The organism is Knoellia remsis (genome assembly GCF_003002895.1).
GTDB classification, from domain to species: Bacteria; Actinomycetota; Actinomycetes; order Actinomycetales; family Dermatophilaceae; genus Knoellia; species Knoellia remsis.
In genome coordinates this window covers 55,631-110,615 of sequence record NZ_PVTI01000010.1, presented here as the reverse complement: position 1 = coordinate 110,615, position 54,985 = coordinate 55,631, and the positions used below count along the sequence as shown (strand labels likewise).

General features: G+C 71.1%; 60 protein-coding genes and 1 pseudogene (2 of these 61 cut by a window edge). 9 read left to right on the top strand and 52 right to left on the bottom strand.

Annotated features, from left to right (window positions below; all coding sequences use genetic code 11):
• The 15 genes and pseudogenes from nuoL to BCF74_RS07925 form a co-directional block, all read right to left on the bottom strand.
• Positions 1-393: the 5' end (the start) of an NADH-quinone oxidoreductase subunit L gene (nuoL, locus tag BCF74_RS07990; RefSeq protein WP_106297422.1), read on the bottom strand. 1,539 nt of this gene lie to the left of the window's left edge; the window shows 393 of its 1,932 coding nt (coding positions 1-393); its start codon is at positions 391-393; its stop codon lies beyond the left edge, outside the window.
• Positions 394-405: 12 nt separating this feature from the next.
• Positions 406-705 (bottom strand): NADH-quinone oxidoreductase subunit NuoK, encoded by a 300-nt coding sequence (gene nuoK, locus BCF74_RS07985; protein ID WP_106297421.1) that lies wholly within the window; start codon positions 703-705, stop codon positions 406-408.
• A complete protein-coding gene (locus BCF74_RS07980; RefSeq protein ID WP_106297420.1) occupies positions 702-1,577 on the bottom strand; it encodes an NADH-quinone oxidoreductase subunit J in 876 nt (291 codons plus the stop codon). The genes nuoK and BCF74_RS07980 overlap by 4 nt, the downstream gene beginning before the upstream one ends.
• The gene (nuoI, locus tag BCF74_RS07975; RefSeq protein WP_106297419.1) at positions 1,574-2,236 is read right to left on the bottom strand and encodes an NADH-quinone oxidoreductase subunit NuoI; all 663 of its coding nucleotides are present in this window, start codon (positions 2,234-2,236) and stop codon (positions 1,574-1,576) included. The genes BCF74_RS07980 and nuoI overlap by 4 nt, the downstream gene beginning before the upstream one ends.
• Positions 2,229-3,773: an NADH-quinone oxidoreductase subunit NuoH gene (gene nuoH / locus BCF74_RS07970; RefSeq protein WP_106297418.1), complete on the bottom strand. Its 1,545-nt coding sequence runs from the start codon at positions 3,771-3,773 to the stop codon at positions 2,229-2,231. The genes nuoI and nuoH overlap by 8 nt, the downstream gene beginning before the upstream one ends.
• On the bottom strand, positions 3,770-6,346 hold the full coding sequence (locus tag BCF74_RS07965; RefSeq protein WP_106297417.1) for an NADH-quinone oxidoreductase subunit G: 2,577 nt from the start codon (positions 6,344-6,346) through the stop codon (positions 3,770-3,772). Before BCF74_RS07965 ends, nuoH begins: the two co-directional genes overlap by 4 nt.
• A complete protein-coding gene (gene nuoF / locus BCF74_RS07960) occupies positions 6,343-7,656 on the bottom strand; it encodes an NADH-quinone oxidoreductase subunit NuoF (RefSeq protein ID WP_106297416.1) in 1,314 nt (437 codons plus the stop codon). The genes BCF74_RS07965 and nuoF overlap by 4 nt, the downstream gene beginning before the upstream one ends.
• A complete protein-coding gene (locus BCF74_RS17975) occupies positions 7,653-7,907 on the bottom strand; it encodes a sunset domain-containing protein (protein WP_483868521.1) in 255 nt (84 codons plus the stop codon). The genes nuoF and BCF74_RS17975 overlap by 4 nt, the downstream gene beginning before the upstream one ends.
• Positions 7,908-8,408: 501 nt before the next feature.
• A pseudogene (gene nuoE / locus BCF74_RS17950) lies at positions 8,409-9,215 on the bottom strand (NADH-quinone oxidoreductase subunit NuoE); the annotation flags it as partial.
• Positions 9,215-10,639, bottom strand: coding sequence for an NADH-quinone oxidoreductase subunit D (locus tag BCF74_RS07950; RefSeq protein ID WP_106297415.1), 1,425 nt, complete (start codon positions 10,637-10,639; stop codon positions 9,215-9,217). The pseudogene nuoE and the gene BCF74_RS07950, both read right to left, overlap by 1 nt.
• Positions 10,639-11,340 carry an NADH-quinone oxidoreductase subunit C gene (locus tag BCF74_RS07945; RefSeq protein WP_106297436.1) on the bottom strand — a complete coding sequence of 234 codons (702 nt, stop codon included), beginning with the start codon at positions 11,338-11,340 and terminating at the stop codon, positions 10,639-10,641. The genes BCF74_RS07950 and BCF74_RS07945 overlap by 1 nt, the downstream gene beginning before the upstream one ends.
• A gap of 257 nt (positions 11,341-11,597) precedes the next feature.
• Positions 11,598-12,194: a NuoB/complex I 20 kDa subunit family protein gene (locus tag BCF74_RS07940; protein ID WP_106297414.1), complete on the bottom strand. Its 597-nt coding sequence runs from the start codon at positions 12,192-12,194 to the stop codon at positions 11,598-11,600.
• 71 nt (positions 12,195-12,265) lie between these two features.
• The gene (locus BCF74_RS07935; protein WP_106297413.1) at positions 12,266-12,628 is read right to left on the bottom strand and encodes an NADH-quinone oxidoreductase subunit A; all 363 of its coding nucleotides are present in this window, start codon (positions 12,626-12,628) and stop codon (positions 12,266-12,268) included.
• On the bottom strand, positions 12,625-13,581 hold the full coding sequence (locus BCF74_RS07930; RefSeq protein ID WP_106297412.1) for a hypothetical protein: 957 nt from the start codon (positions 13,579-13,581) through the stop codon (positions 12,625-12,627). The genes BCF74_RS07935 and BCF74_RS07930 overlap by 4 nt, the downstream gene beginning before the upstream one ends.
• A 200-nt stretch (positions 13,582-13,781) precedes the next feature.
• Positions 13,782-14,474 carry a demethylmenaquinone methyltransferase gene (locus BCF74_RS07925; protein ID WP_106297411.1) on the bottom strand — a complete coding sequence of 231 codons (693 nt, stop codon included), beginning with the start codon at positions 14,472-14,474 and terminating at the stop codon, positions 13,782-13,784.
• Positions 14,475-14,547: 73 nt separating this feature from the next.
• Here BCF74_RS07925 and BCF74_RS07920 point away from each other — a divergent pair, with 73 nt between their 5' ends.
• Positions 14,548-15,849, top strand: a complete 1,302-nt coding sequence (locus BCF74_RS07920; protein ID WP_106297410.1) for an isochorismate synthase — start codon at positions 14,548-14,550, stop codon at positions 15,847-15,849.
• 101 nt (positions 15,850-15,950) lie between these two features.
• Here BCF74_RS07920 and BCF74_RS07915 read toward each other — a convergent pair whose 3' ends face one another.
• The 8 genes from BCF74_RS07915 to BCF74_RS07885 all read right to left on the bottom strand — a co-directional run bounded on the left by BCF74_RS07915 (position 15,951) and on the right by BCF74_RS07885 (position 22,722).
• Positions 15,951-16,313 carry a VOC family protein gene (locus BCF74_RS07915; protein ID WP_170070171.1) on the bottom strand — a complete coding sequence of 121 codons (363 nt, stop codon included), beginning with the start codon at positions 16,311-16,313 and terminating at the stop codon, positions 15,951-15,953.
• Between the two features lie 50 nt (positions 16,314-16,363).
• A complete protein-coding gene (locus BCF74_RS07910; protein WP_146132901.1) occupies positions 16,364-17,065 on the bottom strand; it encodes a hypothetical protein in 702 nt (233 codons plus the stop codon).
• A gap of 131 nt (positions 17,066-17,196) precedes the next feature.
• Positions 17,197-18,429 (bottom strand): geranylgeranyl reductase family protein, encoded by a 1,233-nt coding sequence (locus tag BCF74_RS07905; protein WP_106297407.1) that lies wholly within the window; start codon positions 18,427-18,429, stop codon positions 17,197-17,199.
• Between the two features lie 26 nt (positions 18,430-18,455).
• Complete coding sequence (gene menD, locus BCF74_RS07900) at positions 18,456-20,234, bottom strand: 2-succinyl-5-enolpyruvyl-6-hydroxy-3-cyclohexene-1-carboxylic-acid synthase (RefSeq protein WP_106297406.1); 1,779 nt, start codon at positions 20,232-20,234, stop codon at positions 18,456-18,458.
• 76 nt (positions 20,235-20,310) lie between these two features.
• Entirely contained in the window at positions 20,311-20,769 is a 459-nt protein-coding gene (locus BCF74_RS07895; RefSeq protein ID WP_106297405.1) for a DUF3817 domain-containing protein, read from the bottom strand.
• 13 nt (positions 20,770-20,782) lie between these two features.
• Entirely contained in the window at positions 20,783-21,985 is a 1,203-nt protein-coding gene (locus BCF74_RS07890) for a PGAP1-like alpha/beta domain-containing protein (protein WP_106297404.1), read from the bottom strand.
• A complete protein-coding gene (locus BCF74_RS17310; protein ID WP_170070170.1) occupies positions 21,982-22,134 on the bottom strand; it encodes a hypothetical protein in 153 nt (50 codons plus the stop codon). The genes BCF74_RS07890 and BCF74_RS17310 overlap by 4 nt, the downstream gene beginning before the upstream one ends.
• Before the next feature lie 213 nt (positions 22,135-22,347).
• Positions 22,348-22,722: a hypothetical protein gene (locus tag BCF74_RS07885; protein WP_146132900.1), complete on the bottom strand. Its 375-nt coding sequence runs from the start codon at positions 22,720-22,722 to the stop codon at positions 22,348-22,350.
• A 99-nt stretch (positions 22,723-22,821) separates the two neighbouring features.
• On the opposite strand from BCF74_RS07885, the gene BCF74_RS07880 reads away from it, so the two are divergent.
• On the top strand, positions 22,822-24,252 hold the full coding sequence (locus tag BCF74_RS07880; protein WP_106297402.1) for a mycothione reductase: 1,431 nt from the start codon (positions 22,822-22,824) through the stop codon (positions 24,250-24,252).
• Between the two features lie 9 nt (positions 24,253-24,261).
• Here BCF74_RS07880 and BCF74_RS07875 read toward each other — a convergent pair whose 3' ends face one another.
• From BCF74_RS07875 to BCF74_RS07815, 13 genes are all read right to left on the bottom strand, one after another.
• On the bottom strand, positions 24,262-25,260 hold the full coding sequence (locus BCF74_RS07875) for a cation diffusion facilitator family transporter (protein WP_106297401.1): 999 nt from the start codon (positions 25,258-25,260) through the stop codon (positions 24,262-24,264).
• Between the two features lie 61 nt (positions 25,261-25,321).
• Positions 25,322-26,632: an MFS transporter gene (locus BCF74_RS07870; RefSeq protein WP_106297400.1), complete on the bottom strand. Its 1,311-nt coding sequence runs from the start codon at positions 26,630-26,632 to the stop codon at positions 25,322-25,324.
• Between the two features lie 180 nt (positions 26,633-26,812).
• Positions 26,813-27,238, bottom strand: a complete 426-nt coding sequence (locus BCF74_RS07865; protein ID WP_218279223.1) for a DUF779 domain-containing protein — start codon at positions 27,236-27,238, stop codon at positions 26,813-26,815.
• Positions 27,238-28,767 (bottom strand): aldehyde dehydrogenase, encoded by a 1,530-nt coding sequence (gene adh, locus BCF74_RS07860; RefSeq protein WP_106297399.1) that lies wholly within the window; start codon positions 28,765-28,767, stop codon positions 27,238-27,240. Before adh ends, BCF74_RS07865 begins: the two co-directional genes overlap by 1 nt.
• Positions 28,768-28,890: 123 nt before the next feature.
• On the bottom strand, positions 28,891-30,111 hold the full coding sequence (locus BCF74_RS07855; protein WP_106297398.1) for a sigma-54-dependent transcriptional regulator family protein: 1,221 nt from the start codon (positions 30,109-30,111) through the stop codon (positions 28,891-28,893).
• 65 nt (positions 30,112-30,176) lie between these two features.
• Positions 30,177-30,914 carry a VOC family protein gene (locus BCF74_RS07850; RefSeq protein WP_146132899.1) on the bottom strand — a complete coding sequence of 246 codons (738 nt, stop codon included), beginning with the start codon at positions 30,912-30,914 and terminating at the stop codon, positions 30,177-30,179.
• A 14-nt stretch (positions 30,915-30,928) separates the two neighbouring features.
• Positions 30,929-31,321, bottom strand: a complete 393-nt coding sequence (locus tag BCF74_RS07845; protein WP_106297396.1) for a type II toxin-antitoxin system VapC family toxin — start codon at positions 31,319-31,321, stop codon at positions 30,929-30,931.
• On the bottom strand, positions 31,318-31,554 hold the full coding sequence (locus BCF74_RS07840) for a ribbon-helix-helix protein, CopG family (protein ID WP_106297395.1): 237 nt from the start codon (positions 31,552-31,554) through the stop codon (positions 31,318-31,320). Before BCF74_RS07840 ends, BCF74_RS07845 begins: the two co-directional genes overlap by 4 nt.
• A gap of 12 nt (positions 31,555-31,566) precedes the next feature.
• The gene (locus tag BCF74_RS07835; RefSeq protein WP_146132898.1) at positions 31,567-32,067 is read right to left on the bottom strand and encodes a hypothetical protein; all 501 of its coding nucleotides are present in this window, start codon (positions 32,065-32,067) and stop codon (positions 31,567-31,569) included.
• A 39-nt stretch (positions 32,068-32,106) separates the two neighbouring features.
• The gene (locus BCF74_RS07830; RefSeq protein ID WP_106297393.1) at positions 32,107-33,087 is read right to left on the bottom strand and encodes an o-succinylbenzoate synthase; all 981 of its coding nucleotides are present in this window, start codon (positions 33,085-33,087) and stop codon (positions 32,107-32,109) included.
• Positions 33,084-34,358, bottom strand: a complete 1,275-nt coding sequence (locus BCF74_RS07825; RefSeq protein ID WP_425432810.1) for an Nramp family divalent metal transporter — start codon at positions 34,356-34,358, stop codon at positions 33,084-33,086. Before BCF74_RS07825 ends, BCF74_RS07830 begins: the two co-directional genes overlap by 4 nt.
• A 72-nt stretch (positions 34,359-34,430) precedes the next feature.
• Complete coding sequence (locus BCF74_RS07820) at positions 34,431-34,835, bottom strand: VOC family protein (RefSeq protein WP_106297391.1); 405 nt, start codon at positions 34,833-34,835, stop codon at positions 34,431-34,433.
• A gap of 9 nt (positions 34,836-34,844) precedes the next feature.
• A complete protein-coding gene (locus tag BCF74_RS07815; protein WP_106297390.1) occupies positions 34,845-35,732 on the bottom strand; it encodes a hypothetical protein in 888 nt (295 codons plus the stop codon).
• Positions 35,733-35,863: 131 nt separating this feature from the next.
• Here BCF74_RS07815 and BCF74_RS07810 point away from each other — a divergent pair, with 131 nt between their 5' ends.
• The 3 genes from BCF74_RS07810 to BCF74_RS07800 are packed head-to-tail and all read left to right on the top strand — an operon-like array spanning position 35,864 to position 37,516.
• Complete coding sequence (locus BCF74_RS07810) at positions 35,864-36,106, top strand: type II toxin-antitoxin system CcdA family antitoxin (protein WP_106297389.1); 243 nt, start codon at positions 35,864-35,866, stop codon at positions 36,104-36,106.
• Positions 36,103-36,549 (top strand): TA system VapC family ribonuclease toxin, encoded by a 447-nt coding sequence (locus BCF74_RS07805; protein WP_106297388.1) that lies wholly within the window; start codon positions 36,103-36,105, stop codon positions 36,547-36,549. The genes BCF74_RS07810 and BCF74_RS07805 overlap by 4 nt, the downstream gene beginning before the upstream one ends.
• Positions 36,550-36,559: 10 nt before the next feature.
• On the top strand, positions 36,560-37,516 hold the full coding sequence (locus BCF74_RS07800) for a 1,4-dihydroxy-2-naphthoyl-CoA synthase (protein WP_106297387.1): 957 nt from the start codon (positions 36,560-36,562) through the stop codon (positions 37,514-37,516).
• A 247-nt stretch (positions 37,517-37,763) separates the two neighbouring features.
• On the opposite strand, the gene BCF74_RS07795 is transcribed toward BCF74_RS07800, so the two are convergent.
• Positions 37,764-38,219: a hypothetical protein gene (locus BCF74_RS07795; RefSeq protein WP_106297386.1), complete on the bottom strand. Its 456-nt coding sequence runs from the start codon at positions 38,217-38,219 to the stop codon at positions 37,764-37,766.
• A gap of 46 nt (positions 38,220-38,265) precedes the next feature.
• Here BCF74_RS07795 and menE point away from each other — a divergent pair, with 46 nt between their 5' ends.
• From menE to BCF74_RS07780, 3 genes are read left to right on the top strand one after another with little or no spacing between them, the layout of a single operon-like run.
• On the top strand, positions 38,266-39,447 hold the full coding sequence (menE, locus tag BCF74_RS07790) for an o-succinylbenzoate--CoA ligase (RefSeq protein ID WP_106297385.1): 1,182 nt from the start codon (positions 38,266-38,268) through the stop codon (positions 39,445-39,447).
• A gap of 4 nt (positions 39,448-39,451) precedes the next feature.
• Entirely contained in the window at positions 39,452-39,703 is a 252-nt protein-coding gene (locus BCF74_RS07785) for a PLDc N-terminal domain-containing protein (protein ID WP_106297384.1), read from the top strand.
• A 12-nt stretch (positions 39,704-39,715) separates the two neighbouring features.
• Positions 39,716-40,600: a 1,4-dihydroxy-2-naphthoate polyprenyltransferase gene (locus tag BCF74_RS07780; protein WP_106297383.1), complete on the top strand. Its 885-nt coding sequence runs from the start codon at positions 39,716-39,718 to the stop codon at positions 40,598-40,600.
• Between the two features lie 104 nt (positions 40,601-40,704).
• On the opposite strand, the gene BCF74_RS07775 is transcribed toward BCF74_RS07780, so the two are convergent.
• From BCF74_RS07775 to BCF74_RS07740, 8 genes are read right to left on the bottom strand one after another with little or no spacing between them, the layout of a single operon-like run.
• Positions 40,705-41,013: a DUF4229 domain-containing protein gene (locus tag BCF74_RS07775; protein ID WP_106297382.1), complete on the bottom strand. Its 309-nt coding sequence runs from the start codon at positions 41,011-41,013 to the stop codon at positions 40,705-40,707.
• Positions 41,014-41,016: 3 nt separating this feature from the next.
• Positions 41,017-42,009 carry a c-type cytochrome biogenesis protein CcsB gene (gene ccsB, locus BCF74_RS07770; protein WP_106297381.1) on the bottom strand — a complete coding sequence of 331 codons (993 nt, stop codon included), beginning with the start codon at positions 42,007-42,009 and terminating at the stop codon, positions 41,017-41,019.
• Positions 42,006-43,595: a cytochrome c biogenesis protein ResB gene (resB, locus tag BCF74_RS07765; protein WP_106297380.1), complete on the bottom strand. Its 1,590-nt coding sequence runs from the start codon at positions 43,593-43,595 to the stop codon at positions 42,006-42,008. Before resB ends, ccsB begins: the two co-directional genes overlap by 4 nt.
• Complete coding sequence (locus BCF74_RS07760) at positions 43,595-44,344, bottom strand: cytochrome c biogenesis CcdA family protein (RefSeq protein WP_106297379.1); 750 nt, start codon at positions 44,342-44,344, stop codon at positions 43,595-43,597. The genes resB and BCF74_RS07760 overlap by 1 nt, the downstream gene beginning before the upstream one ends.
• A 4-nt stretch (positions 44,345-44,348) precedes the next feature.
• Entirely contained in the window at positions 44,349-44,987 is a 639-nt protein-coding gene (locus BCF74_RS07755; protein ID WP_106297378.1) for a TlpA family protein disulfide reductase, read from the bottom strand.
• On the bottom strand, positions 44,984-45,643 hold the full coding sequence (locus BCF74_RS07750) for a histidine phosphatase family protein (protein WP_106297377.1): 660 nt from the start codon (positions 45,641-45,643) through the stop codon (positions 44,984-44,986). Before BCF74_RS07750 ends, BCF74_RS07755 begins: the two co-directional genes overlap by 4 nt.
• A gap of 50 nt (positions 45,644-45,693) precedes the next feature.
• Complete coding sequence (gene hemL, locus BCF74_RS07745) at positions 45,694-47,049, bottom strand: glutamate-1-semialdehyde 2,1-aminomutase (protein ID WP_106297376.1); 1,356 nt, start codon at positions 47,047-47,049, stop codon at positions 45,694-45,696.
• A gap of 16 nt (positions 47,050-47,065) precedes the next feature.
• A complete protein-coding gene (locus BCF74_RS07740) occupies positions 47,066-47,560 on the bottom strand; it encodes a MarR family winged helix-turn-helix transcriptional regulator (RefSeq protein ID WP_106297375.1) in 495 nt (164 codons plus the stop codon).
• 173 nt (positions 47,561-47,733) lie between these two features.
• On the opposite strand from BCF74_RS07740, the gene BCF74_RS07735 reads away from it, so the two are divergent.
• On the top strand, positions 47,734-48,276 hold the full coding sequence (locus tag BCF74_RS07735) for a YceI family protein (RefSeq protein WP_106297374.1): 543 nt from the start codon (positions 47,734-47,736) through the stop codon (positions 48,274-48,276).
• Between the two features lie 125 nt (positions 48,277-48,401).
• Here BCF74_RS07735 and hemB read toward each other — a convergent pair whose 3' ends face one another.
• The 7 genes from hemB to BCF74_RS07700 all read right to left on the bottom strand — a co-directional run.
• Positions 48,402-49,370 carry a porphobilinogen synthase gene (gene hemB, locus BCF74_RS07730; protein ID WP_106297434.1) on the bottom strand — a complete coding sequence of 323 codons (969 nt, stop codon included), beginning with the start codon at positions 49,368-49,370 and terminating at the stop codon, positions 48,402-48,404.
• A 5-nt stretch (positions 49,371-49,375) separates the two neighbouring features.
• Positions 49,376-51,001, bottom strand: coding sequence for a bifunctional uroporphyrinogen-III C-methyltransferase/uroporphyrinogen-III synthase (locus BCF74_RS07725; protein WP_106297373.1), 1,626 nt, complete (start codon positions 50,999-51,001; stop codon positions 49,376-49,378).
• Positions 50,998-52,059 carry a hydroxymethylbilane synthase gene (gene hemC, locus BCF74_RS07720; RefSeq protein WP_106297372.1) on the bottom strand — a complete coding sequence of 354 codons (1,062 nt, stop codon included), beginning with the start codon at positions 52,057-52,059 and terminating at the stop codon, positions 50,998-51,000. The genes BCF74_RS07725 and hemC overlap by 4 nt, the downstream gene beginning before the upstream one ends.
• A complete protein-coding gene (locus BCF74_RS07715; RefSeq protein ID WP_106297371.1) occupies positions 52,056-53,402 on the bottom strand; it encodes a glutamyl-tRNA reductase in 1,347 nt (448 codons plus the stop codon). Before BCF74_RS07715 ends, hemC begins: the two co-directional genes overlap by 4 nt.
• A complete protein-coding gene (locus BCF74_RS07710; protein ID WP_106297370.1) occupies positions 53,399-54,079 on the bottom strand; it encodes a redox-sensing transcriptional repressor Rex in 681 nt (226 codons plus the stop codon). The genes BCF74_RS07715 and BCF74_RS07710 overlap by 4 nt, the downstream gene beginning before the upstream one ends.
• Positions 54,080-54,562: 483 nt before the next feature.
• The gene (locus tag BCF74_RS07705; protein WP_106297369.1) at positions 54,563-54,889 is read right to left on the bottom strand and encodes a glutaredoxin family protein; all 327 of its coding nucleotides are present in this window, start codon (positions 54,887-54,889) and stop codon (positions 54,563-54,565) included.
• Positions 54,890-54,899: 10 nt separating this feature from the next.
• Positions 54,900-54,985, bottom strand: the final stretch of a protein-coding gene (locus tag BCF74_RS07700) for a lysophospholipid acyltransferase family protein (protein WP_245889266.1). Its footprint extends 1,525 nt past the window's final position; the window shows 86 of its 1,611 coding nt (coding positions 1,526-1,611); the start codon falls outside the window, past its right edge — the gene reads right to left on this strand; its stop codon occupies positions 54,900-54,902.

Sequence of the window (54,985 nt, the reverse complement as noted above, 5' to 3'; positions counted from 1 at the left end):
GGGGTCGTGCTCCATGTAGCCGATCGAGTACACGTGGATGAGCGACCCGACGAAGGTGATGAGCAGGACGAACGACACGGACAGCTGGTCGACGAGCAGCCCGGTCTCGAGCTGGAACTGTCCGGCCGGGACCCAGTTCCAGCCACCGACGCTCATGGCGCGCTCCTCGGCGCCGCGGCCGATCATCGACAGCGTGATGAGCAGACCGAGGACGAAGCTCGCCCACGACAGCGCGGTCGCGAGGTAGTGGCCCCAGGCGTTCGTCGCCTTGCCACCGAGGAGGAGGATGCCGGCGCCGAGGAGGGGCAGGCCGATGAGCAGCCATGCGTATGCCGTGATGCCGGTGGCCGCGGCCACCTCGGCTTCCGCGGCGAGCAGTGCAGATGCGTTCACGAGTGTTGCCCCTTAGAGCTTCAGCAGGTTGGCGTCGTCGACCGAGGCCGACCGGCGGGCACGGAAGATCGCCATGATGATGGCGAGTCCGACGACGACCTCCGCTGCGGCGACGACCATGACGAACAGGGCGATGACCTGACCGTCGAGGTTGCCGTTCATGCGGGCGAAGGTGACGAACGCGAGGTTCGCGGCGTTGAGCATGAGCTCGACACCCATGAACACGACGATGGCGTTGCGCCGGGTGAGGACCGTCGCGCCGCCGATGACGAAGAGCAGCGTCGCGAGGTAGATGTAGTTGATCAGGCTCATCGCGAGGTGTCCTCCGTGCCGTCCGTCGGACCGTCCGTATGCCGGGTGCGCTCCTCGGCGTCCGTCGCGCCGTCGCGCTCCGGTCGGGTTGGCGCCTCGCCGTCACGGTCGGTGCTGATGTCACGCTCGATCTCGCGCTCGGCCTCGACCCACGGCGTGGCCGAGCCGACCTGGTCGCGGGCGGTGAGGACGCGGGAGACGGAGAGCTCGCTCGGGTTGCCGTCGGGCAGCAGCGCCGGGGTGTCGACCGCGTTGTGGCGGGCGTAGACACCGGGGGCCGGCAGGCCGGCGACGTTCTCGTTGGAGCGGATCCGACGCTCGGCCCAGGTGCGCTGGTCGGGACGCTGGCCGAGGCGCTCGCGGTGCGCGAGCACCATCGCCGCGAGGGCGGCGGTGATGAGCAGCGCCGACGTGGCCTCGAAGACCCAGACATAACGGCCGAAGATGAGCGCGGCGACGCCGGAGACGTTGCCCGGGTCGGTGTTGACCGCGTCGAGCCTCCCTGCGGCGTCGTCGGGGACGACGATGCGGCCGAGGGCGGCGGCGAGGAGGACGCCGAGGCCGAGCGAGAGCACGACGGTGGCGGCGCGCTGGCCCTTGAGGGTTTCGACGATGCTGTCCGAGGAGTCGACGCCGACGAGCATGACGACGAAGAGGAAGAGCATCATCACGGCGCCGGTGTAGACGAAGATCTGGATGACACCGAGGAAGTCCGCGTCCTGGGCGAGGTAGAAGACGCCGAGGATGACCATCGTCAGCGCCATGCCGAGGGCCGCGTGGACGGCCTTGCGGGCGAAGATGAGGCCGAGCGAGCCGGCGACGGCGATGGGGGCGAGGATCCAGAAGAGGACCGCTTCTCCTGAGCCGGTCATCGGGTGCTCTCCTTCGCGGCGGCGGCGACCTGGTCGGCGCCAGTGGCCTCAGCGGACTGCGTCGCGTCGGTCGACACGTGGTGCTCCTCGACCCATTCGCGCTGGGCGGGAGTGGCCTCGGTGACCTTGCCGAGGTAGTAGTCGCGCTCCTCCATGCCCTGCACCATCGGGTGCGGCGGCTGCACCATCCCGGCCTGGAGCGGGGCGAGCAGCTGCTCCTTGGTGAAGATGAGGTCGGCGCGGTTGTCGTCGGCGATCTCGTACTCGTTCGTCATCGTCAGCGCGCGCGTCGGGCAGGCCTCGATGCACAGGCCGCAGAAGATGCAGCGCAGGTAGTTGATCTGGTAGATCCGGCCGTACCGCTCCCCCGGGGAGAACCGCTGGCCATCGGCGTCGTCGTTGTTGGCGCCCTCGACGAGGATCGCGTCCGCCGGGCAGGCCCAGGCGCACAGCTCGCAGCCGACGCACTTCTCGAGACCGTCGGGGTGACGGTTGAGCTGGTGGCGGCCGTGGAAGCGCTGGGCGGTGGGGCGCTTCTCCTCGGGGTACTGGACGGTGGCGACCTTGCGGAACATCGTCGCGAAGGTCACCCCGAACCCACCCACGGGTGCGAAGAGGTCGGAGAAGAACCCGCCCTTCTTCTGGGAGTCGTCAGCCACGGGGGCCCTCCTTGTCGGTGAAGTCGAACTCGCGCGGACCGCTCGGGCGGTCCGTCGCGTCGCCGGCGGCACCGCCACCGGCCCTGCCGCCACCCGCCGAACCGTCGCGGCTGGTCACGTCGCCGGCCGCGGGACGCGCGCCGGGAAGCGCAGGTGCGCCGACGCTCGCGGTCTCGCGCAGCCGCTGACCGGGCAGCGGAGGCACGACGAACCCACCGGCATACGGGTCGATCTCCTCCGGCGGCGCCTGGTTCTCCAGCGCCTCCTTCTCGGCCGCCTTGCGCTCCCAGATGCTGAAGGCACCGAAGACGAGCACGACGACGATGGCGGTGAAGATCAGGGACGCGATCGGGACGCGGACCGAGCCGAGCTCGAGCGCACTGTCGCCGAACCAGCCGTTGCGGGCGGCGCGGAAGAACGCGATGAGGACGACCCAGGCGAGCGTCGCCGGGATGAGGAACTTCCACCCGAAGCGCATGAACTGGTCGTAGCGGGTGCGGGGCAGCGAGCCGCGCAGCCACACGAAGACGAACATGAACATCCAGAGCTTCATGGTGAACCAGAGCAGGCCCCACCAGCCCTCGTTGAACATGCCGTCGTTGATCGCCGCGATGCCGGGAGGTGCCTGCCAGCCGCCGAGGAACATCGTCGTCGCGAGCGCGGCAACGGTGAACATGTTGATGTACTCGCCGAGGAAGAACATCGCGAAGCGCATCGAGCCGTACTCGGTGTGGAAGCCACCGGTGAGCTCGCCCTCGCCCTCGGCGAGGTCGAAGGGCAGGCGGTTGGTCTCGCCGACCATCGTGATGACGTAGACGAAGAAGCTGAAGAACAGCGGCAGGACGAACCACATCGAGCGCTGGGCGCTGACGATCTGCGACGTCGACATCGAGTTGCTGTAGAGGAAGACGGCGACGAGCGAGAGGCCCATCGCGATCTCGTAGGAGATCATCTGCGCCGAGCTGCGCAGGCCACCCATGAGCGGGTACGGCGAGCCCGAGGACCAGCCCGCGAGGACGACGCCGTAGATGCCGATGCCCGCGATCGCGAGGACGAAGAGCACGGCGATGGGGGTGTCGGCGAGCTGCAGCGGCGTGCGGTGGCCGAACATGCTCACCTCACCGGCGAGCGGGATGATCGCGAAGCCGATGAAGCACATCGTCGCCGTGATGAGCGGCGCGAGGGTGAAGACGAACCGGTCCGCCTTGGCGGGAGTGTTGTCCTCCTTGAGCATCGACTTCATGCCGTCGGCGAGCGTCTGCAGGAGGCCGAACGGGCCGTTGCGGTTCGGGCCGGGACGCTGCTGCATCCGGCCGATGACGCGCCGCTCGAACCAGATGACCATGAGGGTCGAGACGAGCAGGTAGACGAAGATCAGCAGCGCCTTGACGAGCGAGAGCCACCACGGGGTGTCGGAGAAGTCGGCAGCGGGGTTGTCCTTGCCTTCCGCGGCGAGCGTCGACAGCGCCTGTATGCCGGTCAGCGCGGAGTCGGAGTACGTCCCGACCGCGTCGTGGAGCGCGAGAAGAGTGCTCATCGGGTGCCTTCCTGGTCCGCGGTGCTGTCCACGATGGTGCTGTCCACGGTGGCGCTGTCGTCCATGGCGGTGCTGTCCACGTCGGCGCTCACCCTGGTCACCGCGACGCGGATGCCGGGGGCGTCGGCGAGCGCGGCGCGCAGGTCGCAGCCCGCGCTGTTGGTCGGCAGCCAGACGACGTGGTCGACCATCTCGGTGACGACGACCGGGACGGTGACGTCCGTGTCGCCCGCGGTGACGCGGACGGTGTCGCCGTCGGTGACGCCGAGCGAGTCGGCGGTGACGGCGGAGACCTTGGCGGCCGCCTTCGGGGCGGTGCCGGCGAGGAACGGCTCGCCGTCCTGGAGCCGGCCCTTGTCGAGCAGGGCCCGCCACGTCGCGAGGACGAGCTGGCCGTCCTCGGCGCTCGGGACCTCACCGGGCTCGACGCTCGGGGCGGTCGCGCGGGTGCCGGTGGCCGGGCCGATGCGCTCCATCTCGGCGCGGACCTCGGCGATGGTGCGGCAGCCGAGGAACTCGCCCATCTCGTTGGCGACCATGTCGAGGACGCGGTGGTCGCTGACGAAGCCGGTCTCGAGGGCCTGCTCGAAGGTGCGGACGCGGCCCTCCCAGTCGACGAACGAGCCGGCCTTCTCCGCGTGCGCGGCGACGGGCAGGACGACGTCGGCCCGTGCGGTGACGGCCGACTCGCGCAGCTCGAGCGAGACGACGAACGGCGCGTCGAATGCGGCCTCCCCGGCCTCACCGAGGCCGAGGTCGAGCGGCTCGACGCCGCCGACGACGAGGGCACCGAGCTCACCGCTGCGGGCGGCCTCGATGATCGCGCCCGTGTCGCGGCCGGGAGCCTCGGGCAGCGTGTCGACCTGCCAGGCGGCGGCGAGGTCGGCGCGCGCGGAAGCGTCACCGACGGCGCGGCCACCGGGCAGCAGGGTCGGGAGGGCGCCGGCCTCGAGGGCACCGCGCTCCCCCGCCCGACGCGGCACCCAGGCGAGGCGGGCACCGGTCGTCTCGGCGAGCCGGACGGCGGCGGTCAGGGCGCCGGGGACGGTGGCGAGGCGCTCGCCGACGAGGATGACGGCGCTGGCGCCCTGCTCGCGCAGTGCCTCGGCGGCCGCGCGCATCGGGTCGTCGCCCTCACCGGGCGCACCGCTGGCCGAGCCCTTGCCGAGGGCGTCGAGGACCTCGGGCTCGGTGCCGGGAGCGGTCGGGATGAGGCGACCACCGACCTTGGTGAGGCCGCGCGTCGCGAGCGGCGACACGGCATACACGCTCGTCTTGTTCTTGCGGAACGCCTTGCGCAGGCGCAGGAAGACGATGGGGCTCTCGTCCTCGGGCTCGAAGCCCGCGAGGACGACCGTCGACGCCTTCTCGAGGTCGGCGTAGGTGACGGCGCCAGAATCGGGGCCGGTCGCGACGACGTGGGAGGCGAGGAAGTCCGCCTCCTCGGCCGAGTGCGGGCGAGTGCGGAAGTCGACGTCGTTCGTGCCGAGCACGGTGCGAGCGAACTTACCGTAGGCGTAGGCGTCCTCGGCGCTGACCCGACCGCCGACGAGCACGCCGACGCTGTTCGCGTCGCGCAGCCCGGCTGCCGCGGCCTCGAGCGCCTCACGCCAGGAGGCGACGCGCAGCTCGCCGTTCTCGCGGACCATCGGCAGCTGGATGCGGTCCGGGAGGGTGGCGTAGGCGAAGGCCCAGCGACCCTTGTCGCAGTTCCACTCTTCGTTGACCGCCGGCTCGTTCGCGGCCATCCGGCGCAGCACGGTGCCGCGGCGGTGGTCGGTGCGGGTCGAGCAGCCGCTCGCGCAGTGCTCGCAGATGCTCGGCGTCGACACGAGGTCGAACGGGCGGGCGCGGAAGCGGTAGGCCGCCCCGGTGAGGGCGCCGACGGGGCAGATCTGGACGGTGTTGCCGGAGAAGTAGCTGTCGAACGGCTTCTCCTCGTAGATACCGACCTGCTGCAGTGCACCTCGCTCGACGAGCGCGATGAACGGGTCACCGGCGACCTGCTCCGAGAAGCGGGTGCAGCGAGCGCACAGGACGCAGCGCTCACGGTCGAGCAGCACCTGCGAGGAGATGTTGATCGGCTTGGGGTAGGTGCGCTTGACGTCCTCGAAGCGGGAGACGGCGCGCCCGTTGCTCATCGCCTGGTTCTGCAGGGGGCACTCGCCGCCCTTGTCGCAGACCGGGCAGTCGAGCGGGTGGTTGATGAGCAGCAGCTCCATGACACCGTGCTGGGCCTTGTCGGCGACCGGCGAGGAGTGCTGGGTCTTGACCTCCATGCCCGGCGAGACCGTCATCGTGCACGACGCCTGCGGCTTCGGCATGGGACGGAGCTGGCCGTCGGGGCCGGGCGTCGCGACCTCGACGAGGCACTGGCGGCAGGCGCCGATGGGGTCGAGCAGCGGGTGGTCGCAGAAGCGCGGGATCTCGATCCCGGCCTCCTCGGCCGCCCGGATGACGAGGGTGTTCTTGGGGACCGAGACGGGCAGGCCGTCGATGGTGAGGTCCACCATCTCGACGGCGGGCTGGTCGCCTGCCGGCGTGTCGGTCTTCTTGTCGCTTACGGCAGTCATGCGGTCACTCGGTCCTTGTGGAAGAGCGTGGACTCGGCCGGGTCGAAGGGGCAGCGGCCCTGGGTGAGGTGCGCGATGTACTCCTCGCGGAAGTACTGGATCGAGCTCGTGATCGGGCTCGTCGCGCCGTCACCGAGGGCGCAGAAGCTGCGGCCGAGGATGTTGTCGCAGATGTCGAGGAGCTTCTCGAGGTCCTCCTCGGAGCCCTGGCCGTGCTCGAGCCGGCCGAGGATCTGCTTGAGCCACCACGTGCCCTCGCGGCACGGGGTGCACTTGCCGCAGGACTCGTGCTTGTAGAAGTCGGTCCAGCGGTCGACGGCGCGCACGACACAGGTCGTCTCGTCGAAGATCTGCAGCGCGCGGGTGCCGAGCATCGAGCCCGCCGCGGCGACGGACTCGAAGTCGAGCGGCACGTCGAGGTGCTCGGCGGTGAAGAGCGGCGTCGAGGAGCCACCGGGGGTCCAGAACTTCAGTCCCTTCTCGGGGTCGCGCATGCCGCCGGCCATGTCGAGCAGCTCGCGCAGGGTGATGCCGAGCGGGGCCTCGAACTGGCCGGGGTTCTTGACGTGGCCCGAGAGGCTGAAGATGCCGAAGCCCTGCGACTTCTCGGTGCCCATGTCGGCGAACCACTCCGAGCCGTGCAGCAGGATCGGCGGCACCGACGCGATCGACTCGACGTTGTTGACGACGGTCGGGCGCGCGTAGAGACCGGCGACGGCCGGGAACGGCGGCTTGAGGCGCGGCTGGCCGCGGCGACCCTCGAGGGAGTCGAGCAGCGCCGTCTCCTCGCCGCAGATGTACGCGCCGGCGCCGGCGTGCACCGTGACGTCGAGGTCGAAGCCCGAGCCGAGGATGTTCTTGCCGAGGTAGCCCGCGGCATACGCCTCCTCGACCGCGCGCATGAGGCGCCGGTAGACGTGCACGACCTCACCACGCAGATAGATGAACGCGTGGTTGCAGCCGATCGCGAAGGACGTGATCGCGACGCCCTCGATGAGGAACTGCGGCGCGGCCATCATGAGCGGGATGTCCTTGCACGTGCCCGGCTCGGACTCGTCGGCGTTGACGACGAGGTAGCGGGGGCCGCCGTCCGGCGGGGGCAGGAAGCCCCACTTCATGCCGGTGGGGAAGCCGGCGCCGCCACGGCCACGCAGACCGGAGTCCTTCGTCATCTGGACGAGGTCCTCGGGCTTCATGTCGAGGGCCTTGCGCAGCGCCTGGTAGCCCTCGTTGTCCTCGTAGGTCGCCAGGGTCCAGCTCTGCGGGTCGTCCCAGAACTTCGTGAGGATCGGCGTCAGCGTGCTTGTCATCGCTCGTCCTTCTTGTTGCTGCGGCGCTCGCGGGCGTCGGTGAAGCCGGCGGCCTTCGCGGCCTCCGCGTCACGGAACCACACCTCGGCCTTCGTGCGCCCGTACCAGGGCGACTCGGGCGTGTGGAAGAGCATCGAGTTGGCGTTGCCCTTGATGTCCCAGCCCTGCGGGCCGGTGCCGTCGGGGCCGGCGTCGACGGTGCCCTCACCGAAGCGGGAGGTGGTGAATCCCGCTGTGTCCGTAGGCTGCACGGTCGCCGGGGTGGGCGCGCCCGCCTTCACGGTTGCACCGGTGAGCGGGTCCGCACCCTGCGGCGCAGCCTCCGCGGTGGAGGAACCGTCGTCGAAGAGCGTCGCCGGCTCGCTCTCGGCCTGGACGGTCGAGGGCGCGGGCGGCGGCTTCTGCCCGGACTTCTTCTCGCCAGCGTCACCGGCGCCGCCGGAGTCCCCGGTGGGCTTGCTGCTGTTCGACGGGGTGGCGTCGGTCGTCTTGTCGCCGGTGTCGGCGGCCTCGTCGCTGGTGCTGTCGGACTTCGCGGCGGCGTCGGCCTTGCCGCTGTCGTCGGCGGGCTTCGCGGTGCCGGCGCCGGTGCCCGCGGGGGCGTCGGCGGAGGAGTGCGCGCCACCGGTCTGCGGTTCGGCGTCGCCCTTGGCGGCGTCCTCGGCCTTGGCCGATGCCGATCCGGACGTGGCGGCGGAGTCGGCCGTCTTCGCGGGAGCGCCGTCGGTCTTGGCAGCGCCATCGGTCTTGGCTGCCCCGTCGGTCGTGCCGGCAGCGCCCGCGGACGGCGCAGAGGCTGCGGCCTCGTCACGCGGGCCGGTGTCGCCGGAGCCGGTCTCACCCTTGGTCGGGGCGGTCCAGTCGTTCTCGTGCGCGACCTCGAGGCCGACGAGCGAGGCCGGACCGGCGCCCACGCCCTCGTCGGCGAGGCCGTCCGGGAACCCGGCGAGGGTGCGCGAGACCTGCTTGAAGGTGCACACCTTGTTCGGGCCGCGGCTCGGACGCACGTCCTTGCCTGCGCGCAGGTCGTCGACGAGCTGGTTCGTCGACTCGGGCGTCTGGTTGTCGAAGAACTCCCAGTTCGCCATGACGACCGGCGCGTAGTCGCACGCGGCGTTGCACTCGATGCGCTCGAGGGTGATCTTGCCGTCCTCGGTCGTCTCGTCGTGGCCGATGCCGAGGTGCTGCGAGACCGATTCCCAGATCTCGTCGCCGCCCATGATGGCGCAGAGCGTGTTGGTGCAGACGCCGACGGTGTACTCGCCGTTGGGGTGTCGCTTGTACTGCGTGTAGAAGGTCGCGACGCCCGACACCTCGGCGCGGCTCAGCTCGAGCACCTCGGCGCAGAAGTCGATCCCGCGGCCGGTGACGTAGCCGTCGACCGACTGGACGAGGTGGAGCAGCGGCAGCAGCGCCGACCGCTTCACCGGGTAGCGCGCGATGACCTGCTCGGCGTCGGCGCGCAGCTGCGCGAGCTGCTCCGCGGCATACGCCTCCTTGGACTCCTCGGGCACCGTGAGGTGACCGGCAGCGGTCTGCAGTCCGTAGTGCTCGGCCATCAGCGGTCCACGCCTCCCATGACGGGGTCGATCGAGGCAACGGCGACGATGACGTCGGCGACCTGGCCGCCTTCGGACAGCGCGGCCACGGCCTGCAGGTTGTTGAAGCTCGGGTCCCGGAAGTGCGCCCGGTAGGGACGCGTACCGCCGTCGGAGACGATGTGGCAGCCGAGCTCACCCTTGGGCGACTCGACCGGCACGTACGCCTGGCCGGCCGGCACGCGGAAGCCCTCGGTGACGAGCTTGAAGTGGTGGATCAGGGACTCCATCGAGGTGCCCATGATCTCGCGGATGTGGTCGAGGCTGTTGCCCTGGCCGTCGCTGCCGACGGAGAGCTGGGCCGGCCACGCGATCTTCTTGTCCTCGACCATGACCGGGCCCTGGACCTTCTTGAGCCGCTCGACGCACTGCTCGACGATCTTCAGCGACTCGTACATCTCGTCGATGCGGATCCGGATGCGGTCGTAGGCGTCGGCGCCGGTGCGGGTGATGACCTCGAAGTCGTAGGTCTCGTAGCCGCAGTACGGCTCGCTCTTGCGCAGGTCGTGCGGCAGACCGGTCGAGCGCAGGATCGGCCCGGTGATGCCGAGCGCCATGCAGCCGGCAAGGTCGAGGTGACCGACGTTCTCGGTGCGGCCCTTGAGGATCGGGTTCTCGTTGAGCAGCAGCTCGAGCTCGTGCAGGCCCTTGCGCAACTCCGCCACGGTGCTCACGACCTGGTCGAGACAGCCGTGCGGGAGGTCCTGCGCGACACCACCCGGACGGATGTAGGCGTTGTTCATACGCAGGCCGGTGACCGACTCGAAGATCCGCAGGATCCGCTCGCGCTCCCGGAAGCCGACGGTCATGACGGTCGTCGCACCGAGCTCCATCCCGCCGGTGCCGAGGCACACGAGGTGGGAGTTGATGCGGGTCAGCTCCATCATGAGGACGCGGATGATGCTCGCGCGCTCCGGGATCTGGTCCTCGATGCCGAGGAGGCGCTCGATGCCGAGGCAGTAGGTGACCTCCTGGAACATCGGCGTGAGGTAGTCCATGCGCGTGCAGAACGTGACGCCCTGCACCCACGTGCGGAACTCCATGTTCTTCTCGATGCCGGTGTGCAGGTAGCCGATGCCCGCGCGGGCCTCGGTCACCGTCTCGCCGTCGAGCTCGAGGATGAGGCGGAGCACACCGTGCGTCGACGGGTGCTGCGGTCCCATGTTGACGACGATGCGCTCCTCGTGGAGGGCCGTGGCCTCGTCGACGAGGTCGCCCCAGTCGCCACCGGAGGCGTTGAAGACCCGGGCGCCGTCCTCGCGGTCGGCGTCCGTCGTGGCGTAGGGGTCGTGGCCGTGGTCACCGTCACCGAGGGCGGGGTCGAGGCCCGGGGAGTCCTGGCTCGGCGGGACGTCCTCGTAGATCGTGTCGTCGTGAATCGTCATCAGCTGTACGACCTCCGCTCGTCGGGCGGCGGCACGGTGCCGCCCTTGTACTCCACCGGGATGCCGCCCAGCGGGTAGTCCTTGCGCTGCGGGTGACCCGGCCAGTCGTCCGGCATGAGGATGCGGGTCAGCGACGGGTGGCCCTCGAAGACGATCCCGAACATGTCCCAGGTCTCGCGCTCGTGCCAGTCGGTGCCCGGCCACGTCTCGACGACAGATGGGATGCGCGGGTCGTCGTCGGGCGCGGCGACCTCGAGGCGGATGCGCCGGTTGTGGGTGATCGAGAGCAGGTGGTAGACCGCGTGCAGCTCGCGCCCGGCCTCGCCGGGGAAGTGCACCCCGGACACGCCGGTGCACATCTCGAACCGCAGTGCCGGGTCGTCGCGCAGCGCGCGAGCGACGGTCGGCAGCGCCTCCCGCTTGACGTGCAGCGTCAGCTCCCCACGGTCGACGACGACCTTCTCGATGGCCGTGCCGTATGCCGTGTCGCCGGCCGTGCCGAGCGCGGTGCCGAGCGTGTCGGTCACCTCGTCGAACCAGCCGCCGTAGGGCTTGGTCGACCCGCCGGGGAAGAGGATCGGGGTGCGCAGGCCGCCGTAGCCGGTGGTGTCGGCACCGGCCTTGGCACCGAACATGCCGCGGCGCTCGCCGATCTGCACCGGGTCGGTGTCGTCGGCCGCCTTGGCCTCGGTGAGGGCGATGTCGGCGGCCCAGAGGTCACCGGACTCGAAGGTGTCCTCGGCCTTCTCGTCGGCGTCGGGGGTGGTCGCCTCGACACCCTTGGCCTTGGCGATCTCGGGGTTGGCCGCGTCGACCTTGTCGGTCTTGGACGTGGCGGCGTCCGTCTGCGTCGTCGACGTGGGCGTGTCGCCGGGCTTGGGCCGCTTGCGGGTCGTCTCGTCGACCTCGTCCGTGGGCTTGTCGACGCTGGGCTTGTCGACGCTGGGCTTGTCGTCGCTCATGCGAGGAGGTTCCTCCCGGGCGTCGCGGTGAGGGCGCCGTGGTCGTGGGTGGGCTCCATGAGCTGGGTCGGCACGGCGCGCAGGGCGGCCTCCTCGGCGGCGCGAGCGGCCGCGATGCGGTTGACGCCGAGCTTGGAGTTCTGGATCTGGTCGTGCAGCTCGATGATCGCGTTGAGCAGCATCTCCGGCCGCGGCGGGCAGCCCGGCAGGTAGATATCGACCGGGATGATGTGGTCGACGCCCTGGACGATGGCGTAGTTGTTGAACATGCCGCCCGAGCTGGCGCAGACACCCATCGAGATGACCCACTTCGGGTTGGGCATCTGGTCGTACACCTGGCGCACGACCGGGGCCATCTTGTTGGACACGCGTCCGGCGACGATCATCAGGTCGGCCTGGCGCGGCGTCGCCGAGAAGCGCTCCATGCCGAAGCGGGCGATGTCGTAGTCCGGGGTGCCGACGGCCATCATCTCGATGGCGCAGCAGGCGAGGCCGAACGTCGCGGGCCAGATCGACGCCTTGCGCATGTAGCCGACGACGTTCTCGAGCGTCGTCAGCACGAAGCCTGCGGGCAGCTTCTCCTCGAGTCCCATCTAGAGACCCCTTCCGTTCAGGTCAAGGCGAGTTCGGCGCGCGAGGCGCGCGGCCGGCATACGAATGGTGCTCAGTCCCACTCCAGACCGCCCCGCTTCCACACGTAGGCATAGGCGACGAACACGGTGATGATGAAGAGCACCATCTCGACGAGCGCGAAGAGGCCGAGCTGGTCGAACGCCACCGCGAACGGGTAGAGGAACACCGACTCGATGTCGAAGATGATGAAGAGCATCGCCGTGAGGAAGTACTTGATCGGCACGCGACCGCCGCCCGCGGCGCGCGGCGACGGCTGGATGCCGCACTCGTAGGGCTCGGACTTCGCGCGGTTGTAGCGCTTCGGTCCGACCACGAGACTCGTCCCCACCGACAGCGCGGCGAACCCGAAGCCCAGCGCGAGAAGGAAGAGGATCGGGACGTAGGGGTTGCTCATCGCTGGTCAACTCCCCTTTCGGTGCCGGGGTGGGTGGCGGCTCGAGTCACGTGCCCCATCGTAGGGGTCGTGACGCAGGTCTCAACTGCTGCATCGGCGGTGGTCGCGACCCGGTCGAGCAGCACGCGCAGGACGCCGCCGCTCGGCAGGACGCGGCGCGTGGCGACGCCGCAGACCCAGGGCGCGTCCGCGAGGGCTGCGAGGGTGCGGGCCACGGGCGCGGGGACGTCGAACGGCAGCTGCGGCGCCGCCGGCTGCGGTGCGCCGACCATCGTCGCCCCGCTGAGCTCCCACGACGCGGGCAGCGCGGCGATCCAGCGCATGAGGACGGCGGCGCAGCGGTCGGGGGTCGCGGTCGTCGCCGGGTCGAGGGCGCCGACGCCGACGGTGACGAGACCGTCGCCGGTCGGGACGACCCAGCCGTGGCCGGGGAGGCGGGTGCCGTCGGCGGCGCGCAGCTCGGGCCAGACCTCGACGTGGTCGTCGGTGCTGCGCCGGCTCCGGAACAGCACCGTCGCCCCCACCCCCGACTGATTGCCGATTCCGTTCGCCCGGCTCCCCGACTGATTGCCGATTCCGTTCGCAGGCCCACCCGACTGATTGCCCGTTCTGGTCGCAGGCCCACCCCACTGATTGCCCGTATGGGTCGCCCGCTCACCACGCGCGGTCGCGATCGCCTCGGCGAGGACGTCACCCGGGACGGCGCGGCCGATGCCGGGGCGACCGTCGACGTCGGGCCACGGCAGCGCGACCCGCATGCCGCCGCCGATGACGCGCACCCCGGTGAGCCGGTGCCAGGCACTCGTGTCGACGCCGGCACGCTCGAGGTCGCGGACCGCGCGCGGCGTAAGCACCTGCGCGGCGTTCGAGGCACCCGTGACCACGGCGTCCGCGGATGCGCGGACGCGACCGGCGGAGAAGCCGGCGGCGGGTGGCGTGGCGGTCAACGGCATACCTTGCTTGTGAAAGTCTTCACGAGTACCCGACCTACTCTAGGCAGCCGATTTCGCGCCGTTCACTAAGGCGGACCTAACTCCGAGTCCACCCCACCCGTCACAGCATTATCGGGTGGCCCGATACCGACCCGGTCCGCCCGACAAGCCTTCTCGGGTCGCGCGAGAGCTCCTCGCCGCGCCGAGTCGACAGAGACCAGTCAGAGCTTGATGGCTCGGTGCAGCGCGACGATGCCGCCGCTGAGGTTGCGCCACTCGACGTCGCTCCACCCGGCGCCCGCGACGCGGCCGGCGAGCTCGCGCTGGTCGGGCCAGGCCTGGATCGACTCGGCGAGGTAGACGTAGGACTCCGGGTTCGAGCTCACCCGGCGAGCAACGCGGGGCAGCGCCTCCATGAGGTACTCGCGATACACCTTGCCGAATGCCTTGTTCACCGGCTGGCTGAACTCACAGACGACGAGCCGCCCACCCGGCTTCGTCACGCGCGCGAACTCGCGCAGCGCCGCGTCGACGTCGGCGACGTTGCGCAGCCCGAAGGACATCGTCACGGCGTCGAACGAGTCATCCGCGAACGGCAGGTTCATCGCGTCGGCGGCGGTGAAGCCGAGGTCGTCGCGGCGCTTCTTGCCGACGCGCAGCATCCCGAGGGAGAAGTCGGCCGGCACGACGTCGACCCCGGCGTCGGCGAACGGCTCGCTCGACGTGCCCGTCCCGGCGGCGATGTCGAGGACCCGCTCCCCCGGCTTGGCGTCGACCGCGCGCACGACGGCCCGTCGCCACAGGCGGTCCTGCCCGAGGGAGAGGACGTCGTTGGTGACGTCGTAGCGCTCGGCGACGTCGTCGAACATCGCGGCGACGTCGCGGGGCTGCTTGTCGAGGGAGGCGCGGCTCATGTCGCCATCCTCTCACCGTGGTTCCCGCCTCCCTCGCCGGACCGAGCCCGCCCACGGGGTTACGCTCACGGTGATGACGTCCCTGCCCACGTCCGACCCGGACCCCGCCGCGCTCGCGCCTCTCGTCAGTCGCACCGTCGCCCTCACCCCTGAGGCCGGTGCGACGTTGTTGTCGCTGCTTCCGGACGCCGGGCCGCGCGACACGACGTCGTGGGTGCGGCGCGGCGACGGACTCGTCGGCTGGGGCCGCGCGCTGTCGGTGACGGCCCGCGGCGAGGACCGCTTCGCAGCGTTGGAGTCGTGGTGGCGGTCGGTGTCCGCGTCCGCGGTGGTGCGTGACGAGGTCGACCTGCCGGGTACCGGGCCGGTCGCCTTCGGCTCCATTTCGTATGCCGCCCGCTCGCCGATCGGCGCGACTCTCGTCGTGCCGTCGGTCGTCGTGGGTCGGCGCGGCGACCAGTGGTGGGTGACGACAACGTCGACGGACTCCCTTCCGGCACAGGCGGATCCGGAGGTCGCCGGCGACGTCACGGCGCCCGGCGGGGTGGCCTTTGCCGACGGCTCGCTGTCGCCGGCGGAATGGGCCGGTGCCGTGGGCGAGGCCGTCTCGCGCATCCAGGCCGGCGAGCTCGACAAGGTCGTCCTCGCACGGGACCTCGACGTGCGCACCGAGTCGCCGGTCGACGTGCGCTGGCTGCTGTCGCGGCTGGCCGAGCGCTACGAGTCGACGTGGGTGTTCGCGGTCGACGGGCTCGTCGGCGCGACACCGGAGATGCTCGTGCGGCGCGAGAAGGGGCTCGTCACCTCGCGGGTGCTGGCGGGGACGATCCGTCGCACGGGCGACGACGAGCACGACCTCGCGTTGGCTGCGTCACTGGCGCGCTCGTCGAAGGACCTCGAGGAGCACGAGTACGCCGTGCGCTCCGTCGCCGATGCCCTTGCGCCGCACTGCTCCTCGATGAACGTGCCCGAGGCACCGTTCGTCCTGCACCTGTCCAACGTCATGCACCTCGCGACAGACGTCGCGGGGGTCCTCACCGACGACACGTCGTCGCTCGCGCTCGCCGCGTCGCTGCACCCGAGTGCGGCGGTGTGCGGTACGCCCACACCGGTGGCCGACGAGCTCATCGCCGAGCTCGAACACATGGACCGCGGCCGGTACGCCGGTCCGGTCGGCTGGATGGACGCCTCCGGTGACGGCGAGTGGGGAATCGCCTTGCGCTGCGGGGCGATCCATCACGACGACGCCCAGCGCATGTCGCTGTATGCCGGGTGCGGCATCGTCGCGGGTTCGGTCCCCGAGGCCGAGGTGGCCGAGTCCGACGCGAAGCTCATCCCGATGCGCGATGCCCTCACCGCCCCACCGCAGAGCTGACTCACCTCTTCCCGCCGACGAGGACTCGCCAACGCCTCACTCGTACCGGCGGCGAAGGGCAGCATTCCGACCTCACCCAGGTGGAGGCTAAGGACGCGAGCTCAGCGGCGGCTGGTGAAGCGCAGATAGTAGCCGTCGGGGTCGGTGACGCGGAAGTCGGTGAGTCCCCATTCCCGCTCGACAAGGTCCCCGGCCAGCTCGATGCCCGCCGCCACGACGCCATCCCGGCATGCCACGACGTCGGCCACCTCGATGACGACCTCGGTCCCGATCGGCACGGCCCGCAGGGCGGGGTCGACCGCAGGCCGCTGCGCGAGACCGATTCGGACACCACCGAGCCGCACCGCGGCATACGGCACCGGGTCGCTGCTGCGACCCCTCACCTCGAAGCCCAACGCCTCGTAGAACGCGATCGACCTCTCGAGGTCGGCGGGGAAGAACTCGACACGCAATGACTCACTCATGCCCGAGCACCCAACACCCTCCAGTGCACTGCAGATCCAGTGCGATCGGTTCATGCCCGCCAGGACACCTTGCCCTTGCGCCCCCGCTTGGGCGGTGCGGCGCGCTTGCCCGTCGTGGCGACCCGGTGTCGCAGCTCCGCCCTGCTCCTCGCCTGCCCGCGGCTGGGCCGCCGCAGTCGCAGGCTGTTGAGGGTCAGCGCCACCACGGCGACTCCCAGCCCGCCGAACCCCAGGCTCAGCCCGATCTCCGGGTCCGAGTTGTCCTGGGTCCAGTACTCGTAGTCCTCTCGTGCCATGGCCATGACGACGGACCCCCTCCCGTCCCGACGCACGCGCACGTCGAAGGGCGGCTGATAGCCCGTGATCTCCGTCGGCGACTGCCAGCCCTGCCGGACATCGTCATAGATGCTGTCACTCACAGCATTGACGTTCTCGAGCGGGACGTCGACGCTGCCGTCCTCGAGCCGGACGCGCACCTCGTCGACTTCGTGGTACCCACCACCTCGGCCACCCACGTAGTCGACGCGGACCTCGGAGGACGTGGCCGTGGTCCACTCACCCCGCGATCGCAGCGAGTCAGCCTGGTTGCGGTCGTTCAGGTCGATCGGGAAGAACGAGAATCCGAAAGCCGAGAAGAACGCGCACAACCACAGCAGCCACGAGATCCCGTCGGTGGAGTCGTCCGGCCACCCGAGAAGGCGGCTGACCCACGTCGGCAACGGGACGGCTCGCTCCCCTCTCTGCCCGCTCACGCCCACAGTCTGGCCGATGGCCGGCTCACCAGGGATGAGCCCACACAGGGTTCGATTCGCTGTCGGTGTCTCGATTCGTGGGAGTGCCGGCGAGTCGAGGCGCGCGTGGCGAGGCGAGGGTCAGGGGAAGATCAGGTGAAGGGCGGGCGCGCGTCCAGACCCACCGACCGACGCCCGGCCCAGCGCCACACACGCGCCGCGCGGTCGCGGTCCTCGTCGGTGACGAAGTTGCCCATCCAGCGCAGCGCGAGCGTCATGGCCCAGTCCGAGCGCATCCCGATCGGCCCCAGGGCCGGCACGACCCGAGGCGCCGTCGCGATCCCAGCCAGCCGCCGAGCGATGGAGAACGCCTCACCGTAGTGCTCGCGCAACAGCGCCGGCCACGTGACGGACAGGTCGGTGTCGAGGACGTCGACGACGAACCGTCCCGTCTCCAGCCCGTAGTCGATCCCCTCACCGTTCAAGGGATTGACGCACGCGGCGGCGTCGCCGATGAGCGCCCAGTTCGGCCCGGCGACCCCGGACACGGCGCCACCCATCGGCAGCAGCGCGCTCGTCGGCATCCGCGCCTCGCCGCGCAGCCCGAAGTCCGCCCGCCGCTCCTCGACGTAGTTCGCCATGAGCGGCTTGATCGCCACATCGGCCGGCCGCTTCGTCGTCGCGAGGGTGCCCGCGCCGACGTTCACCTGACCGCCCCCGAGCGGGAAGATCCAGCCATACCCCGACACGATCGACCCGGCCTCGTCGCGCAGCTCGAGGTGCGAGCTGATCCACGGGTCGTCGGCCATGTCGGAGTCGACGTAGCAGCGCCCGGCCACGGCATAGACGGTGTCCTTGTGCCACTTACGGCCGAGGACCTTGCCGAGGCCCGATCGCACGCCATCAGCGACGACGAGACGCGAGCACTCGATCTCGAACGTCTCCCCGTCACGCCGGAAGGTCACCCCGCGCACCCGGCCGCCCTCGACCCGCGCGTCGACGGCCTTGGCGCCCTCGACCCCGACGGCGCCGGACTTCAGCGCCGTGGTCCGCAGGTGGTCGTCGAGCTCGGTGCGCGCGACCGCGGAGCCCCACGACGGCAGCGAGCCGCCCGGCCACGGCAGCTCGAGCGTCTGCCCGAACCCGTGCGCCCGCAGGCCTTGGTTGACGGTGTGTCCCCGCACCCAGTCCTCGAGCCCGAGCCGCTGCAGCTCGGCGATCGCGCGCGGCGTCAGCCCGTCACCACAGGTCTTGTCGCGCGGGAAGACTGCCGCGTCGGCGAGGACGACATCACGCCCGGCGCGGGCCGCCCACGCGGCAGCGGCGGAGCCGGCGGGGCCGGCGCCGACGACGAGGACGTCGGTGCGTTCGGGGGTGCTGGTCACGGACACATTGTCGCAAGCCGCGACGTTCACACCGAATCCGCCAACGCCTCCGCCGCCACCTGCCGGAGCCGGGCGTGGGCGTCGCGGTGCGACTCGGGATCGACGGGCACCTCGACGACGGTGATCCCGTCGGGAGCCTCGGCAAGCGCCTCGACTGCCGCGTCGCGCGTCTCTGCGAGGACATGCCGTATGCCGTGTGCGCGGCACAGTGCCGCGAAGTCGGTTCCCGTCGGGGTACCGAAGATGCGCCCGAAGTCCGAGCTGCGTTCCGGTGCTCCGTGCTCGAGGGTGCGGAAGATGCCGCCGCCTCCGTCGTTGGTCACGAGGATCGTGAGATCGGGGCGCGGCTCGTCCGATCCGATGGCGAGCGCGTTGGCGTCGTGGAGGAAGGTGAGGTCGCCGACCCACGCATAGCTCGGTGCGTCGGTCGTGAGCGCTAGCCCGACCGCCGTCGACAGACAGCCGTCGATGCCGGCGAGGCCACGGTTGGCGACGACGTTGAGCGCGGCCGCGCGGGGCGGCATACCGAGGTCGAGGTCGCGCACCGGGTTCGAGGATCCGACGAAGAGCCGGGCACCCTCCGGCAGGGCCTCGCCGACGACCGACGCCACTGCGAGACCGGTCCCCCACGCTGCAGGATCGGACGAAATAGCCTGTGTCACAGAGGAACCCGCATCCCGCCATGAGGACAGCCACTCGCCGTCCCCGTCCCCCAAGGCAGCAGAGCTGAACGCGACGACCGGGTCGACCCTGCTCGCGACATGGCTCGGGTCGGGCCACTCGGGCAGCGCCGTGAAGACCTCGACCCGTACGCCCGCCGTCCTCAGCAGCGATGCGACGGCACGCGACAGGGTCACCCGGCCGATGACGAGGACACGGTCCGGCAGGTGGGATCCCAACCAGTCACCCGCCGTCAGCAGCAGGGGGCCGTGGGGGACGACGGTCGTGCGGTCATGGTCGCCGAACGGTTCTGCCACAACGGGATACGCGTGCTCCGCCGCCCACTCCGTCACCTGTCGCGCGGTGATGGGAGAGGGGGTGAGATCGCCAAGCACGACGAGGGTCCGCGGCGCGACGGGCTCAGCGCTGCGCGACCATGCCACGCCCTGGGCGACCCGTACCCACGGCCCACCGTCGGCCCGCCCCACCAGCCCCTCCGACTCATTGCGACTTCGCAGAGTGCCGGCCGTGCCGACGGCGCGCTCGGCGCTCTGCGAAGTCGCAATCAGTTGGTCCTGGTCGGGGGTGAGGGGGTCACGGAAGGCGACGTTGAGGTGGACCGGGCCACCGTGGGCCATCGGCTGCCCGCCGGCCAAAGCGCCGACCGCGGCGGCGAGCGCACGGCATACCGACGTGCGGTGGGACGCGCCCACGGACGAGACCGACTCCGGCGCGGGCAGGTCGGCCGACCACCGCACCGCTCCCCCGAACATCCCCGGCTGCACCGTCGTCTGGTTCGCGCCGGTACCGCGCAGCTCGCCCGGCCGGTCCGCGGACAGAACCACCAGAGGCACGCCCGTGTGGTGCGCCTCCAGCACGGCCGGGTGGAGGTTCGCCACCGCTGTCCCCGACGTCGTGATGACCGGCACCGGCCGGCCCGACCCCTTCGCGAGCCCGAGCGCGAGGAACCCGGCCGTCCGCTCGTCGACGCGCACGTGCAGCCGCAGGCGACCGGCGCGCTCGGCCTCCTGGACGGCATACGCCAACGGAGCCGAACGCGACCCGGGCGCGAGGACAACGTCGCGAACCCCGCCACGGACGAGCTCGTCGACGAGGACGCGAGCGAGCGCGGTCGAGGGATTCATGCCGTCAGCGTTGCACGAGTTCGGCGTTGCACGATGTCAGCGTCGCGCGATGTCAGCGGTGCACGAACGCCGCAGGTCAGCTGCCGGACGCCGGCGGCCCGACGAACAGCGCGACGCCGGTGAGCCCGATGACGGCGACGACACCGACGATGAGCGCCATCGCCGGGTTGCGGGTCAGCCATGCGAGCAGGCGCTCCGGCGGGGACGACGGCGCCTCGCCGCCGCGCGCGAACCGCCACGGACCCTCGAGCAAACCGGCCTTCTCGACGCGGCGGTCGAAGAGCACCGTCGCGAGCGGCGGCACGGCGCTCACGAGCGACAGCACACCCACGCCGACGGACCACTTCTGGTTGACCCACGTCGCGAGCGCCACCAGGCAGTAGGCGATGAACACGACCCCGTGGACCATCCCGAAGACGCGCACCCCGAGGTCGGTGGTCTCGGTGACGTACTTGAGGAACATGCCGATGAGCAGCAGGGCCCAGGTGATGGCCTCGGCCACGGCGAGACGGCGGAAGAGCAGCTTGGGGGTCACGCCGGCGATTGTGTCAGTCCTGTCTGGGCGTCCGCTGTGGCACCCGCCGCGACCGGTAGTCGTGCACCGTCGCCGTCGCACCGGGCGCGAGCGTCACCGCGGGAGCCAAGCTCGTGCGCCACGTCGAGACGGACGGGTCCGGCGTGCGGTCCGCCTCAACGGCGGTCTGCGCGTACTGCGTCAGCTCGTGCGCGGCGAACACGTCGTCCGGCGAGGGACCGCGCGCCGGTGAGGCCAGCACCGTCGTCCAGTTGCGCCGGACCGGTGGCGGCGCGACATCGAACTGGGGCATGGGGTCGCCGCGGTGCTGCAGCGCCAACACGGCAGTGGCGTCTGGAATCGGGAAGGCGTCGATCGGGGACCCGGCCGTGAGGATCTGCGTGACCCGGTGGCGACGGGTGAAGGCCGGGTCGGAGGCGAGGGCCGCCGCGACAAGTCCGCCTTGGCTGTACCCGGCGATGACGACACGGTCGCGAGGACCGGCCCGTCCGCCTTGCGCCTGGGCCAGCGCCTGTTCCACCGTGGCCTTCGACGCAGCCGTCGAGCGCAGCATGAGCGAGACGTTCGACGTCCAGTCCAACGGGTCCTCGCCGCCGGACTCGATCCCACCGCGCGTCCCGGGCACCTGCACGAGCCACGTCGTCGAGCCGTCAGCCGCCGGGATCTCGATGACCCGCGCGCCGATGTCCGAGGTCAGCGGTTCGATCCCTGCGAGCAGCGAGGCTGCGGACGTCGGCACGTCACCCGCCGACATCGGACGCGACCCCACCTCACTCACCTCGACCGGCCACGCGTCGCCCCCGTCGAGGTAGCCGACCCGCCCGCTCGCCTCGGTCATCATCCAGGTCAGCAGCAGCGCCTGCTGTCGAATGGCGTCGACCATGGCACGGTTCGCCCCCTCCGTCACCTCGTATGCCGTCGCCGCGCGACCCGTGCTCCCCGCCAGCTCGCGCAGCCGCTCGGCTTCCCGGTCGACGCGGCTGCGCACATGACGCGCCTCCCACTGGGCTCGGGCGACATCGACGACGAGGTCGGCGTCCGGGATCCCGGTCGAGCCGAGGGACCCCACACCGACGTCGACGACAGCCCAACCGCCGGCCTCGACGTCCTCGGCGATCGCCGCCGCCACCCGCCGCAACACGGTCGCAGCCGCCCGCAGGTCATCGACGGCCACCTCGAGGCCGCCTTCGCCGCCGGTCACCTCGAGGTCGCTCACGCCGCCTGCTCCACCCGATCCGCGACCCGGTCGAGCAGGTCGGCCACCGCGTCCTCACGCTCGCCGAGCTCACGCAGCTCGCGAACCCTGACCGAGATGACCCGACGGAACTCGTCCGCCGTGCGCCCCCGCCAGCTCAGCTGAGCCACGACACCGAGCGTGCCCACCTCCTCGCGCGTGCGCTCCGCCGACCGTCGCCACCGCCGGGCCCGACTTCTGAGATCCGTTGCATCCACCATGCGAGGAGCCAACTGCGACAACACAACCCGTGTCGACCGCCAAGTCCCTCTCCTGTGGACAGACCGCCCACACACCGCCCCCTGTGGACAACTCGGGTGACCGCACGACGTCCCCCCGGGGCGTCAGGACGAGTCGGTCCGACGGGCGGCCCACCCGCCCGACGTCGCGATGGCGAGGACCGCACCGATCGACCACCCGGCGAGGTTGCCCACCGCCAGCACCATCGCCGTACCCAACGCGACGGCGATCGCCGCGGCGCTGAGGAAGGACGACGCCGATGGCAGCACTCGCCCACCGCGGCCGCCCTTGCCCGCCCGTGCACCCCACTGCCCGAAGAAGAGACCGACCCACAACGCCACGGCCAGGACCGCGCCCGCGACATAGCCGGCCCACCGTGCACCCGGGTCGTCGATGAGCAGCGGCGACAACAGCCCCACGGCGACGGTCATGAGGACGGCGACCGCGACCGAACCCCACACCTGACTTCTCTGCCTCATGCCCACCACCATGACTTGCCAGAGCGAGCCCGCGCATCCGGCCCACGACGGAACAGCACCTCCGACTCGCGACGGAGGCACGCGGCATACGCTGCCGTCATGGCGCGCCACCACGACCTCATCATCATCGGGTCCGGGTCGGGGAACTCGCTCGTCACGCCCGAGCTCGAAGGTCTCGACATCGCGATCGTCGAGGAGGGCACGTTCGGCGGCACCTGCCTCAACGTCGGCTGCATCCCCACGAAGATGCTCGTCCTCCCGGCCGACCGCATCACCGAGGCCCACGAGGCGCGCCGGCTCGGCGTGACGGTCGACAGCGCCCCAGCCACCGTCGACTGGCCCGCCATCCGCGACCGCATCTTCACGAACCGCATCGACGAGATCTCCGCCGGCGGCGAGCGCTACCGGCGCAGCCAGGACTTCGTCACCCTGTATGCCGCCCGCGCGCGTTTCGTGGGGAGGCGTCGCCTCGCGCTCGACACCGGTGAGGAGATCACCGCCGACCGGGTCGTCGTCGCGGCCGGGTCGCGCGCGGACCTGCTCGACGTCGACGGCCTCGACCGGGTCGACCCCAAGCGCGGCGTGCACACGAGCGACACGATCATGCGCATCGACGAGCTGCCGCGTCGGCTCGCGATCGTGGGCGGCGGGTTCGTCGCGTGCGAGTTCGCGCACGTCTTCGGCGCGCTCGGCGTCGAGGTCACCCAGATCCAGCGCTCGGGCGCGCTCTTGCGGACAGAGGACGCCGAGATCTCCCGCCGCTACACCGAGCTCTCCCGCGGCCGTCACGACCTGCGCCTCGACACCGTCGTCGCCTCGGCGTCGCGTTCCCCCGAGGGCACCTGGACGCTCGGGCTCATGGGTCGCGACGGCGCCACCGACGTCGAGGCCGACGCCGTGCTCGTCGCCGTCGGCCGCACCCCGAACGGCGCGCGGCTCGACGTCGAGGCCGGCGGCATCGAGCTCGACGACTGGGGCGTCGTCAGGGTCGACGCGCAGCAACGCACCACAGCCGACGGTGTCTGGGCGCTCGGCGACGTCGCGAACTCGTGGCAGCTCAAGCACGTCGCGAACCACGAGGCGCGGGTCGTCGCCCACAACGTCGCGGTCGACGCGGGCCGCCTCCCAGGCGAGGGGCCGGTCGAGGCCGACCACCGGTTCGTGCCGCACGCCGTCTTCGGGCACCCGCAGGTCGCGGCGTTCGGGCCCACCCGGGCCGAGCTCGACGAGGCGGGGACCCCCTACGTGAGCTACACGCAGGCCTTCGGCGACACGGCATACGGCTGGGCGCTCGAGGACACGACCTCGATCCTCGTCGTCTGCGCGGACCCGGACTCCGGCGGCATCATCAGCGCGCACTGCATGGGCCCGGACGCCTCGACCCTGATCCAGCCGCTCATCCAGGCGGCGAGTTTCGGGCAGTCGGCGCGTGAGGTGGCGCGCGGGCAGTACTGGATCCATCCCGCCCTCGCCGAGGTCGTCGAGAACGCCCTCCTCGGCCTCCCGCTGAACGACCGCCTCAGCCGTTGAACGACCGCGTCAGCCGCTGAGGTACCAACTCGGCAGCTCCCCCGGCTCGAGCGCCGTGTCGTCACCGGGCGGAGTCAGGGTGAGGACCGCGCGCTCCACCTGCGGGACCGCACTCAGCTCCTCACCGATCTGTGCCAGTCGCGCGGCCACGTCGGACTCGGACCTGTCGCCGACGAGGTCGACGGCCGCGACGAGCAGGATCCGGTCGGCGCCGATCCACTCCATGAACAAGAAGCTCACCCGCTCGATGTCCGGGTGGTCCAGCAGGCCGCGCAGCGCGAGGTTGCGCGCCAACGGCGTCACCGTCTCGCCGGCGAGGAAGTCCATAATGCGCCGGATGAGGAAGATCGCGACGACCCCGAGGAGCAGGCCCACCGCGATCGAGCCGGCGGCGTCCCATCGCGGGTCGCCGGTGACCTGGTGCAGCCCGATCCCGATCCCCGCGATGACGAGCCCGATGAGCGCGGACAGGTCCTCGGCGAAGACCGACCGCAACATCGGGTTCGACGTGATCCTGATGTAGCGCAACGGATGCAGGCGCCGCCGGGCCGCGAGTGAGCGCGCTTCACGCAGGGCCTGCAGGAACGACGTGCCCTCGAGGACGAAGGCGATGCCGAGGACCGCCCAGGCCCAGCCGTATGCCGGCGTCTCGCCTTCGCTCGCCGGTGCGGTGAGCGAGGTGACGCCGTGCCAGACCGAGACGGCGGCGCCGACGCTGAAGAGCCCGAAGGCCGCGAACATCGACCAGATGTAGCCGACGCGTCCCCACCCGAGCACGTGGCGCTCGTCCGCCGGCCTCACCGACCGACGGGACCCGATGAGCAGGAACACCTCGTTGCCGGTGTCGGCCCACGAGTGCGCTGCCTCGGCGACCATCGACGCCGACCCGGTGACCACGGCCGCGACGGTCTTGGCGAGCGCGATGAGCAGGTTGGCCGCGAACGCGACGATGACCGTGAGCATGGACTCGTTCCGGGCCGGTCGTTGCGTTGCCGTCGCCTCGCTCATGCGTCGTCCTCCTTGTCGCCGTCGCAGAGCCGTATGCCGTTCTCGGCCAATCTAGGCGGTGTCACGGTGTCGGGGTGCGTGCGTCGTAGCGGAGGAACCCCGGCTGCGCCCGCGCGAGCACGAGGATCGCTGCGACACAGGCCAGCCCACCCGCGACGGCCGTCCAGCCCTCACCCACGCCCTCGGCGACGAACCCGCCGAGCAGCTCGCCCAGCCGCGGCCCGCCCGCGACGACGACGATGAAGACGCCCTGCAGCCGGCCGCGCAGGTGGTCCGGCGTCGCCGACTGCAGGATCGTCGTGCGGAAAACCGCGCTCACCGAGTCCGAGGCACCCGCGACCGCCATCGCGGCGAGCCCCACCCAGAGCGCCTGCCCGCGGGTCAGCACCCCGCCGGCGGCGAGCATCGCCGCACCGAACCCGGCGATGGCGGCGCCCCAGCCGACGATCGAGATCATGATGGCGCGGCCCTGGTGGATCACCGTCCCGAGCCGGCCCGAGAAGAACATCGCCCCGATCCCGCCCACGGCCGCGGCCGCCGACAGCGCGCCGACCGTCGTCGCTCCCCCGCCGAAGATCACCGCACCCGCCGCCGGGAAGAGCACCCGCGGCTGCGCGAGCACCATCGCCGCGATGTCCGCGACGAAGGTCATGCGGACGTTGGGTCGCGTCGCGAGGAAGGCGAACCCGTCGAGCACCGACCGTATGCCGGGTGCGCGCCTCCTGGTCGCGACCCGGCTTCCGGCGTCGTCACCGTCGAGTGCACCGTCGACGGGTTCCGTTGGGAGAGAAGGCAGTCGGGCCAGTCCCCACAGTGCGGCCGTGGTGATGACGGCGTCGACGGTGTACGCCGTCTTGAAGCCGCCCCAGTCGACGAGGAGTCCGGCCAGCAGCGGCCCCACCGTCATCGACGCGTTCATCGCGAAGACGGACAGGGCGTTGGCCGCGGGCAGCTGCTCGCGCCGCAGGATGCGCGGGTAGATCGAGGTGCGCGCCGGTGACGACACGGCGAAGGCCGCGTTCCATGCGGCGACGAGCGCATAGAGCACCCACACCTCGGTGTTGCCGAGCCAGGCCTGCAGCGCGCAGAGCACCGACACGGCGAACGCCACGGCCTGCGCGACGAGCCCGACGACGCGCCGGTCGAAGTGGTCGACGAGCGTCCCGCCGTAGAGCCCCATGACGACGAGCGGCACGAGCGCACAGAGCCCGACAATGCCGACCGATGCCGTCGACCTCGTGAGGTCGTAGACCTGCAGGCCGATGGCGACGACCGCGAGCTGGGAGCCGATGTTCGAGAGGGTGAAGCCGGCATACAGCCGCCGGTAGTCCGGGTTGCTCCTCAGCGGTTCGAGGTCGAGGAGGAGCGGCACGAGAGGTGAGCCTACGACCGCTCCAGCACCTCAACTTTCCCGCCCCATGCGGGAACCTTGAGCGAGTGAGGGGAACAGAAGTCGTGCCTCACTCAACCTTCTGCCATGGGGCGGGAAAGTTGCGACGGGGCGGGCGCGCCGCCGGCATACGCGCGCACGGGCCAACAAGACGACCTCGCGTCACAGCAGCCCGAACGCGACCAGCTCCTCCTGCGTCATGAGGCGCGAGCGGATGAGGAAGCGCACGCCCTCGGGTGCCTCGACAGAGAACCCCGACCCGCGCCCGGGCACGACGTCGACGGTGAGGTGGGTGTGCTTCCAGTACTCGTACTGCGACGTGCTCATCCAGAACTCGATCGGGGTGACGCCTTCGGGCGCGAGCACCCCGAGCATCACGTCCGCCTCCGAGGTCATGAACTCACCAACCGGGAAGCACATCGGCGAGGACCCGTCGCAGCACCCGCCGGACTGGTGGAACATCAGCGGCCCGTGGACCCCCTCGAGCTTCGCGAGGAGGGTGGCCGCCGCGGCGGTGAGGTCGACGCGCGTCATGTCGCCTGGTGTGACGCGGACGCCGGCCTCACCGCCGCCGGTGAAGGGCTCCATCAGAAGAAGCCCAGCTTGTCGGGGCTGTAGCTGACGAGCAGGTTCTTCGTCTGCTGGTAGTGGTCGAGCATCATCTTGTGGTTCTCGCGGCCGATGCCGGACTGCTTGTAGCCACCGAACGCGGCGTGCGCGGGGTACTGGTGATAGCAGTTGACCCAGACCCGGCCCGCCTCGATGCCGCGGCCCATGCGGTATGCCGTGTTCATGTCGCGCGACCAGACGCCGGCGCCGAGGCCGTAGAGCGTGTCGTTGGCGATGCGCAGGGCGTCGTCCTGGTCGGTGAACTTCGTGACCGACAGGACGGGCCCGAAGATCTCCTCCTGGAAGATCCGCATCGAGTTGTCGCCCTCGAAGACCGTCGGCTCGACGTAGTACCCGCCCTCGAGACCCTCGACGGTGCGGGCCGAGCCGCCGGTGAGGACCTTTGCGCCCTCCTGCTTGCCGATGTCGAGGTAGCTGAGGATCTTCTCGTGCTGGTCGCTGCTCGCCTGCGCGCCGACCATGACGTCGGGGTCGAGTGGGTTGCCCGTCGTGATCGCCTCGACGCGGGCGATGGCGCGCTCCATGAACTCGTCGTAGATCGACTCCTGGACGAGCGCGCGCGACGGGCAGGTGCAGACCTCGCCCTGGTTGAGCGCGAACATCGCGAAGCCCTCGAGCGCCTTGTCGAAGAACGCGTCGTCGGCCGCCATGACGTCGGCGAAGAAGACGTTCGGGCTCTTGCCGCCGAGCTCGAGCGTCACCGGGATGATCTTCTGCGACGCGTACTGCATGATGAGCCGGCCCGTCGTCGTCTCCCCGGTGAAGGCGACCTTGGCGATGCCGTCGTGCGAGGCGAGCGGCTTGCCGGCCTCGACGCCGAACCCGTTGACGACGTTGAGGACGCCGTCGGGCAGCAGGTCGGCAATGAGCTCGACGACCCGCAGGATCGACGCGGGCGTCTGCTCGGCCGGCTTGAGAACGACACAGTTGCCGGCGGCGAGGGCCGGGGCGAGCTTCCACGTCGCCATCAGGATCGGGAAGTTCCACGGGATGATCTGCCCGACGACGCCGAGCGGCTCGTGGAAGTGGTAGGCCATCGTGTCGTGGTCGATCTCGGAGATGCCACCCTCCTGGGCGCGCACCGCGCCGGCGAAGTAGCGGAAGTGGTCGACCGCGAGCGGCAGGTCGGCGGCGAGCGTCTCGCGCACGGGCTTGCCGTTCTCCCACGCCTCGAGCACCGCGAGCTGCTCGAGGTTCTCCTCGAGCCGGTCGGCGATCTTGAGCAGGATGTTGCTCCGCTCGGTCGTCGACGTGCGACCCCACGCCTCCTTGGCGTCGTGCGCGGCCTGCACGGCGGCGTCGATGTCGGCGGACTTGCTGCGCGCGACCGTGACGAACGCCTTGCCGTCGACGGGCGAGATGTCCTCGAACGTCTCACCGTCCTGCGCGGGCACCCACTTGCCGCCGATGAAGTTGTCGAGATGTCCCGGCAGGGTGACCTTCGATCCGTCGGTGTTCGGGGGCGCATAGGTGTTCGATGCAGCCATGACCAGACCTCCTTGTCCTGCGGCGACGCTCCGCTGCGTCACCCGTCCCTGCGGACGCTAGGAGAGGCCGGGTTGGTCAAAGGTTGGCCGCTCGCGGGACTGCCGACCGTCAGCGGTTGGCCGTCAGCGGTTGGCCGCGAGGATCGCCGCGAGCTCGGCCTTCACCGGGTGCTGCCGCTCCCCGAGCACGGCGAGCGCGCGCTCGGTGACCTCGGTGTCGTAGGGGACGGCGCGGGCATACCGCACGACGACGTCGGGTCGCGGGTCCGCGAGCAGGGACTCGCGCACGGCGACCGCGAGGTACTCGCCGGTCGAGGTCAGCTCCGGCGAGTCCGTGCCCGGCACGAGGTCTCCTCCGTATGCCGTCACCGCGGCGTCGACGTCGCCGCTGCGGACCGCGCGCATCACCTCGGTGGCGTCGCACGCGACGGGAAGGTCGAGACGGTAGGGGCGCGACAGGAGTCTCCCGCCGAGGGCCTGGCGCAGGTGCGACACCTCGGCCTTGAGGGTCGAGGTCGAGACGCGGGCGTCGCCGTAGAGCGCGGCGTGCAGGGCGTCGAGGCTGAGCCCTTCGGGGTGCAGGGCGAGCAGGGCGAGGATCTCGCTCTGTCGCCTGGTGAGCAGCAGGCGGGTGCCGTCGACGTGCGCCTCGGCGGCTCCGAGGATGCGCAGGGTGAGGCCGCTGCCGGCGCGAGTTGTGCTGTCTCCCAAGCCTGCTCGCGGGATCTCCCGCTCGAGGAGGCTGGCCAGGGCGGTCGCGGTGGCCGCGCCGATGGGGTGGGTTCGGTCCCACGTCGTCGACAGGTCGAGGACGCCGAGCTGCTCCCCCGTCGCGAGGTCGCGCACCGGCGCGGCCCAGCAGACCCAGTTGTGCACGATCGGCGCGTAGTGCTCGGCGGAGAAGACCGTCTGGGTGCGTCCGGTGCGCTGGGCGAGGGTGAGGGCGTTGGTGCCGACGCTGTCCTCGTCCCAGCGTCCGCCCGGCACGAAGTTCACACTCTCGGCCTTGCGCCGCATGACCCGCCCGCCATAGGTCCACAGCAGCCGGGTGTCCGCGTCGGTGACGGCGACGACGAGGTCGCCGTCCTCGGCGACCCGGCGCAGCTCGGCCTCGAGCTGGCCGACGGCGACGTGCAGCGGCGATGCCTCGAACTGCTGACGGGTCTCGTCAGGGTCCGCCATCGGTGCCTCGGTGACGTCGTCGGAGACGTGGTCGGCACTGCGGTTCCAGCTCTCGACGATCTCGTCCGGCACCTCCGCCGGCGGCGTGGCATGGTCCTGTGCCCACGCGCCCCGGGCGCGCTCGAGCGCGTCCCGCCTGCCCTTGAGGCCTCTGATCGCCATCGCACCTCCACGTGCGTCGGTGGGGCCACGCTAACCCGCGCCCCGTCGTCACGGAAGGCGAACGGTCAGGGTGTCCGCCGGGTGAGGCAGTAGGTGCGCCCGACGGGGTCGCGCATGACGTGCCACCCGTCGTGGACGCTCACGACCTTGGCGCCCGCGGCGACGTGGGTCTCGACGCTGGCCTCGCGGTCGTGGGTCGCGAAGTCGAGGTGCCCGCGGACCGTGCCGGTCGGCTCACCGAGGCGTTGCACGAGCAGCTTGACCGGTATGCCGTCCGGTCGCTCCAGCGAGGTGAACTCGGCGTAGTTGTCCTCGCCTCGCGACCACCCGGTGAGCCGCTCCCAGAAGGCGAGCTCGACGGCATACGCCTCGCTCGGCGCGTCGAGGCACACCTGGTCGAGGAGGTCCGGCTGGCCGCCGCGCACCTGCGTGGTGGCGCTGTCGTGGTCCGCCCACGACGTGATGCAGAAGACGAAGCCGCCCGGGGAACGCATGACGACAACCGTGCCGTCGGGGTCACGGCGGACCTCCATCGCGCCGAGCCGCGTGGCCTCGGCCGCGGCGGTGTCGACGTCATCCACGTCGCGGTCGAGGTGGACCTTGCCGCCGATTGGGCTGTCGGTGATGCGCTGGACCTTGAGCCACGGATCGCCCTGCTCCGGCAGGAGCGTCGCGAACTCGGCTCGCCCACCCCGCCTCGAGGAGAGGTGGGTCCGGGTCACGCGACGCCAGAACGCCTCGGACGCCGGCGCATCGGCCTCGGGGGTGTCCAGGAACACCCACACCCATCTCAGCTGGATCACAGGTGTCACCCTCCTCAGGTGATGGTGACGATGGCAACACCGCTGGCCCCACGAGCGAGCCGAAGGTCTGAAGTCACCAAGGGTGCACCGAACTCCTGGGCCAGAGACACGTAGTACGCATCGGAGACGCGAATGTTGTGACGCAGACCCCACACAGCCGGGGTCAATGCGCGATGGGGCACCGAGGTCACAGGGAAGTCCACCAGGTCGTCGATCGCCCGACGCGCGTCATCCTCGGTCAACCTGCCGGCACGGTGCATTCGGGCCAGCGCGGAGGTCACCTCAGCGAACAGCAGATCCGGCGCGAGCAGCTCACCGGCGCCCCGCAGCGCCTGCGCGGCGCGCACCTGTTTCGGCGAGGCGACCAAGAGGTCAACGAGGGCACTCGCGTCGACGACGACCGTCACCCGAGTTCCGCTCTGACCTCATCCATCACGGCTTGGACGTCGATGTCGCGGGGAGGCTCTCCCGCCCGTCGAGAGGTGACCCGCTCGAGCCACTCATCCACGGACATGCGCTCGACCTCGCGGCGAAGGTTGCGCAGCACGAGGTCGCTCACGGTCATGTGCTCCTTCGCGGCCCGCTCCTTGACCGCGGCATAGAGCTCGTCCGGGACGTTCTTCACTTGCAGGGTCGCCATACCATGACAGTATCATGACGCTATCATCCTCGGGTCATGCTTCGTACGGCCCTGCCGGGCGAGGCCCACGGCCTGGAGGACGGTCAGGGCCACCCATGCCAGGCCCGCCACGCCGAGGCCGCTGGCAGCGAGGACGTTCGAGAGGCCGATCTGCTCGGACGTGTCCCCGAGGACCGAGCACTGGGATCCCTCGACGTCCCCGAAGTCTGCGAGGAAGGTGCCGAAGACGATGAGCCCCAGCCACACCACCCAGAGCGTCACGACCTGCGGCACCGGCAGCGTGCGTGGCCGTTCGCGGCGGAAGAAGGACAGCACCGTCGTGATCGCCAGGCATACGAAGAGGACCGGGCCGACGAAGAGCACATACGCGAAGATCATCCAGCCGCCGCACGTGGCGAGGACGACGTGGCCGAACCCACCCCACACCAGCACGACGAGATGGACGGGCACCATCGCGAGGAAGGTCAGGCGTGCCGCCGTCGGGAGGGCACCGCTCGTCGTGTCCGAAGCCATGTAGACAGTCTGGCGCGTGGGCGGCACCGGCTGCGGTCGTTATCCCCAGGCCCGGGCCACACGGTCGCGCCACCAGTCATGACGCTCGGGCGACGCGGCCCAGCGCTCGAGCAGGGCCGGGTCGGGGTCGACGCGGCGGACGGGCAGGGTGCCGTCGCGGGGCACGAGTGAGTGGGCCGTGACGTCACCCTCGAGGAGCGCGACGGTGCCGAGCCCGCAGGCGTGGTCCAGCCGGGGCAGCGCGCCGGCGAGGGCGACCCCGGCGGCCATGCCCACGCTCGTGTCGAGCGCCGAGGACACGACAGCAGGCAGACCGGTCTCGGCGACGATGTCGAGGGCGGCCCGCACTCCCCCGAGCGGCGCGACCTTGACGACGATCACATCGGCAGCCTCGAGGTCACGCACGCGAAGTGGGTCCTCCGCCTTGCGGATCGACTCGTCCGCGGCGATGGGCACGTCGATTCCCTTGCGCGCCAACGTGACTCGCAGGTCGCGCAGCTCCTCGACCGTCGCGCAGGGCTGCTCCGCATACTCGATCTCGTATGCCGCGAGGCGGCGGAGGGTGTCCGTCGCCGTGTCGACGTCCCAGGCGCCGTTGGCGTCGATGCGGACCTTCGCGGACGGGCCGAGGGCCTCGCGCACGGCGGCCACCCGGCATACGTCATCGTCCGGTGACTGACCGCGCTCGGCGACCTTGACCTTCGCGGTCGTGGCGCCCGGGAACCGGCCCAGCACACCGGGCACCGCGTCCGGGGCGACCGCGGGCACGGTGGCGTTGACCGGCACGGTGTCGCGCACCGGGTCGGGCCACCCCGTCCACGCAGCCTCGACGGCGGCGCGCAGCCAGCGCGACGCCTCGGGCGGCTCGTACTCGAGGAACGCACCGAACTCGCCCCATCCGGCGGGACCCTCGACGAGGGCGACCTCACGCTCGGTCACACCGCGGAAACGCACCCGCATCGGGATCGAGACGACGTGGAGTGACGCGAGCAGCTCGTCAGGAGAGGGCTGTTCGCTCATTCGACAATCAGCTTGCGCAGCTCGTTGAGGGCGAGCGCGACGAAGGCGAGCGTCGTCAGCGAGAGCAGCAGGTTGGACCACCAGTGGTTGCGCCACTCGCGAGGAACCCTGTCGGAGTTGAGGATCCACAACAGGGTGATCGCGAGGAACGGCATGAAGAACGCGCCGAGGACGCCGTAGGCGAGGATGAGCCAGACCGGCTTGCCGAGGAACATCATGATCATCGGCGGGAAGGTCAGCCAGAGGATGTAGGCCTTGTACCAGCGGCCACCGAGGCCCCGCTCAGGGTCGTCCTGGGGCAGCTTGCGCAGGTGCCCCACGAGGTCGGCGAACATGAGCGAGACGCCGTTCCACACCCCGATGAGGGAGGACATGGCGGCCGCCCAGAAGCCGACGAGGAAGACCTTGCCGGCCCACGTGCCGTAGCGGTCCTGCAGGACACCGGAGAGGTCGAGCAGGCCCTTGTCGCCGGTGCTGACGGCGATGTTCGCGGAGTAGAGGAGCTCGGCGCCGACGATGAGCGTCGAGACGACGAAGATGCCGGTGACCGTGTAGGCCACCCGGTTGTCGAGGCGCATGACCCGCATGAACTGTGGTGTGTCCCAGCCCTTCTCGCGCAGCCAGTAACCGTAGGCCGCGAGGGTGATCGTGCCGCCGACGCCGCCGGCCACGGAGAGCACGTTGATCAGCGCGCCGTCGGGGATGGTCGGGATGAGGCCCTTGGCCATGTCCGGCAGGTTCGGGACGGTGAGCAGGGCCGCACCGACCATCGTCACGAACATCAGCGCGACGAGCGCGGCACAGACCTTCTCGAACACGGCATACCGGCCGAACCACACGAGGACGAGGCCGATGAGCCCGGAGAGGATGCCCCACCACGTGACCGACAGGACCGGGAAGAGCGAGTGCAGCGGCAGCCCCGTGCCGGCCATCGCGGCGGCGCCGTAGACGAAGCCCCAGATGACGATGTATGGCACGAAGTAGATGTGCGTCCAGACACCGAGACTCGACCAGCCCTCGTAGATCGTGTTGCCGCTCGCGAGGGAGTAGCGACCGGCGCCCTCGACGAGGACGACCTTCATGATGCAGCCGACGATGACCGCCCAGAGCAGGGCGTAGCCGTACTTCTGGCCGGCGATGAGGGTGGCGACGAGGTCGATGGCGCCGACACCGGTGGCGGCCACGATGAGGCCGGGGCCGATGAGCCGCCAGCGCGGCTCGCTTCCCGAGGTGGACGGGTCGGCGGTGACGGCGTCGGTGCTCATTGCCATAGCCAACCAGATGCCGCGGGGGTTACCGCGCGGTCGCTCGGGCGCCCGGTGAGTGGCTCGCGGCGAGCCCGGTCAGCGGTCGCGGCTCGACAGGACGCAGAACTCGTTGCCCTCCGGGTCGGTGAGGACCGTCCAGGTCGCGTCGTCGGTCTGCCCGACGTCGGCGAGCCTCGCACCGCGCTCGAGCAGGGACGCGATCTCGGCGTCCCGGTCCTGGCTCGTGTGCGGGGCGAGGTCGATGTGCAGCCGGTTCTTCACCGTCTTGCCCTCCGGCACGGGGACGAAGACGATCTCCTGGCGCTGAGTGCGCCACTCCTCGAGCGTCTCGACGACGTCCTCGGTCGCTTCGGGCGGGGCGATGACGACCTCCTCGCCGTTCTCGAACCCGATCTTCCAGCCGAGGGTCTCGGCCCACCACCGCGCCTGGGCGGCGATGTCCTCGCAGTCGACGACGACGGTGTACCAGAGCAGTGCCATGCCCCGAAACTACTGCTGCCTGGACTCCTCCGCTGCCGGGGTCGCGGCGCGCAGGGCGAGTGCCGCGTCCCGGGTCACGATGAGCTCCTGACGGAACGAGCTCACGAGGTAGTCCGCCGAGCCGAGGATCGGCACGTCGAGGACCGGCCGCTGCCACCCACCCACGAGGGCGTTCTGGCGGCACACCGCGCCGGCAATGGCGTGGGCCTTCTCCGTCGGCGCCGACCGCAGGCCGAAGAGCTCCTGGAGCACGCTCATCGAGACTCCTCGACCTCGCCCGAGGAGGTCGCTGGCCTTCGCGGCTGTGGCGAGCACGGCGCAGGCCATCCGCTCGTCGGACATGCTGGCGGTCAGCACTCCCGGTCGGGAGAGCACCGCCGCCCGAAGGACGCGGCGGGCCGCAGTGAGCACCTCGGACTCGAAGAGCATCTCGGCAACCCCAGTCATCGCGCCGTCGATGCGCCGCAACCGCTCGCGCATGTCGTCGCCGACGTCGGATAGGTCGAGGGGTTCGACGGGCAGCGGGTACGCGTCCATCGCCGCCAGCGACTGCTCGCCGCCCACCAGCAGGGCGAGCCATGCGAGCGTCTTCTCGTGCTGGGCGGGCTCCGGTGGTCTGGGCGGCTGCACCGGCCGGTGGCGCCCGAGCAGCTCGGCATCTCGCTCGTATGCCGTGCCGCTGACCCGCCGCTTGCGGACGTCGACGACGCGGTCGTCGATGACGACGATCTCGAGCAGGTCGCCCAGGTGCGACGTCGGCTGGCCGTAGGACGGATCGACGCCCCAGGAGTCGTAGGGGTCCTCGGCCCCGAACTCGTCGTCGTCACCGTCCAGGTACTCACGCCAGTCCGGCTCCAGGTCCCGGTCCCGGTCGAGCCGCACGATGTTGTCCTGCATGTCATTCCTCCCCGTTCGGACGTCGGCGCCGATGCCGACGAGAACGACAGGCTGACACACCTCACCGACAGCGCCGTCGCGTTTTCCACAGGTGTTTGCATCGTGATGCACCAGCATGATGCACTGATGCCATGCGGACGACCGTCACGATCGATGAGGCCCTGCTCCACGAGGCGCGCCTCGAAGCGGCCCAGACGAACCAGACGGTGAGCAAGGTGCTCGAAACGGCACTGCGCGAGCACCTGGTCCGCAGAGCCGAAGCCCCACGGGTGGACTTCGTCCTGCCCACCTTCCCCGGTGGGGGCCTCCTCGTCGACATTCTCGACAAGGAGGCCCTGGCCGACGCCCTGGGAGACAACGAGCCCGCCCGATGATCGCCTTCGATGCCAACGTCTTCGTCTACGCCCTCGACCCGACCAGCAGCCACCACGAAGAGGCCCGCCACATCCTCCAGTCCAGGCTGGGAGGATCCGAGACCGTTGCTGTGCTCGACTCCACCCTGGTGAGTACCTGCCGCATCACCACACATCGTCGGCTCATGGCCAATCCCCTGAGCCCGGACCAGGCCCTCGAGTTCTGTGCAGCCGTCAGGTCTGCACCGGCCGCGCTGTCGGCCCCTGCGCTTCCCGCCGCGTGGGAGCATTTCCAGAACCTCGTCACGCGACTTGGCCTGCGGGGAGGCGATCTCAGCGACGTCTGGCTCGCGGCCCAGGCCCTCGCCCTGGGAGCTCGGTTCGTCACCTTTGACCGAGGGTTCCGCCGCTTCTCGCAGCTCGACGTGGTGGTCCTCGGCGAGGGCGGTGCGCAGGCTCGTTAGGCTCGACTGCGTGAGTGCGATCGAGGGCGTCAGCGAGACCTTTGACCCGGCGGCGTGGGACGAGGTCGACGGCTTCGACTTCACCGACATCACCTACCACCGGGCGCGCGACCTCGGGGCGGTGCGGATCGCCTTCGACCGGCCGGAGGTCCTCAACGCCTTCCGGCCGCACACCGTCGACGAGCTGTACCGCGCCCTCGACCACGCCCGCCGCACCCCTGATGTGGGCGTCGTCCTGCTCACCGGCAACGGTCCGTCCCCGCGGGAGGGGTCGTCGAAGGAGACCTCCGGTTGGGCGTTCTGCACCGGTGGCGACCAGCGCATCCGCGGCCGGAGCGGCTACCAGTACGCCGCCGAGGGCACCGACGACGACACGGCCGGTGGCGTGGACGAGCGGCGGGTCAAGGCCGAGGGCGGCCGGCTGCACATCCTCGAGGTGCAGCGCCTCATCCGCACGATGCCCAAGGTCGTCATCGCGCTCGTCAACGGCTGGGCCGCCGGTGGCGGACACTCGCTCCACGTCGTCTGCGACCTGACGATGGCCAGCCGCGAGCGGGCCCGCTTCAAGCAGACCGACGCCGACGTCGGCTCCTTCGACGGTGGCTACGGCTCGGCCTATCTCGCCAGACAAGTGGGCCAGAAGTTCGCCCGCGAGATCTTCTTCCTCGGTCGCACCTACACCGCGGAGGACATGCACCGCATGGGCGCGGTCAACATCGTCAGCGACCACGCCGAGCTCGAGGCCGACGCCCTCCAGGTCGCCCGCGAGATCATGGCGAAGTCCCCTCAGGCACAACGGATGCTGAAGTTCGCGTTCAACCTCGCCGACGACGGGCTCATGGGCCAACAGGTGTTCGCGGGCGAGGCGACCCGGCTGGCCTACATGACCGACGAGGCCGTCGAGGGCCGCGACCAGTTCCTCGAAAAGCGCGACCCCGACTGGTCCCCCTTCCCCTGGTACTTCTGAGCCTGTGCCGTATGCCGTCCGCCCACCTCGGTGAGCCGCCGTCGTATGCCGTCCGCGCGCCCGAGTTGGGCCGCAGCCGGTGCCGTCCGCTCACCTGGGCGGACCGACGGACAGGCAATGCGGCGACGCCCGGCCGCTCTCGTGCGTGGAGTGACGCCGCAAGCCCGGCACAGCACGCCTCTTGCACGTCCGTCGGTTCGGGGGCACCGTGCCTGACAGCGCGACGCACGGCTCAGCGGAGGGTGTCTCAGTCGGAGCCGCCGATGTCGACCTCGTACGCCTCATAGATCAGATCCGCGCCCCGCTGCCGGTGCCGCACGAGCCGCCCGACCAGATCCGTCGCCGCTTCCCGATGTGCCGCAACGGAATCCGCACCATCGAGCCCCGACTCCCGCTCGCCCAGCAGCCGCTCCACGATCTCGACGAACTCCCCGTGCTCGGCCAGCTGCACTGCCGCCACGGACGCGAGCCGCGGCGCCCGCGCCACCGCGTCGGCATACAGCCCACCCTCGGCCTCGGTGAGCGAACGGTGGTCGCGCAGGTCGTGCGCCAGCTCGGTCAGCGCGGCCCGCACCCGCCGACGCCACAGCGACCCCAGCCCCACCGGCAGCGCGAGTGCCGCGTCGAGGGCCGCCATCGACTCACCCAGCTCCGCCCGGTGCGCCCGGACCCGCTCGAGGTATGCCGCGAACTCGGCGTCCATCCCGCCATCGTCCTCCGCTTCGGCGCCGCTGCCTAGAGTTGACCGTATGAGGATCGAGCCGCTCGCCGTGCCGACCGGCCCGGCCGTGCTCGACCTCCTCCCGCGACTCGCGCGTGCGCTCGACGGTGGCCGACCCATCGCGCCGTATGCCGCGGGCTCGCCTCCCCCGGTGCTCGCACCGGACTGGGCCCGCGAGGACAGCGACACCGACGGCGACCTCGCCGTCGTCATCGGCACCTCGGGCTCGACCGGCACCCCCAAGCGGGCGATGCTCACGAGCACCAACCTGCGCGCCAGCATCGACGCCACCCATGCCCGCCTCGACGGTCCCGGCACGTGGCTGCTCACCGTCCCCGGCCACCACATCGCCGGCCTCCAGGTCCTCCTGCGCGCCATCACCGCCGACAGCGCCCCGCACGTCGTGGACACGTCCACCGGCTTCACTCCACGGGCCTTCATCGACGCCGTCGACACGATGCCCGACCAACCCAGCGCACCGGCATACGTCTCGCTCGTCCCGACCCAGCTCGTCCGGCTGCTCGACGACGTCGACGCGACCGAGCGGCTCGCGCGGTTCGCCGCCGTCCTCGTCGGCGGCGCCGCCACCGACCCGCGCCTGCTCGAGCGCGCCGCTGCCGCCGACGTCACCGCCGTGACGACCTACGGCATGAGCGAGACCGCCGGCGGTTGCGTCTACTCCGGACGCCCCCTCGACGGCACCCGCGTCGACCTCGACGAGAGCACCGGACGCATCCACCTCACCGGCCCGACCGTCGCCGCCGGCTACCTCGCCGACCCAGAACGCACCGCCGCCGCCTTCCCCAGACCGGGCACGTTCCGCACCGACGACGTCGGCCACCTCGACGACGACGGCGTCCTCCACGTCGACGGGCGCATCGACGACGTCATCACGACCGGCGGCCTCAAGGTCGCGCCGCGGATCGTCGAGGAGGCCGTCGCCGCCCTCCCCCAGATCGGCGAGGCCGTTGCCGTCGGAGTTCCGGACCCCGAATGGGGCCAGGTCGTCGCCGTCGCCGTCGTCCCGGCCGCGGACACCACCACTGCCCACCCGCTCACGGTGAGCGAGCTGCGCGAGCACCTGCGCGGCATACTCCCCGACCACGCGCTGCCACGCGCGCTCCGGCACGTCACCACGATCCCGACCAGAGGACCAGGCAAGCCGGACCGCGCCGGCATACGAGCACTCTTCGACGCCGTGGGAGAATGACCCCGTGCTCCGCTACCTTCCCGTCCTCCTCGGGCTCGCGCTGACGATCTACTGCGTCGTCGACTGCGTCCAGTCCGACGAGCACCGGGTGCGGGGACTGCCCAAGCTCGTGTGGGTCTTCGTCATCCTGCTGTTCCCCTTCGCGGGGGCTATCGCGTGGCTCATCGCCGGCCGTCCCAAGCCGGTCCCTCCCGCGCCGCGCCGCCCGATGCCCCGCGGTCCCGACGACGACCCCGACTTCCTCAGAGGACTCTAGGCACCAGCCCACATGGCCACATTCGAACAGTGGGTCGCCGGCGCGCGCCCACGCACCCTCTTCGCTGCCGTCGCACCCGTCGTCATCGGCACCGCCGCAGCCATCCAGCACTCCGAGCCGTCATGGGCGATCGCGATCCTCGCGGCCGTCGTCGCGCTCTCGCTCCAGGTCGGCGTGAACTACGCGAACGACTACTCCGACGGCATCCGCGGCACCGACGAGGACCGGGTCGGGCCGGTGCGGCTCGTCGGGCAGCGTCTCGCCGTGGCCCGCAACGTCAAGGCCGCGGCGTTCCTGTCGTTCGGGTTCGCCGGGCTGGTCGGCCTGGCGCTCGTCGCCCTGTCGGAGGCGTGGGTCCTGCTGCCCATCGGCGTCGCGGCCGTCTGGGCGGCGTGGAAGTACACCGGCGGCGACAACCCCTACGGCTACCGCGGCCTCGGTGAGCTCTTCGTGTTCGTCTTCTTCGGGCTCGTCGCGACGCTTGGCACGATGTATGCGCAGACCGGTGCCGTCTCGTGGTTCGGCCTCGCTGCCGCGGTGGGCGTGGGCGCGATCGCGTCGGCGATCCTCGTCGTCAACAACCTGCGCGACATCCCGACCGACGCCACATCCGGCAAGCGCACCCTCGCCGTGCGCCTCGGGGACCGCGGGACGCGCTGGTTCTGGCTGGCCCTCGTCGTCGTGAGCATCGTCGTGCTGGGCGTCATGGCGATCTGGGAGGTGTGGGCCCTACTCGGGCTCCTCGCGATCGGCCTCATGTGGAAGCCGATCGCTCTCGTGATGGGCGGCGCCGAGGGGCGCCGGCTCGTGCCCGTCCTCGCCGCGACCGGGCTCTACGAGCTCGCGTATGCCGTCCTCGTCCTCGCGGGGGTCCTCACCGCCGCAGCCCTCGCCTGAGTGCACTCCACCCCGAGTGAGTGGCGCTCAGTGTCGGTGTGTGGCTGGTTCAGCCGACCGTGAGACAGCCGCAACCCGACACTGACATGGCTGGGTGCGCCGGGTCAGCGGAAGTCGGAGTCGCTGCCGGCTGACTGACCGGGGCGGCGAGCGGTCTCGGCGTCCTCGATGTCCTCGTCGCTGACCTCGTCGCGGCGCTTCTCGCCGCGCTGCTCGACGCGACGGGCGATGTCGGCCGACGCCTGCTGCCGGAACGGCCGGAGCACGAACGCCGAGATGATCATCGACGCGACGGCGGCGATGACGACGGCGAGCAGCTGCTCCTCGCGGTCGCGCAGACCCAGCAGCCATGTGGCGGCGAGGCAGCCGATGAAGATCAGCGTGCGCAGGATGAAGTAGCGAACCATCGCCATGGCTCAGAGTCCCGAGTACGAGTGCATGCCGACGAAGTACACGTTGACGACGGCGTAGTTGAGGATGACGCAGATGAACCCGGCGACCGCGATCCACGTCGCGGACTCGCGGCTCCAGCCACGGGTGACCCGGGCGTGGAGGTAGGCCGCGTAGACCACCCAGATGACGAAGGTCCACACCTCCTTGGGGTCCCAGTTCCAGTAGGCGCCCCACGCCTGGCGGGCCCAGATGGCACCGGCGATGAGGGTGAACGTCCACAGCGGGAAGGCGATGATGTGCAGCCCGTAGGTGAGCCGCTCGAGAACCCGCGGCTCGGGCAGGACGGCGAGCACTCCGCGGGAGCGGCCGAACCGGCGCTGCGCGAGGTAGAGCAGGCCGACGCTGCACCCGACGGCGAAGAGCGCGACCGAGATCGTCGCCACGGTGACGTGGATGGCCAGCCAGATGCTCTGCAGCGACGGCATGAGCTGCGAGGCCTCGGTGTACCAGACGGTGAGGGCCATGCCGAGGACGACGAGCACCGGTCCGACGACGAAGAGCCCGAGCCACTTGACGTCCCGCCGCAGCGCCCAGACGACGAACACGACCATCGTGAACATCGACGCGACGACGCCAAACTCGTACATGTTGCCCAAGGGCCAGCGGTGCACGGACAGTCCGCGAAGCACGGCGGTCGCGACGAGGAGCAGGGTGCCGAGGACGGCGAAGGACTGCGCGATCCCACCGGCCTTGCGGGTTCGCGCGGACAGCTCGACGGGAGCGGGCGGCCCGGCCTCGACCCCACGGCCGGCCCGCTCGGAGGCACCGGCACCCGCGCCGACGCCGACGAGCTCGCGCTCGGTGACCTCCGCCTCGGCGGCCGACTCCCTGGCCGACTCCCGCGCGGGCAGCAGACCCGCGAGGTACACGGCATACAGGACCATCGACAGCGTGAGGACCACCATCGCGGAGTACAGCGCGAGGTTGGAGTAGCCCGCCAGGGTCTCGTTCGTCATGTGCGTCGTTCCTTCAGTCGGGTGAGGACGTCCTCGAGCTGATCGCCCATGCCCTCGTCGTCGTCCTTCGCGAGTCCGCCGATGGTCACCACGGTACGGCCTTCACCTGTGCCCGGCGCGACCCGCACGAACGCACGCCGCCGCCGCACGGTCAACGAGAGGATGAGCCCGAGCAGCGCGACGAGGGCGGACACGAGCGTGAGCTCCTTGCCCGGGTCACTGCGCACGGAGATGCCGGCGAACCGTACGACCTCGTCGAACGTGATCGAGCCGCGCCCGCCGGGCAGCTCGTAGGTCTGCCCCTGGGTGAGCCAGATCCGCAGCGGACCCTTGCCGTCGGGGTCCTGGAGCTGGGTCATCTCGGAGGTGTTGAGCGAGTACACCGACTGCGGCCGGCCGCCCGGGAAGAGCGTGCCCTCGAACGCCGTGAGCGCCAGCGCCGGCTCGAGCGCGTCGGGGAAGGCCGAGCGCGGACCCTTCTCGTCGAGGATCGCCGTCGGCAGGAAGAGTCCAGCGAACCCGAGCTGTTTGCCTGCGGGCCCGGCGCCGGAGACCTTGACCGCACCGGTCGAGGTGTAGACGTTGTCCTGCGCGAGGAACGGCGTCTTCTCGGAGTAGGTGATGTTGCCCTTCGCGTCGCGCACGGTGATCTTCGGTGCGTAGCCGTTGCCCAGGAGGTATGCCGTCCCGCCGCCGGTCTCGAGGGGGCCGTTCACCTCGATGTCCCACTTCTGCGTCGGTGCGCCCGGCTCCGGCGTGAACTGCACGTGCGCGGTGAAGCTGCGCGGGGTGCCGAACTGGCCCTCCCCCTTGACCTTGGTCTCGAAGACGGCATCGAAGTCCTCGAGCGTCATCGTGAACGGCTTGAACTCGCTCGTGTCGACGAACGGCCCGGGTCGGAGGGTGTCGTAGCGGGCGGCGACGTTGGCCATCGACTCGCCGACGGGCAGGATGATGTCGGCCCGCCACCCGAAGAGGTAGCCCCACGCCATGCCGATGATGACGCCGATGAGCGCGAGGTGGAAGGCGAGGTTGCCGGTCTCCTTGAGGTAGCCCTTCTCCGCGGAGACCGTCGTCGCGTCGTAGGAGTGGGTGCGGAAGCGGCTCGACCGCAGGGCGGCCGTGGCGTCGCGCAGGACGTCCTCGGGGGTGCCGTCGACCTCGATCGAGGCGTGGGCGGGCAGACGCTCCAGCCGCTTCGGCGCGCGTGGCGGCTGCGAACGCATCGCTCGCCAGTGCAGCCGCGAGCGGGGCACGACGCAGCCGACGAGCGAGATGAAGAGCAACAGGTAGATCGCCGCGAACCACGGGGAGCCGTAGACCTCGAAGAAGCCGAGCTTGTCGAGGATGGGGCCGGCGGTCTCGTTCTGGGCGATCCAGTCCGCCGTGCGGACGGCGTCGATGTTGCGCTGCGGCAGGATCGAGCCGGGCAGCGCCGCGACGGCAAGGAGCAGCAAGAGGAAGAGTGCCGTGCGCATCGAGGTGAGCTGGCGCCAGATGAAGCGCAGCCACCCCATGGCGCTGAGTCGCGGCTGGGTGATCGCCTCGTCGCGTCCGGGGTCGGTGGGCTGGGTCGACAGGCTCATCAGATGGGCATCCTCACGCCGCTCACGAGCTCGGCCTGGATCCAGCGGGTCAGGACCTCCCAGAGGCCGGTCAGCAGCAGCACGCCGACGAGGATGAGCAGTCCCCCGCCGAGCAGCTGGATGGTGCGCTGGTGGCGGCGCACCCACAACGAGACACGGCCGAACCGTTCGATCCCCGCCGCGGCGAGGATGAACGGCAGCCCCAAGCCGAGCGCGTATGCCGTGGCGAGGGTCGCTGCGCGACCCGTGCTCGGGTTCGTCACCGACGCCGACAGGGTGAGGACGGCGGCGAGCGTGGGCCCGGTGCACGGAGCCCAGCCGAGCCCGAAGACGGCACCCAGCAGCGGCGCCCCGAGCAGCCCGGCGCGCGGCCGCCACGAGGTCTTCAGCTCGCGCTGGCTTCCGGCGCGCGCGCCGACGCCGAGGAAGACCAGGCCCATGACGATGACGACGACGCCACCGACGCGCATGAGCAGGGTGCGGTTCTCGACGAGCGAGCGTCCGAGGGTGGCGATGAAGATCGACATGAGCAGGAAGACGACGGCGAACCCGAGGACGAACAGCACTGCCCCGAGCACCATCCGGCCCTTGGACCGTTGCTCGAGCGACACCTCGCTCAGCCCGGTGACGTAGCCGAGGAAGCCGGGCACGAGCGGGAGGACGCACGGGGAGGCGAACGACACCAGACCCGCGAGCGCCGCCACGAGGACGGCGATCGGGAGGGCTCCGGAGGCGATCTGGTCGGTCAAGACGTCAGCCTTCGGACTTCAGCACGTCGTCGATGAGACCGCGCAGGGTCGTGGCGTTGATGGCGCCGTTGGCACGGGCAGCGACCCGGCCCTGCTTGTCGAGGACGATCGTCGAGGGCGGGCTCGTCGGCGCCTGCTTGCCGAACGCGAGGATGAGCGTGCCCGACTCGTCGGTGAGGCTCGGGTAGGTGATGCCCTGCGCCTTGACGAAGGCCGCGCCCCGCTCCGGTCCCTCCCGGAAGTCGATGCCCATGAACTGCACCGGCAGCCCCTCCGCCTGCACGTCGGTCCAGACCTTCTGGAAGTCCGGCATCTCCTCGATGCACGGCGGGCACCACGAGCCCCAGAGGTTGATGACGACGACGTTCTTGCCGCGCTGGTCCACGCTCGACCAGGGCTTGCCGTCGAGGGTCTCGCCCTCGAGCGTGATCGGGTCGAGGCGCTGGCCGGTGGCGATCTGCTCGATCGAGCCGTCACCGGCGATGTAGCCCTTCTGGTCGCCCTTCTTGGCCTGTTCGGCGATGGAGTTCGGGTCGGACGAGCAGGCGCCGAGCGCGAGGAGCCCCGCCATGGAGGCGACGCCGAGCGCGGTCCGGCGCGAGACGGCATACGGCATCGACGAAGGTGAGGTGGGTCGGGTCATGCGCCGGCTCCTGCATGGGCCATCGGCAGGAGGGCCGCGGCCGGCTCGCTGTAGGCGAGGGACTCGAGGTCGTCGCCGACGTAGGTGAGCGACGTGAGCGAGGCGAGGGTGCACTGGCGGCGGCGCGGGTCGTGGACGAAGCGGCGGCCCTCGATCGCCAGGCGCAGCATCCAGATCGGCGCCTGATGGGAGACGATGACGGCCTCGTGCCCGCGGGCGGCGCCGCGGGCGTCGTCGACAGCCGCCTGCATGCGCGTCGCGAGGTCGGCGTAGGGCTCGCCCCACGACGGCTTGAGCGGGTTGACCATGAGGCGCCACATCTTCGGGTCGCGGAAGATCCCCTTGCCGCCGGCGACCGCGCGCCCCTCGAACGCGTTTTCGGCCTCGATGGCCCGGGTCTCGGTCTCGATCTCGAGGCCGTGCGCAGCCGCGATGGGCTCGGCGGTCTCGCGGGCGCGCTCGAGCGGGCTCGCGTAGACGTGGGTGATGTCGTTGCCCGCGAGGTGCGCCGCGACAAGGTCGGCCATCTCGCGCCCGAGGGCGGAGAGGTGGAACTCCGGCAGCCGCCCGTAGAGGATGCGGTCGGGGTTGTCGACCTCGCCGTGCCGCACGAGGTGCACGACGGTGCGCGCGGCGCTCGGGTCGGACACGGTCATGGGTCCCAGTGTCGCAAACGAACCTGAGTGTTCCCTCAAGCGGTGCTGCGTCACGAGGCGCTGGCGGACGCGGCCGCCTTCGCGGCGGCGGGCAGCGCGTCGAGGATGACCCCGACGGCCTCGTCGTCGTGCGCACCACTGACGAACCAGGCCTCGAACGCGCTCGGCGGCAGGTGCACCCCGGCGTCCAGCATCGCGTGGAAGAAGCGTCCGTATGCCGCGGTGTCCTGGTCGCGTGCGTCGTCGTAGTTCGTGACCGGCGCCTCGCGGAAGAAGACCGAGAACATCGACCCGGCCCACTGCACCGTGTGCGCGACACCCTCGGCGGACAGGGCCGCGCTCGCCGCGTCGGCGATGGTGCGGGCGGTCGCCTCGAGCCGCGGGTAGAGCTCGGGGGTGCAGCCCTTGAGGGTGGCGAGGCCGGCGGCGGTCGCGACGGGGTTCCCGCTCAGGGTGCCGGCCTGGTAGACCGGGCCCTGCGGTGCGAGGTGGCCCATGACCTCGGCGGTGCCGCCGAAGGCGGCGGCCGGGAAGCCGCCGCCCATGACCTTGCCGAAGGTGAAGATGTCCGGTGCGCCCGCGGCATACCCGGCCTCGCCCTCGAGACCGAACCACCCGGCGCGGCTGCAGCGGAAGCCGGTCATGACCTCGTCGGAGATGAGCAGGGCGCCGTGCTCTCGGGTGATGCGGCGCAGCGCGTCGGTGAAGCCGGGGGCCGGCGGGACGACACCCATGTTGCCTGCGGCGGCCTCGGTGATGACGGCGGCGATCTCGGGTCCCCGCGCGGCGAAGGTCTCTTCGAGTGCCGCGATGTCGTTGTAGGGCAGGACAATCGTGTCCGACGTCATCTCGGTCGGGACGCCGGCGGAGTCCGGCAGGGCGAGGGTGGCGACCCCGGAGCCCGCGGCGGCGAGGAGGGCGTCGACGTGGCCGTGGTAGCAGCCGGCGAACTTCACGATGACGCTGCGACCGGTGACGCCGCGCGCGAGGCGGACCGCGCTCATCGTCGCCTCGGTGCCGGACGAGACGAGGCGCACCTGCTCGAGCGGCTCGATGCGGTCGACGATCTCCTCGGCGAGCAGCACCTCGTTCTCGCTCGGCGTCCCGAAGGAGAAGCCGCGGCGGGCGGCCTCGTCGACGGCGGCGAGGACGTCGGGGTGCGCGTGGCCGAGGATCATCGGGCCCCACGAGCACAGCAGGTCGACGTAGCGACGGCCGTCGGCATCGGTCAGCCACGGACCCTTCGCCTCGCGGATGAACCGCGGCGTCCCTCCGACGGCGCGGAAGGCGCGCACCGGCGAGTTCACTGCACCCGGGATGACTCGGGCGGCCCGCTCGAGGAGGGCGGCGGAGGCGGGGGCGTCGGTGGTGCCGGGGTGGGTGCTCGGGGAGGGGCTGGACGTCATGCGTCCATTGTCGCCGTCAGACGATGACGTCGTCGGCCCGGGCCCCGGGGACGAGATGGGCCCGCACTTCAGCGAACGCGTCGTGGAGGCACTGCACCTGCTCGAGCGTCAGGAGGTCGATGAAGTTGCGGCGCACCGACGCGACGTGCACGGGGGCGGCGGCCTCGATGGTGCGGCGGCCGGCGGGCGTGAGCGCGATGGCGACTCCGCGGCCGTCCTCCGGGGTGCGCTCGCGGCGAACCCACCCGCGGTCCTCGAGGCGCTTGGCCGTGTGCGTCACCCGGCTGCGGCTCTGGACGACGAGGTCGGCGAGCACCGACATGCGCGCCCGACCGCCCTCCTGCTCGGACAGCATCGACAGCAACTCGTACTCCGGGAGGCTCATCCCGAACTCGGCGAGGTCGTCGTCGAGCGCGACCTGGAGCTCACGGTGGGCACGCAGGTACGCCCGCCAAGCCTGTTGTTCGTCGTCCGTCAGCCAGCGGGTCGCTGGAACCTCCTCCGCGGCCACCTTGGCATGGTAACCGTTGTCCCGCGCCTCGACCGGGGCCCACAGCGAATCGGACCGTGGGCTAATTGTTGAAAAATCTACGAAATCGGGAATGATGGGCTGCGGACCGCTCGTTGGACGAGCCGTACCGGATGCGTACCCACCCCTGCACCACTCACCCAAGGAGTTTTCCCATGAGCGCCACCCCCACGACCACCCAGCTCCCCGCCGGCACCTGGGCCGTCGACCCCGCCCACACCGAGGTCGGCTTCGTCGCCCGTCACCTCATGGTGAGCAAGGTGCGCGGCACCTTCACCGAGGTCGAGGGCACCGTCCAGGCCGCCGAGGACATCACGAAGTCCACCGTCGAGGTCACCGCCCAGATCGCCTCGGTCAACACCGGCTCCGAGGACCGCGACAACCACCTCCGGAGCGGCGACTTCTTCGACGCCGAGCAGTGGCCGACCATGACCTTCCGCTCGACGTCCTTCGACGGCGAGAAGCTCACCGGCGACCTCACCATCCGCGACGTCACCAAGCCCGTGACGTTCGACGTCGAGTTCGGTGGCGTCGGCCAGGACCCGTGGGGCAACACCAAGGCCGGCTTCGAGGCCACCGCGACCGTGAACCGCAAGGACTGGGGCCTCACCTGGAACGCCGCGGTCGAGGGCGGCGGCGTGCTCGTCTCCGACAAGATCACCATCACCATCGACGTCCAGCTGGCCAAGCAGGCCTGAACCCCGGCCTCCACGGCCGTCGAGAGTAGACAAAAGCAGGGATCGCGCCAGCGAATCCCTGCTTTTGTCTACTCTCGACTGCCTACTCTCGACGGCTTGTTCCGGCCGGGCCGCTGCCGGCGCGCTCAGAGGTGGGGGGCGACGTCGAGGGCGCTGTAGGTCAGGATGACCTGCGCCCCGGCCCGCTTGATGTGCAGCAGCGACTCCATCACGGCCCGGTCGCCGTCGATCCAGCCGCGCTCGGCAGCCGCCTTGATCTGGGCGTACTCCCCCGAGATCTGGTAGGCCGCGACCGGCACCGTCGAAATCTCTGCCGCGAGGGCGATGATGTCGAGGTGCGGCTGTGCCGGCTTGACCATGACCATGTCGGCGCCCTCGGCGAGGTCGAGCTCGATCTCGCGCTGCGCCTCGACCGCGTTCGCCGGGTCCTGCTGGTAGGTCGCCCGGTCGCCCTGCAGCGACGACTGCACCGCCTCGCGGAAGGGGCCGTAGAGCGCGGAGGTGTACTTCGCGGCATACGCGAGCACGATGGTGTCGGTGAAGCCGGCCTCGTCGAGCGCCTCGCGCACGTAGCCGACCTGGCCGTCCATCATCCCGCTGAGGCCGAGCACGTGCGCACCGGCGCGCGCCTGCGCGAGGCCCATCGCGGCATACCGCTCGAGGGTCGCATCGTTGTCGACCCGACCCTCGTCGTCGAGGACGCCGCAGTGGCCGTGGTCGGTGAACTCGTCGAGGCAGAGGTCCGACATGACGACGAGGTCGTCACCGACCGCGTCGCGGACCGCTCGCAGCGCGACGTTGAGTATGCCGTCCGCGGCGTCCGCGTGGGATCCCACCGCGTCCTTGTGGTCGTCCGTGGGGACCCCGAAGACCATGATCCCGCCAAGGCCGGCCTCGACGCAGCGCCGGGCCTCCTCGACGAGCGAGTCGAGTGTGTGCTGGACGACGCCCGGCATCGCCTCGATCGGCTCCGGAGCGTCGATGCCCTCCCGCACGAAGACGGGCAGGACCAGGTCGGCCGGGTGTAGCCGGGTCTCGGCGACGAGGCGCCGCACCGCCGCCGACTGGCGCAGCCGGCGCGGACGGTGCGACAGCCGGGTCACTTCGCGCGCCGACGGGCCGCCGGACGCTTCTGGCTCGGGCGCACGGCGCTCTCGCCGGCCTCGGCCGCGGTGAGCGCGAGCGCCCGGCCGTGGTCGGCGAGGGCGTCGACGAGCTCGTCCGAGGACGGCTCCGGCGCAAGGACGTCGACCCGCAGGCCGGACTCCTCGGCGGTCTTGGCCGTGGCCGGGCCGATGCACGCGATGACGGTCGACGGGTGCGGCTTGCCGGCGATGCCGACGAGGTTGCGCACGGTCGAGCTCGACGTGAAGACGACCGCGTCGAAGCTGCCGCTCTTGATGGCGTCGCGGATCTCGGCGGCCGGCGGGGCGGCGCGCACGGTGCGGTACGCGGTGACGTCGTCGACCTCCCAGCCCATCTCCTGCAGGCCGGCGACGAGCGTCTCGGTGGCGATGTCGGCGCGCGGCAGGAAGACCCGGTTGATCGGGTCGAGCAGCTCGTCGAAGGGCGGCCACTCCTCGAGCAGGCCCTGGGCGGACTGCTCGCCCTCGGGCACGAGGTCGGGGTTGATGCCCCAGGCCCGCAGCGCGTCCGCGGTGACGCCGCCGACGGCAGCGACCTTGAGACCGGCGAACGAGCGGGCGTCGAGGCCGAACTCCTCGAACTTCTCGCGGATCGCCTTGACGGCGTTGACCGACGTGAAGCCGACCCACTCGTAGCGGCCGGTGACGAGGCCCTTGACGGCGCGCTCGATCTGCTGGGGGGTGCGCGGCGGCTCGACCGAGATCGTCGGGACGGTCGTGGCCCGGGCGCCGAAGCGCTCGAGCCGGCGCACCATCGGCCCGGACTGGTCCTTGGTGCGGGGCACGAGGACGTTCCAGCCGAAGAGCGGCTTGGTCTCGAACCAGGACAGCGACTCGCGCAGGTTCACCGTGTCACCGACGACGGCGAGGGCCGGGAACTGCATCGACTTCGCGGCCTTGGCGACCTCGGCGAGGGTCGTCGTGACGGTCACCTGCTGGACGGTCGTGCCCCGCTCGGTGATCGCGACGGGGGTGTCGCCGGCGCGGCCGGCGTCGCGGAGGTTCTCGAGGGCGGGGACGAGGGTCTCGGGCTGGCCGAGGACGACGACGGTGACGGTCGGGTCGGTGGCGACGGCGACGTCCTTGAGCTTCTCGCCGGCAGTGATGACGTGGATGCCGCGCGAGCTCGTCGTCGTGAGCGGCACACCGGCGTAGGCCGGGACGGCGCTGACCGAGCTCACGCCCGGCACGACCTCGAAGGGCACGCCGGCCTTGACGCAGGCGGCGGCCTCCTCGGCGAGCCCGTTGAACGTCGCCGGGTCGCCGTCCATGAGCCGGACGACGAGGCCGCGCGGGTGGGCCTTGGCCGCCTTGACGATGAGCTTGGCGCGCGAGGCGTGGGTGAGACGCTGGCCGTGCTCGCCGTGCCCGGCGTCGACGACCTCGACACCCTCCTTGGCGTGGCGCGCGACGACGTCCTCACGGGCGACCTGGTCGATGACGACCGCGTCGGCCTCGGCGAGGTACTCGCTGGCCCGCACGGTCAGCAGGCCGGCGTCCCCGGGGCCTGCGCCGACGAAGGCGACGCGCGCGGGAGTGCGCGACGCGTTGCGGGTCGTGGTGGATCGGGTGGTGCTCACTGGTCACGCTCCGGGGCGTTGGGTGGGACGGTCTGGGCAGCAGGTTCTGTGGGGGCCGGTATGCCGGCACCGCTGGGTTGTCGCGCGGGCGCACCTGCGACGGTTGTTGCGGGCGCACCCGCGGGAGTGCCGAGGTCGGGCGCGAGGTCCGCGGCGCCGTCCTCGAGGAGCAGCCGGGCAAGGGAGCGCCCGAGCGCCTCGGCGTCGGCGGGGTCACCGGTGAGGGACCGGCGCAGGTCGGCACTGCCGTCGGTCGCGGCGACGACCGCGCGCAGCGACAGCTCGTCGCCGTCCTCACCGAGGACGATCTCGGCGAGCGCTCCGATCGGCGCGGAGCACCCGGCCTCGAGCTCGGCGAGCACGGCCCGCTCGGCGGTGACGCAGGCGCGGGTGTCGGCGTCGTCGAGGGCGGCGACGGCGTCGCGGACGGTCGGGTCGCCGGAGGCGAGGACCTCGACCGCGAGGGCGCCCTGCCCGGGGGCCGGCAGCATCTGGAGCGGGTCGATGACCTCGGTGATGACGTCGGTGCGGCCGAGACGCGCCAGTCCGGCGCGGGCGAGGACGACGGCGTCGAGGTCACCGCCCGTGACCTTGCCGAGGCGGGTGTCGACGTTGCCGCGCAGGTCGCGCACCTCGAGGCCGAGCCCGAGCGCCTCGAGCTGGGCGCGGCGGCGCGGGGAGCCGGTGCCCACGGTCGAGCCGGCCGGGAGCTCGCCGAGAGTGAGGCCGTCGCGGGCGACGAGGGCGTCGCGCGGGTCCTCACGAGAGGGGATCGCCGCGACGACGAGGTCGTCCTCGGGGGTCGTGGGGAGGTCCTTGAGGGAGTGCACGGCGAGGTCGACCCGGCCGACGCGCAGGGCCTCGCGCAGAGCCGAGACGAAGACGCCGGTGCCGCCGAGGCTCGCGAGCGGCGTGGTGCGGTCGCGGTCACCCTCGGTCGTGATCTCGACGAGCTCGACGTCGTGGCCGAGCCCGCGGAGCCGGTCGGCCACCCACGTCGACTGGGTCGTCGCGAGGGCGGAGCGGCGGGTGCCGAGGCGGAGGGTGCGCTCGCTCATCGGCCCTCCTCCTCGTCGGTGACGGGGATGACGGGCGGCGTCGAGACGGGGATGACGGGCGGCGTCGACACGACGCGCACCTCACGCGGGTCGAGGTCGAAGAGCTCACTCAGGGCCTTCGCGTAGCTGCCGCCCTGTCCCGCCTGGGCCATCTCCTTGACCCGCACGGTCGGGGCGTGGAGCAGCTTCTCGACGATGCGGTGGACGGCGCGCTGGACCTCGGCGCGGTCGGCGTCGGCGAGACCCGGCGTGCGGCGCTCGAGCCGGGCCATCTCGTCGTCGACGACCTCCTTCGCGCGGGTGCGCAGGGCGGCCACGGTGGGCGCGACGGCCTCGCTGGAGCGCTCGGTGAGGTATGCCGCGACCTCGCCCGTGACGATGTCGCGCGCCTCGTCGACCTGCGGCAGGTCGCCTGCGGTGCTGAGCAGCTCGCCCAGCTCGGCGAGCCCGACGCGGGTGACGCCGTCGAGGTTCGCGACGGCGAGGTCGACATCGTGCGGGAGGGCGAGGTCGAGGTAGAGCTGCGGACGGCCGCCGCGTGACTGGGCGGCATACGAGACGTCCGCCTCGGTGACGACGACGCCGGTGGCGCCGGTGCTCGAGATGACGATGTCGGCGTCGGCGAGCGCGGCGACGCGCTCGTCCCACGCGCGGGCGGTGCCGGCGACGCGTTCGGCGAGACGCTCGGCACGGGCCGCGCCACGGTTGACGACGGTGACGCTCGCGGCGCCGGCCTGGTGGGCCGTGGTCGCCGCGAGGGCGCCCATCCCACCGGCGCCGATGACGAGGACGTGGGCACTCTCGATGGGGCCGACGACCCCGGTGGCGACGCCGAGACCGGCACCGACGAGGGACCGGCTCACGTCGTCGATCGCGGTCTCGGTGTGGACTCGCTTGCCGACCCGAAGTGCTTGCTGCAGAAGAGTGTTCAGCGCAGGACCGACATGGCCACGACGCTGGGCCCGGCTCAGCGACTCGCGCAGCTGACCGAGGATCTGGGCCTCGCCGACGGCCATCGAGTCGAGACCCGCGGCGACGCTGAACGCGTGGGCAATGCCCCGGTCCTCGTAGTGGACGTAGAGGTGCGGCTGGAGCTCGGCGAGCGGCACACCCGTCGCGGACGCGAGGGCCTCGGAGACGTCGGCGAGGGCTCCGTGGAAGGTGAGGCCCTCGGCATACACCTCGGTGCGGTTGCACGTGGAGACGACGACGGACTCGACGACGTGCTCGGAGGCGACGGCTGCCGCCTCGAGGCGGCCACGGGCGGCCACGTCGAGCGCGGCGGCCTCGAGGAGCTCGATGGGCGCGCCGTGGTGGGAGAGGCCGAGGACGAGCAGGCTCACAGGGCCACCTCCTCGTCGGTGAGGTCGAGCTCGCCGGAGCGGCGCTGCTCGTGGAAGGCGAGGATCTGCAGCTCGGTGGACATGTCGACCTTGCGCACGACGACGTCATCGGGGACGTCGAGGACGCAGGGGGCGAAGTTGAGGATCGAGCGGACGCCGGCGGCGACGAGACGGTCGGCGACGTCCTGCGCGGAGTCGGCCGGGGTGGCGATGACGCCGATGGCGAGCTTGTCCTCGCGCACGAGGGTGTCGAGGTCGCTCATGGGTCGCACCGCGTGGTCGGCGACGACGGTGCCGACGATGCTCTCGTCGTGGTCGAGGACGGCGACGACGTTGAACCCGCGCGTGGCGAAGCCGCTGTATGCCGCGAGCGCGCGGCCGAGGTTGCCCATGCCGATGATCGCGACGGGCCAGTCCTGGGTGAGCCCGAGAGCGGTCGAGATCTCGAAGGCGAGGCGGTCGACCTCATAGCCGACACCACGCACGCCGTAGGAGCCGAGGTGCGAGAGGTCCTTGCGGAGCTTGGCCGAGCTGACACCGGCGGCGGCGGCGAGCTCCTCGGAACTGACGTTGGTGATGCCGCGTTCGGCGAGGCTGGTGAGGGCCTGGAGGTACACCGGAAGTCGAGCCACTGACGCGTCGGGGATTCCCCGGCGGGCTGCGACGTCGGCGGACACGTGGCCTTCGACTCCTTGTCTGGAGATGGTGGTGCTCGATTCAGGGTACGCACTTGTGAAGCGATGCACAAAGTCGCAGGAGGGGGCTGTGGCCCCCACCTGACCGGCATCTGGTACAAGCACGCGGCGCTCCCCGTTTCTTCCCCCGGGAGGTCGACCAAAGGCGGCGCCGGAGACGGCGGCGGCAGCGCGGGACGGAAGGGGGCGCGTCATGCTTCGGCTCGTTCCCCGGGCACCTCGAACCCAACCCCCGCCCGAGAGGTGCCTTTGCTCCACCCCCTCGGAGCAAATGGCGTTGTTTGCTCCCGTATGCCGGAGCAAATGGCGTTGTTTGCTCCCGTATGCGGGAGCAAAGGCACCTCTCCAGAGGGGCGAGTTGGCACCGTGCGAACTCGCCCCCGCCACGCTCGGCTCCACGCCGCGCGCGAGCGCTCCGTCACGCCCCGCCGACTTCCGCCTCCGCTTCCGGAGAGCCGTCGCGGGTCAGTTCGGTCGACGCAGGGCCGCGCGGAGGCGGTCGGCGTCGACGCGCCAGTAGTCGTGCTGGCGGCCGTCGACGAGTGTGACCGGGATCTCCTCGGCGTAGCGCTCCCTGAGGTCCTGGTGGTCGAGGATCGAGACCTCTGTGAACGACTCCCCCAGCTCCGCCGTCACCGCCGCGATGACCGCGCGCGCGTTGTCACACAGGTGGCAGCCCGGTTTCCCGATGAGCGTCACCCGGGGCTCGCCCTCCTCCGGCGGCGACCCGAGCGGCCGTGTCGGCGACGCGCCTGCGGAGGCCGGCGACAGCGGGTCGGGAGCGGACGGCATACGCAGCACCTCAGAAGAAGACCGAGCGACGCTGCATGAGCAGCGAGTACAACGTCTGCTGGATCGTCTCGCGCACCTGGTCGGTGAGGTCGAAGA

What these genes read in the sequence shown, in the direction of transcription:
- nuoK (WP_106297421.1), bottom strand. Translation starts at nt 705, where the DNA reads ATGAGCCTGATCAACTACATCTACCTCGCGACGCTGCTCTTCGTCATC.
- BCF74_RS07980 (WP_106297420.1), bottom strand. Translation starts at nt 1,577, where the DNA reads ATGACCGGCTCAGGAGAAGCGGTCCTCTTCTGGATCCTCGCCCCCATC.
- nuoH (WP_106297418.1), bottom strand. Translation starts at nt 3,773, where the DNA reads ATGAGCACTCTTCTCGCGCTCCACGACGCGGTCGGGACGTACTCCGAC.
- BCF74_RS07965 (WP_106297417.1), bottom strand. Translation starts at nt 6,346, where the DNA reads ATGACTGCCGTAAGCGACAAGAAGACCGACACGCCGGCAGGCGACCAG.
- nuoF (WP_106297416.1), bottom strand. Translation starts at nt 7,656, where the DNA reads ATGACAAGCACGCTGACGCCGATCCTCACGAAGTTCTGGGACGACCCG.
- BCF74_RS07950 (WP_106297415.1), bottom strand. Translation starts at nt 10,639, where the DNA reads ATGACGATTCACGACGACACGATCTACGAGGACGTCCCGCCGAGCCAG.
- BCF74_RS07940 (WP_106297414.1), bottom strand. Translation starts at nt 12,194, where the DNA reads ATGGGACTCGAGGAGAAGCTGCCCGCAGGCTTCGTGCTGACGACGCTC.
- BCF74_RS07935 (WP_106297413.1), bottom strand. Translation starts at nt 12,628, where the DNA reads ATGAGCAACCCCTACGTCCCGATCCTCTTCCTTCTCGCGCTGGGCTTC.
- BCF74_RS07930 (WP_106297412.1), bottom strand. Translation starts at nt 13,581, where the DNA reads ATGCCGTTGACCGCCACGCCACCCGCCGCCGGCTTCTCCGCCGGTCGC.
- BCF74_RS07925 (WP_106297411.1), bottom strand. Translation starts at nt 14,474, where the DNA reads ATGAGCCGCGCCTCCCTCGACAAGCAGCCCCGCGACGTCGCCGCGATG.
- BCF74_RS07920 (WP_106297410.1), top strand. Translation starts at nt 14,548, where the DNA reads ATGACGTCCCTGCCCACGTCCGACCCGGACCCCGCCGCGCTCGCGCCT.
- BCF74_RS07915 (WP_170070171.1), bottom strand. Translation starts at nt 16,313, where the DNA reads ATGAGTGAGTCATTGCGTGTCGAGTTCTTCCCCGCCGACCTCGAGAGG.
- menD (WP_106297406.1), bottom strand. Translation starts at nt 20,234, where the DNA reads ATGAATCCCTCGACCGCGCTCGCTCGCGTCCTCGTCGACGAGCTCGTC.
- BCF74_RS07885 (WP_146132900.1), bottom strand. Translation starts at nt 22,722, where the DNA reads ATGAGGCAGAGAAGTCAGGTGTGGGGTTCGGTCGCGGTCGCCGTCCTC.
- BCF74_RS07880 (WP_106297402.1), top strand. Translation starts at nt 22,822, where the DNA reads ATGGCGCGCCACCACGACCTCATCATCATCGGGTCCGGGTCGGGGAAC.
- BCF74_RS07875 (WP_106297401.1), bottom strand. Translation starts at nt 25,260, where the DNA reads ATGAGCGAGGCGACGGCAACGCAACGACCGGCCCGGAACGAGTCCATG.
- BCF74_RS07865 (WP_218279223.1), bottom strand. Translation starts at nt 27,238, where the DNA reads ATGGAGCCCTTCACCGGCGGCGGTGAGGCCGGCGTCCGCGTCACACCA.
- adh (WP_106297399.1), bottom strand. Translation starts at nt 28,767, where the DNA reads ATGGCTGCATCGAACACCTATGCGCCCCCGAACACCGACGGATCGAAG.
- BCF74_RS07855 (WP_106297398.1), bottom strand. Translation starts at nt 30,111, where the DNA reads ATGGCGATCAGAGGCCTCAAGGGCAGGCGGGACGCGCTCGAGCGCGCC.
- BCF74_RS07840 (WP_106297395.1), bottom strand. Translation starts at nt 31,554, where the DNA reads ATGGCGACCCTGCAAGTGAAGAACGTCCCGGACGAGCTCTATGCCGCG.
- BCF74_RS07835 (WP_146132898.1), bottom strand. Translation starts at nt 32,067, where the DNA reads ATGGCTTCGGACACGACGAGCGGTGCCCTCCCGACGGCGGCACGCCTG.
- BCF74_RS07830 (WP_106297393.1), bottom strand. Translation starts at nt 33,087, where the DNA reads ATGAGCGAACAGCCCTCTCCTGACGAGCTGCTCGCGTCACTCCACGTC.
- BCF74_RS07825 (WP_425432810.1), bottom strand. Translation starts at nt 34,358, where the DNA reads ATGGCAATGAGCACCGACGCCGTCACCGCCGACCCGTCCACCTCGGGA.
- BCF74_RS07820 (WP_106297391.1), bottom strand. Translation starts at nt 34,835, where the DNA reads ATGGCACTGCTCTGGTACACCGTCGTCGTCGACTGCGAGGACATCGCC.
- BCF74_RS07815 (WP_106297390.1), bottom strand. Translation starts at nt 35,732, where the DNA reads ATGCAGGACAACATCGTGCGGCTCGACCGGGACCGGGACCTGGAGCCG.
- BCF74_RS07810 (WP_106297389.1), top strand. Translation starts at nt 35,864, where the DNA reads ATGCGGACGACCGTCACGATCGATGAGGCCCTGCTCCACGAGGCGCGC.
- BCF74_RS07805 (WP_106297388.1), top strand. Translation starts at nt 36,103, where the DNA reads ATGATCGCCTTCGATGCCAACGTCTTCGTCTACGCCCTCGACCCGACC.
- BCF74_RS07795 (WP_106297386.1), bottom strand. Translation starts at nt 38,219, where the DNA reads ATGGACGCCGAGTTCGCGGCATACCTCGAGCGGGTCCGGGCGCACCGG.
- menE (WP_106297385.1), top strand. Translation starts at nt 38,266, where the DNA reads ATGAGGATCGAGCCGCTCGCCGTGCCGACCGGCCCGGCCGTGCTCGAC.
- BCF74_RS07780 (WP_106297383.1), top strand. Translation starts at nt 39,716, where the DNA reads ATGGCCACATTCGAACAGTGGGTCGCCGGCGCGCGCCCACGCACCCTC.
- BCF74_RS07775 (WP_106297382.1), bottom strand. Translation starts at nt 41,013, where the DNA reads ATGGCGATGGTTCGCTACTTCATCCTGCGCACGCTGATCTTCATCGGC.
- ccsB (WP_106297381.1), bottom strand. Translation starts at nt 42,009, where the DNA reads ATGACGAACGAGACCCTGGCGGGCTACTCCAACCTCGCGCTGTACTCC.
- resB (WP_106297380.1), bottom strand. Translation starts at nt 43,595, where the DNA reads ATGAGCCTGTCGACCCAGCCCACCGACCCCGGACGCGACGAGGCGATC.
- BCF74_RS07755 (WP_106297378.1), bottom strand. Translation starts at nt 44,987, where the DNA reads ATGACCCGACCCACCTCACCTTCGTCGATGCCGTATGCCGTCTCGCGC.
- BCF74_RS07750 (WP_106297377.1), bottom strand. Translation starts at nt 45,643, where the DNA reads ATGACCGTGTCCGACCCGAGCGCCGCGCGCACCGTCGTGCACCTCGTG.
- hemL (WP_106297376.1), bottom strand. Translation starts at nt 47,049, where the DNA reads ATGACGTCCAGCCCCTCCCCGAGCACCCACCCCGGCACCACCGACGCC.
- BCF74_RS07735 (WP_106297374.1), top strand. Translation starts at nt 47,734, where the DNA reads ATGAGCGCCACCCCCACGACCACCCAGCTCCCCGCCGGCACCTGGGCC.
- hemC (WP_106297372.1), bottom strand. Translation starts at nt 52,059, where the DNA reads ATGAGCGAGCGCACCCTCCGCCTCGGCACCCGCCGCTCCGCCCTCGCG.
- BCF74_RS07705 (WP_106297369.1), bottom strand. Translation starts at nt 54,889, where the DNA reads ATGCCGTCCGCTCCCGACCCGCTGTCGCCGGCCTCCGCAGGCGCGTCG.